Source organism: Pseudomonas cichorii (genome assembly GCF_003700275.1).
Taxonomy (GTDB): domain Bacteria; phylum Pseudomonadota; class Gammaproteobacteria; order Pseudomonadales; family Pseudomonadaceae; genus Aquipseudomonas; species Aquipseudomonas cichorii_B.
Genome location: NZ_RBRE01000035.1, coordinates 1 through 50,532, shown reverse-complemented (window position 1 = coordinate 50,532; position 50,532 = coordinate 1). Strand labels below are relative to the sequence as shown.

General features: G+C 61.9%; 15 protein-coding genes. 8 read left to right on the top strand and 7 right to left on the bottom strand.

Annotation, left to right across the window (positions count from 1 at the left end; genetic code table 11):
* Nucleotides 1-9,854: non-ribosomal peptide synthetase (locus tag ALQ04_RS08105; RefSeq protein ID WP_122315436.1), on the bottom strand; the 9,854-nt coding region annotated here is incomplete at its 3' end.
* 1 nt (nt 9,855) lies between these two features.
* A complete protein-coding gene (locus ALQ04_RS08100; protein ID WP_122315239.1) occupies nt 9,856-24,846 on the bottom strand; it encodes an amino acid adenylation domain-containing protein in 14,991 nt (4,996 codons plus the stop codon).
* Between the two features lie 441 nt (nt 24,847-25,287).
* Between ALQ04_RS08100 and ALQ04_RS08095 the strand changes: the two genes are divergently transcribed.
* Nucleotides 25,288-25,905 carry an aspartyl/asparaginyl beta-hydroxylase domain-containing protein gene (locus ALQ04_RS08095; RefSeq protein ID WP_122315238.1) on the top strand — a complete coding sequence of 206 codons (618 nt, stop codon included), beginning with the start codon at nt 25,288-25,290 and terminating at the stop codon, nt 25,903-25,905.
* 76 nt (nt 25,906-25,981) lie between these two features.
* On the opposite strand, the gene ALQ04_RS08090 is transcribed toward ALQ04_RS08095, so the two are convergent.
* The 3 genes from ALQ04_RS08090 to ALQ04_RS08080 are packed head-to-tail and all read right to left on the bottom strand — an operon-like array spanning nt 25,982 to nt 30,065.
* Nucleotides 25,982-27,196 carry an alpha/beta fold hydrolase gene (locus tag ALQ04_RS08090; protein ID WP_122315237.1) on the bottom strand — a complete coding sequence of 405 codons (1,215 nt, stop codon included), beginning with the start codon at nt 27,194-27,196 and terminating at the stop codon, nt 25,982-25,984.
* 59 nt (nt 27,197-27,255) lie between these two features.
* Nucleotides 27,256-28,200, bottom strand: a complete 945-nt coding sequence (gene syrB2, locus ALQ04_RS08085; protein WP_122315236.1) for a syringomycin E biosynthesis L-threonyl-[L-threonyl-carrier protein] 4-chlorinase SyrB2 — start codon at nt 28,198-28,200, stop codon at nt 27,256-27,258.
* Nucleotides 28,201-28,217: 17 nt separating this feature from the next.
* A complete protein-coding gene (locus ALQ04_RS08080) occupies nt 28,218-30,065 on the bottom strand; it encodes an amino acid adenylation domain-containing protein (RefSeq protein ID WP_122315235.1) in 1,848 nt (615 codons plus the stop codon).
* A gap of 332 nt (nt 30,066-30,397) precedes the next feature.
* On the opposite strand from ALQ04_RS08080, the gene ALQ04_RS08075 reads away from it, so the two are divergent.
* Nucleotides 30,398-31,459, top strand: coding sequence for a TauD/TfdA family dioxygenase (locus ALQ04_RS08075; protein WP_122315234.1), 1,062 nt, complete (start codon nt 30,398-30,400; stop codon nt 31,457-31,459).
* 173 nt (nt 31,460-31,632) lie between these two features.
* Nucleotides 31,633-33,327, top strand: a complete 1,695-nt coding sequence (locus tag ALQ04_RS08070; protein ID WP_122315233.1) for a cyclic peptide export ABC transporter — start codon at nt 31,633-31,635, stop codon at nt 33,325-33,327.
* A 169-nt stretch (nt 33,328-33,496) separates the two neighbouring features.
* On the opposite strand, the gene ALQ04_RS08065 is transcribed toward ALQ04_RS08070, so the two are convergent.
* On the bottom strand, nt 33,497-34,813 hold the full coding sequence (locus ALQ04_RS08065) for a diaminobutyrate--2-oxoglutarate transaminase family protein (protein WP_122315232.1): 1,317 nt from the start codon (nt 34,811-34,813) through the stop codon (nt 33,497-33,499).
* Between the two features lie 220 nt (nt 34,814-35,033).
* On the opposite strand from ALQ04_RS08065, the gene ALQ04_RS08060 reads away from it, so the two are divergent.
* The 4 genes from ALQ04_RS08060 to ALQ04_RS08045 are packed head-to-tail and all read left to right on the top strand — an operon-like array spanning nt 35,034 to nt 41,303.
* Nucleotides 35,034-36,467 carry an efflux transporter outer membrane subunit gene (locus tag ALQ04_RS08060; protein ID WP_122315231.1) on the top strand — a complete coding sequence of 478 codons (1,434 nt, stop codon included), beginning with the start codon at nt 35,034-35,036 and terminating at the stop codon, nt 36,465-36,467.
* Nucleotides 36,464-37,576, top strand: a complete 1,113-nt coding sequence (locus tag ALQ04_RS08055; RefSeq protein WP_409077242.1) for an efflux RND transporter periplasmic adaptor subunit — start codon at nt 36,464-36,466, stop codon at nt 37,574-37,576. Before ALQ04_RS08060 ends, ALQ04_RS08055 begins: the two co-directional genes overlap by 4 nt.
* Entirely contained in the window at nt 37,573-40,629 is a 3,057-nt protein-coding gene (locus ALQ04_RS08050) for an efflux RND transporter permease subunit (RefSeq protein WP_122315230.1), read from the top strand. Before ALQ04_RS08055 ends, ALQ04_RS08050 begins: the two co-directional genes overlap by 4 nt.
* A gap of 59 nt (nt 40,630-40,688) precedes the next feature.
* Nucleotides 40,689-41,303 carry a LysE family translocator gene (locus tag ALQ04_RS08045; protein ID WP_122315229.1) on the top strand — a complete coding sequence of 205 codons (615 nt, stop codon included), beginning with the start codon at nt 40,689-40,691 and terminating at the stop codon, nt 41,301-41,303.
* 157 nt (nt 41,304-41,460) lie between these two features.
* Here ALQ04_RS08045 and ALQ04_RS08040 read toward each other — a convergent pair whose 3' ends face one another.
* Nucleotides 41,461-41,670 carry a hypothetical protein gene (locus ALQ04_RS08040; RefSeq protein WP_122315228.1) on the bottom strand — a complete coding sequence of 70 codons (210 nt, stop codon included), beginning with the start codon at nt 41,668-41,670 and terminating at the stop codon, nt 41,461-41,463.
* A 390-nt stretch (nt 41,671-42,060) separates the two neighbouring features.
* Between ALQ04_RS08040 and ALQ04_RS08035 the strand changes: the two genes are divergently transcribed.
* The coding region (locus tag ALQ04_RS08035) for a non-ribosomal peptide synthetase (RefSeq protein WP_122315227.1) at nt 42,061-50,532 on the top strand (8,472 nt) is incomplete at its 3' end.

Here is a 50,532-nt window from a genome sequence, read left to right as displayed (position 1 = left end):
ACCATCACGCCCTTGGATTGTCCGGTGGAGCCTGAGGTGTAGATCACGTAGGCCAGGTTCTCGGGGCTGAGACCCAGCGCCGTAGCGTCCGGGTTCTGGTCGAACTGTGGATCGTTATCGACCCCTGCAAGGTCGTGCCCGTCGAGCAGAATCAGCGTCGGACGCTCTTGCTCGGCAGGCAGATGAGGTGTCAGGGCCTGCTGGCAGAGCAGTGCCCTGGCGTCGCTGTCCTTGAGAATGAAGGCGATCCGCTCCGTCGGGTGATCGGGATCGACAGGCACGTAAGCGCCGCCAGCCTTGAGCACGGCGAGCAGGGCGACGATCATCTCGACGCCGCGCTCGGCACAGATGGCCACTCGTTGTTGAGGTTGTATGCCGTGTTCCAGCAAACGCCGGGCAAGCTGGTTGGCCCGGCGGTTGAGCTGCGCGTAGCTGAGCTGTTGCTGCTCGTGCACCAGAGCGATGGCCTCTGGCCGGGCCAGAACCTGCTCCTCGAACAGGCTCTGCAACAGCCGTGGCGTGCCGAAATCGCTGGCGGTCTGGTTGAACCCGTTGAGCACCAGTTGCCGCTCGGCCTCAGGCAGGATGTCGAGACTGTCGGCCGGACGCTGTGGTGTGTGCTCCAGTGCCTCCACCAGTACTGTGACGGCCTGGGCCAGGTAATCGGCAATCCGTTGCGGATCGATGCCGACCACGGTCTGTGAAGTCAGCGAAATCGCACCGTTTTCGGTCGCCACGGCAATTTCGATCGGGTAGTTGGTGTGGGTTTCCGAAGCCTCGAACTCGATACCGTCCCACTTGTCGATTTCCGCGATATTGCTGCCATCGGCGGTGATCATCTCGCCATGACGGCAGTTGAGGATGACCGTGAACAGCGGCATCGAAGCATCGACTGCACTGCACCGCTGGGCCAGGGCCAGTGACGCCTGTTCATGGGTCAGCAGTTCGCTCAATTGCTGATAGGCGTCCTGGACGATATCGCTGACGCTGCGGTCGTCCAGGCGAATACGCATCGGCAGCGTGTTGATGAACATCCCCAGTGCCTGATCGGCACCGCTCGCACCCTGGGAGCGGCCTGACAGCACAGTGCCGAACACCGCATCGTCGCGTCCGCTGGTAGCTGCGACCACCAGCCCCCAGGCCGCATGGAACAGTACGGAGTTGGGAACGCCGCTGATTTTGGCGACGCGATGAACGGCTGCACTGACCTCATCGCTCAAGTAGCGGATTGCCTTGGTATTACCTGCGCCGCTGCTCTGAACATCCAGCACCCCATAAGGTGCAGTGGTTTCATCGACGTCGCCCAGCAGTTTCCGGAAATAGGCTTCATGCTCTTCCCGGGAAACCATGGCCGCTTTGGCAATGAAGTTACGGTAAGGATGCGACGGCGGCAGGCTGTGACCTTCGCCATGCAGGATGGCGTAGATTTCCGACATGATTAGGCGCAGGGTCACGTTATCGCTGATCAGGTGGTGATCGAGCAGTGCCAGCAGCCATTGCTCCCGGGTTCTGTCCCAGGTCATGTACGCCGCAATCAGCGGAGCCTGTTGCAGGTCCAGACTCAGGGTCTGGGTGTCGGTGCGTTCATGCAGCATCTGCAGCGGGTCGTCAGCCTGACTGCTGTCGAACAGCGTCACCGGCAACGTTGCCTGGCGCTGCACGATCTGCACCGGTTTCGGCAAGCCTGACCAGCGCAGGGCAGTACGGAGAATGTCATGGCGGTCGATCACGCCTTGCAGCGCCGCGAGAAACTCGTCAAGACGCTCGCGCTGATCGAATTTCACCACGGTGCGCATCAGGTACGCATCGCCCTGGCCCTGCAACAGGTGGTGGAAGAGAATCCCTTCCTGCAGCGACGACAGCGGGTAGATATCCTGGACATTGCCCGCGCCACCCGGCACATCGGCAACCACCTGCTCGATTTCCGCAGCCGTCAGCGTGACCAGCGGCAGCATCTCGGGCGTGATTTCGGTACAACCATCAGGAATCAGGTTGGGAGGAATCGCCGCACTGGCGAGCCCGGTATCGGTCGACAGTACAGCGGCCATGGCCTTGAGGGTCGGCGCGGCAAACACGCTGCGCACATCCAGCACGATGCCGCCCTGACGCAGGCGCTCGATCAGGCTGATCACCAGGAACGAATGTCCGCCCAGCTCGAAGAAGTGGTCCTCGCGACCGACGCGCTCGATGCCCAGCAGTTCCTGCCAGGCCGTGGCCAAGGCGATTTCCAGTGTGCCTTGCGGCGCTTGGTACTCGCGGGTCGCGGTTGCCGTGCGATCCGGTGTGGGCAATGCGCTGCGATCCAGCTTGCCGTTGGTGGTCAGCGGCCAGGCGGACAGCGGCACGAAAGCGCCTGGAATCATGTGCTCGGCCAGGCTGCTGGCCAGTTGTGAACGCAGGGCTGCCGACTCCAGTGCGGCCTGTGGCTGGGCGATCAGGTAAGCCACCAGGCGTTTGTCGCCGGGCACGTCCTCGCGCACGATCACCAGCGCTTCACGCACGCCGTCACAGGCCTGCAGGCGGGCTTCGATCTCACCCAGTTCGATACGGAAACCACGGATCTTGATCTGTGAGTCATTACGGCCCACGTAGACAATACCGCCATCGGCCCGGTAACGCGCGACATCGCCGGTACGATAGAGACGTGCCGTGGGGGTGCTGGCCAACGGATCGGCGATGAAACGCTCGGCATTGAGTTCGGGACGGTTCAGGTAGTGGCGAGCGACACCCGCACCACCGATGTAGATTTCGCCTTCCACGCCAACCGGTACCGGCTGCTGCCAGGCATCCAGAATCCGCAGGCACAAGTCCTGTAGCGGCTCGCCGATCAACCCGTTATCACCGGTATCGATTTCAGCCTGGGTAACGGCATGGAAAGTGGCGTGCACGGTGATTTCGGTAATCCCGTACATGTTCACCAGTCGGGTCGTGGACAACGGCGTGTGCTGTGTCCATGGCCGCAGGGTGCGAACGTCCAGGGCTTCGCCACCAAAGATGACTTCCTTGAGGCTGTGGACCTCATCACTGCGACCAGCCGCTTCGATGAACTGGCGGAAGGCGCTGGGCGTCTGGTTCAGCACAGTGACCTGCTCGCGGCAGACCAATGCATGGAAGTCGTCCGGCGAGCGGGCCAGTTCGCCGGGCACGATCACCAGTTTGCCGCCGTAGCTCAGGGCGCCCCAGATTTCCCATACCGAGAAGTCGAATGCGAAGGAGTGGAACAGCGTCCAGACATCCTTGCTGGTGAAGTTGAAGCTTTCCGCTGTGGCATCGAACAGGCGGGCGACGTTGCCGTGCTCTACCAGCACGCCCTTGGGCAGGCCGGTGGAGCCGGAGGTGTAGATCACGTAGGCCAGATGCTGCGGACCAAGGTCTGGCGCCGGGTTGCGGTCCAGCGTGGTATCAGTGGCGGTTTGCTCATCGGTTTGCGGACTCAGTGCGACAACGGGAATGCCATGGCCCGCGCCCAGCGTCTCCAGGCATGTCGGCTGGGCCAGCAGGGCAACCGGCTGGCTGTCTTGCAGCAGATAGTTGAGGCGCGCCTGCGGGTAGGCCGGGTCCAGCGGAACATAGGCGGCACCGGCTTTCAGCACGCCCAGGATGGCACAGAGCATGTCCACGCCACGTTCGGCGAGAATGCCGACCCGCTCGTCGGGCCGGACCTTCAGGTCGAGCAACTGGCTGGCGATGCGATTGGCCCGGCGGTTGAGTTCCTGATAACTGACCTGACGCTCGCCGAATACCAGTGCAATGGCATGAGGTTGTTGCTCGGCCATGTGCTCGAAGCGCTGATGAATCAGCGTGTCGCTGGTGAAGCTTGCCACTGGCGGTCGCAGGGACGGGTGCGCCTGTCGCTGTGCCGCAGTCAGCAGTGGCAAGGCCAGAACCGCTTGCTCGCTGTCCTGGACAAATGCCTCCAGCAGTACCTGGAAGGACTGGGCGAAACGCTCCACGGTGGCGCGGTCGAACAGGTCGGTGGCGTACTGAATCACCCCGTTCAGGGTTCCGGCGTTTTCCGCCAGGGACAGCATCAGATCGAACTGCGAGGTTTCCTGGGCCTGATTCAGGGCAGTCAGGCTCAGGCCCGGCAGTTCCAGCGCGCCATCGTCCGGGGTGTTGTTCAGCGACAATGCCACCTGGCACAGCGGGTTGTGGCTCAGCGAGCGAGGCGGTTGCAAGGCATCGATCACGTGCTCGAAAGGTACTTCCTGGCGCTCATGGATTGCCAGCAGCGTGTCTCTGACCTGGCCCAGCAGTTGCGTCACACTCGGGCTGTCCTGCAATTGCACGCGCACCGGCAGTGTGTTGACGAAAAAGCCGATCAGCGGCTCCAGCTGTGCATTGCCGCGGTTGGCGGAGGGTACGCCGATGACCACATCGCGCTCGTTGCCGAGGCGCGCCATCAGCACCGACCAGGCACTGAGCAGGACCATGAACAGGGTGACGTCGTGCTGCTTGCAGCAGTCTTCCAGCCGAGCCAGCAGTTGCGGGCTCAGTTGCACCGGTACATCGGTGCCGCGGTAGCTTTGCAGTGCAGGTCTTGGCCGATCGGCAGGCAGGCTCAAGAGTGTCGGTGCGCCGCTCAGGTGTTCGCGCCATTGCTCAAGCTGCTCGGCCAGTTGCGGCCCGGCCAGGTTTTGCCGCTGCCAGGCGGCATAGTCGGCGTACTGGATCGCCAGTGGCGGCAACGAGGGCGTGAGCCCCTGGCTGAAGGTCGCATAGAGCTGCGCAAACTCCTTGACCAGCACACCCACGGACCAGCCATCGGAGATGATGTGGTGCTGGGTGATATGCAAACGATATTCATCGTCGGCCAGGCGCACCAGGCTGCCACGAATCAGCGGGCCTTGCTGCAGGTCGAAAGGTGCCGAAGCCTCGCGCTGGGCAATCCGTGCGGCGCTGGCCTGGGATTCGGCAAAGGGCAGGGCGCGCAGGTCGTGTTCGCTCAAGGTGAAGCCGCTGTCAGGCGCGGCAATTCGTTGCAGCGGCTGCTCGCCATTGCGCTGGAAGGTGGTGCGCAGGCCTTCGTGACGTGCCACCAGATGATCGAGCGCCGCTTTCAGCGCCTGAGTGTCCAGTTCGCCGCGCAATTGCAGCGAGGCGGGCATGTGGTAAGCGATGCTGGCATTGGGGTCCAGTTGATCGAGGAACCACAGGCGCTGCTGGGAAAAGGACAGAACCAGCGGTGCATTGCGGTCGGCGGGCGCAATCTCCAGCGTGGTGGCTTGCTCCAGCGTACCAACGACCCTGGCCAGTTCCTCGACGGTCGGATGACTGAACAGCTCCCGGAGCATCAGCTCACCGCCCAGTACCTGGCGCACGCGGGACACCAGTTGTGCGGCGAGCAACGAATGACCGCCCAGCTCGAAGAAGCCGTCACGGCGACCGACGCGCTCGATGCCCAGCAGTTCCTGGAATATCTGCGCCAGAGCCTGTTCGGTAGCGCCCTGAGGCGCTTCATAGCCGCGCTCGGACATCGAGTCGACACCCGCAGCGGGCAGCGCGTCCTGATCCAGCTTGCCATTGGCAGTCAGCGGATAGGCGTTCAGGCTGACAAAGGCGCTGGGCACCATGTAGTCCGGCAAGGTCGCGCCCAGTTGCTTGCGCAGGGCCGCCACTTCGATCACTGTACCCGGCTCTGGAATCAGATAGGCAATCAGGCGTTTGCCCTGACGGTTGTCGTCGCGGGCCAGTACGCGCACTTCATGCACGCCGTCGCAGGCCAGCAGTTTGGCCTCGATCTCGCCCAGTTCGATACGGAAACCGCGAATCTTGACCTGAGCGTCCATGCGCCCCAGGTGCACGATCTCGCCAGTGCTCAGCAGCTTGCCCAGGTCGCCCGAGCGGTACAGGCGCTCGCCGGCGCGCAGAGGGTCGGCGATAAAACGCTCGGCAGTGAGTTGCGGGCGGTTCAGGTAGCCGCGTCCGACGCCCAGGCCACCGACACAGATTTCCCCAGGTACGCCGACCGGCAGCAGGCGCTGCCTGGCATCCATGACGTAGGTCACGGTGGTCGGAATCGGCCGTCCCACGTTGGAAATGCCGAGTTTGATGTCATCGGCCTGGATGTGTTTCCAGGTCACATGCACACAGGTTTCGGTGATGCCGTACATGTTGATCAGCGCCACCTCGGGGAACGCCTCGTGGAACGTCGCGAGACGGTTCACTTCCAGGCTTTCGCCACCGAAGATCACATATTTCAAGGCGCGCAGAGCATTTCCCTGGCGTCCAAGCGCCGCTTCGCTGAGCGGCAGGAAGGCCGATGGAGTCTGATTGAGGACGCTGACCTGCTCGCGCTCCAGGAAGTCGAGAAACTGTTGCGGGTCACGGCGTTCCGGTTCCGGGACCAGCACCAGACGTCCGCCATGCAGCAAGGCACCGAACATTTCCCAGACCGAGAAATCGAAGGCGTTGGAGTGGAACAGCGTCCACACATCGTCGCTGCCGAAGTCGAAAGGGCTGCGGCTGTTATGCAGCAGGCGCACCACGTTGCGGTGTTCCAGCAGCGTGCCCTTGGGCTGGCCGGTGGAGCCCGAGGTGTAAATCACGTAGCACAAGTGCTCGGGTGCAGTGAGGTTTTCCAGATTCGTGGAATGGCTGGATTCGGCGCTCGATGCAGCAGGATCGAAGACCTCAAGCGCTGTATCGACCAGCGCTCCGGCCGTTTCTGCGCTGGCGATGATCTTGCGCACGCCACTGTCCTTGAGGATGTAGGCCACACGCTCGGCCGGCGATGCCGGATCGATGGGTACATAGGCCGCTCCGGCCTTGAGTACCGCCAGGGTGCTGACAATCATGTCCAGAGAGCGGTCCAGCAGAATCGCGATCAGTTCCTGGGCCTCGACGCCACGGGCACGCAAGCGGTGAGCCAACTGGTTGGCGCGTTGGTTGAGGGCCTTGTAGCTGAGCTGGCCTGCATCGCTGTTGACAGCAATGTGTTCCGGCGTGACCAGGACCTGCGCCTCGAACAGTTGATGCAGGGTCGCGTCCGCAGGGTAGGCGGCCTCGGTATCGTTCCAGTGCAGAGCCTGGACCAGCTTTTCCTGTTGATCCAGCAGGGTGACATCATCCACCGGCTGTTCGCTGTCGTCGGCAAAGGCGTCCAGCAGGCGCACGAAATGCTGTAGCAGTTGCGCGATGAAATCGGCATCGAAGAAGTCGGCGTTGTAGGTCATATGGCCTTGCCATTGTTCTTCGCCAGCCACGATCAACAGATGCAGGTCGTTCTTGCCAAAGCCCAGGCTGCTTTCCAGGGTGCGCACCTCAAGGCCTGCCACCCGGTCTGCCGTCTGCGCGGATTGCTCGAAGTTGAACAGCACGTCGAACAGTGCGGTGCGGCTCATGTCCTTGTCGGGGTTCAGGGCCAGCACCAGTTGGTCAAACTGCATGAAGCGGTGTTTGTAGGCCTGATCCAGCCTGGTCGCGGTCTGGGCCAGCAAGCCCTGCAGCGAAGTGTTTGCATCACAGGCACCGCGCAGTACCAACAGGTTGCCGAGCGGGCCGACCAGATTCTGCAGCGCCTGGTCTTCCCGGCAGGCAGCAGTGGTGCCGACCACCAGTTCATCGTGTCCGGCATAACGACGCAACAGGGCCATGAATGCGCTGAGCGCCAGGCTCTGTGTGGAAACGCCAGCTCGACTGGCAGCGGCCTCGATGGCCTTGACCTGCCTTGGGGTGAGTACAAAGCAATCCGTGGCTGGAGTGAACACATGAACCGCTGCACGTGGACGATTGAGCGGCAGTTCCATGGGTTGCAGCTTGCCGCGCAACTGATAGGTCCAGAATGAGCGCAAGGACTCAAGCGTGGCGGCCGGCAACTGACGCTGCCACTGGGCGAAATCAGCATAGGTCAGCGCCAGTTCGGGAAGCTGTGCTGCGCGTTCCGAGCAAGCCGCGTCATACAGCTCCAGCAGGTCGCGCCTGATGATCTGCATCGAGGCACGGTCGGCCAGCAGGTGGTGAACCGTGATCGCCAGTACCGCTTGCTGGCTGCCGTCCTGCACCAGGGTCGCCCTGATCAGGGCTCCGCCGTCCATATGCAGCGGCTGCAGCGCATCTTCCAGGGCAATGGAAGTACATTGTCCGGCGTCAGCCCGCAGGCAGTTCAGCGGCAGCGAGGCATGCTTCTCGAAGCGCTGCCAGGCTCGGGCACCATCGCTGAGTACCCGGCAACCAAGGATTTCATGGCGGCTCATCAGCTCATTGAGAGCGGTCTGCAGAGCGGTGTTATTGATTTCACCGCTCAGTTCCAGCAGCAGCGGAATATTGTGGTAGATCGGGTTGGCGTCATACAGGTAGCCGGTTTCAAAGGTGTCGACGAACCAGATACGTTCCTGGTGATACGACAGCGGCATTTCTGGAGCATCCTGGCTGACAGGCAGCACTTGCGGCAGTTCTAGAGCCGGATCCAGGTCCAGCGCACCGACTCGGGTCTGTGGCGCCTCGGTGAAATGGCGCAGGACCCGCTCGAAGCGTGCGGCCAGCCGCTCGATGCTGGAAACGTCGAACAGCGCCGTGGAATAGGACAGGCTGCACACCAGTTGCTCGCCACCTTCATCGATGTGCAGGGACAGATCGTGCTGGGTGTCTTCCTGGCGCGAAGACAGGAACTCCAGGGTCAGGCCCGGCAGGCGCAGTTGTTCGGCGTCATTCCCGGCGTTGGTGTAGAGCATGGTCTGGAACACCGGGCTGTGGCTGGCACTGCGCGGCGGCTTGAGCGCTTCGACCACCAGGTCGAAAGGTGTGTCCTGATAAGTCGAGGACTCCAGCAGCAGGTTGCGCACCTGGGCCATGACTTCATCGAGGCTCGGGTCCGCCTGCAAACGGACGCGCAAGGCCAGGGTATTGGCAAAGAAACCGATCAGACCCTGCACATCCTGCCGGTCGCGATTGGCGGCCACGGTGCCGATCACCACGTCCTGCTGGCCGCTGACGCGGGTCAAGAGCACGGCCCAGGCCGCCATCAGGGTCATGAACGGGGTTGCGGCACGCAATTGGGCAAAGGCGCCGATGGCCCGGGACAGATCCTTGGGCAGCGTAAACTTCAGGGTGCTGCCTTCATGGCTTTGCACGGGCGGGCGAGGCCGGTCGGTAGGCAGCGTCAGCAGCGCCGGGGCACCGCTCAGGTGGTTGCGCCAGAACTCGATATGCTGTGCTTGCAACTCGCCATTCATGCGCTGGCGTTGCCAGGCAGCATAGTCGGCATACTGGATCGACAATGCGGGCAGCGGATTTGGCTGCCGCTCGACAAAGGCCTGATACAGGGCCGAGAACTCACTGACCAGCACTTCGATCGACCAGCCATCGGAGATGATGTGATGCTGGGTGATCAGCAGCAGGTATTCATCGTCGGTCAATTGCACCAGGCGCCCGCGAATCAGCGGCCCCTGATGCAGGTCGAAGGGCGCCGCAGCCTCGTTTTCGCTGATCCGGGTGGCGCTCAGGCGGGCCTGTTCAGGTGACTGATCGCGCAAGTCCTGTTCCACCAGCGCAAAGCCACAAGCGGCGCTGGCGATGACCTGCACCGCTTGCTCGCCTTGTTGCTCGAAGGTCGTGCGCAGGCTTTCGTGCCGCGCTACCAGATGATCGAGGGCGGACTTGAGCGCAACCCTGTCCAGGCTGCCGGTCAGGCGCAAGGCCGCCGGCATGTGATAGGCGGCGCTGGCGCTGTGATCGAGCTGGTCGAGGAACCACAGACGCTGCTGGGCGAACGACAGCGGCAATGCTGCGCTGCGGTCTGCCGGTTCGATCACATCCTGCGGTGCCCGTTCGTTACGGCTGGCACCACGTTGCTGGAGCAGGCGCAGCAGGGCAGCGCGTTTCAACTGGTCGAGACTTTCGTTACGGTCGTTCAATTCAGGCATCCTTGGAGACAATAGCGAGCAGGTCGCTTTCAGAGAGCAAAGCCAGTTCCTGTTCGAGCGCGAGCAGGTCGTCGGCGTCGTACAGCGCCAGTTGCAAGGTGTTGATGTGATCGGCCAGGGCCATCAGTGAGTTCTGTTCAAACAGCGAGCGAAGAGGAACGTCGACGCCGGTTTCTTCGCGAATCCTCAGGCTCAGTTGCACGGCGGTCAGCGAGTGTCCGCCCAGCTCGAAGAACGAGTCGTTGCGGCCTATACGCTCGAAACCGAGCAGGTCGGCCCAGATGTTCGCCAGCAATTGCTCGGTTTCGCCGTTGGGCGCTTCGTGGGCGCGCTGGGCGGAGGCTTGCAACTGTCGGCGCCCGGGCTTGCCGTTGGCGCTCGCCGACGCTCTGGCCTGAGCGTCGTTGCGGCCCATGAATTCCAGGCTGCCGTCGGGCCTGTAGCGCAGCAGGTCGCCGGTCTTGTACATCTGCGCATCGGCTGCGGCGCTGAACGGGTCGGTGAGGAATCGTTCGGCATGGCTGGCGTCCAGACTCGGATCGACTCCATGGCCAGCGATGTACATTTCGCCCGTGACACCGAACGGTACTGGCCGCAGGTGCGGATCCAGCAGATAGATGTTGCTGTTCGAGACCGGCTGGCCGGGTGACTGTGCTTCAGCAAGCTGGTGAAGACTGCAGCCCGGCGGATAATCGGCATGCATCCGGTTGAATTCGGCCAGTACCCGCTGGCGCTCTTCGTTCGCCAGCGGATCGAGTTCGGCAAGCGTGGTGTCGGGATTGTCCGCCAGAGCCTCGACCAACAGGGTCAAGGCCTTCAGGGTCATCCCGGCGATACGCTGCGCACCTATGGCCGGCACGCTTTGCAGGGTCAGCGTCAGGTGCTGCGGATACTCGTCCACCGACAACGACATTGGATAGTCGCCGTTATCGACGTCGGTCAGCACCCGGATGCCGGGCCAGTCCGCCAGCCCTCTGGCAGCTTGGGTATGCAGGCGATAGTTGAGCAGGCTGGTAAACAGCGGCAGGCCACTGTCGACGCTGCTGCAACGCTGGGCGGTGGTGAGTGCAGTCTGTTCATGGCCCAACAGCTCGCTCAAGTCCTGATGCGTGGCATCGATCAGCTCATGGACGTTGTAGCCAGCCAGTTGCACGCGAACCGGCAGGGTATTGATAAACATGCCCACTGCGCTCTGTGCTCCGGCACCGCCTTGCAGGCGGCCTGAGACCACGGTGCCGAACACCACATCGTCGCGGCCAGTGCCACGCGCCAGCACCATTGCCCAGGCTGCATGCAGGATCGCAGCCGGCAGCACGCCGCGGCTGCGGGCCTGGGTGCGTAGCCGTTGGCTGAAGTCCTCGTCCAGCGTCAGGCTGTGGCTCTGGATATCGTTACCGTCGCCTTGCATATCGAGGATGTCGAATGGCGCGCTCGGGCTTTCCACGTCCGCCAGCCGCCTGCGGAAGTACTCTTCATGCAGTTCGACGGGACTGGCCAGGGTCTGTGCGACAAACTCGCGATAAGGCTGTGGCTCGGCCAGTTGAGCGCCGTCGCCGTTCATGATCGTGCGGATTTCGTCGAGGACAATGCCCAGGCTGACATGGTCGTTGATGATGTGATGGTCCAGCAGGGTCAGCAGCCAGCATTGCGCGTGCGGATCATGGGTAACGTGGGCGTGGATCAGCGGTGCCTGGCCCAGATCGATACGTTGACGTCTCGGCTCGGTGGCGCGGTCCAGTTGCCCGCGGATGTCGTCGCCACTTAATTCCAGGTTGTTGACGGTCAGTCGTGCAGTGCGCTGTACCACCTGCAGCGGTTGCGGCAGGCCGTTCCAGTGCACCGAGGTGCGCAGGCTGTCATGGCGGTCGATCACCTGTTGCAGCGCCCCAAGGAACGCATCGAGGGTTGCTCGCTCGCTGAATTCGAGGACCGAACGCACCAGATAGGTATCGCCTTCCTCGCTCAGCAGGTGATGGAACAGGATGCCTTGTTGCAGCGGCACCAGCGGATAGACGTCCTGGATATTGGCCGCGCCGCCCGGCACCTGCGTGACGATATGGTCGATATGCGACTGGCTGATTTCAACCAGCGGCAGCAGATCGGGAGTCAGCTCCGTGCAACCGGCCTTTATCGGGTTGGCCGGTGTCTCGAACTGCAAGACGTTGCCGTGCTGCAAGGTGGCGGCCAGTTCATGCAGGCTTGGCGCGCTGAATACGTTGCGCACATCAGCACTGAGGCCCAGCTGGCGCAGGCGCTCGATCAGCGTGACCGCCATCAGCGAGTGACCGCCCAGCTCGAAGAAGCGGTCATGGCGACCGACTTTTTCCAGCCCCAGCAGTTCTTCCCAGAGCCTGGCCAGCACGATTTCGGTTTCGCCCTGGGGCGCTTCGTCACGACGGCTGGTGAAAGCCTGCTGATCGGGTGCCGGCAAGGCCCGGCGGTCGAGCTTGCCGTTGGGCGTGAGTGGCAAGGCGTCGAGCTGGACGAAGGCACTGGGCACCATGAACTCAGGGAGCCGTTCCAGCAGATGTGCGCGCAATTGCTCCACAGCCAGTGGTTCGCCGCAAAGGTAGGCGACCAGTCGCAGATCCCTGTTCTGTCCGGGGCTGTCGTCCCTGGCCAGTACCACCGCCTGACGCACACCCGGACAGGCAGCGAGAGCGTTTTCGATTTCACCCAGTTCGATGCGCAGGCCGCGAATCTTGACCTGATCATCGTTACGGCCAAGGAACTGCAAGGTGCCGTCCGGCATCCAGCGACCCAGGTCGCCGGTGCGGTACATGCGCTGCCGATCGGTACTGAACGGGCAGACCGGGAAACGTTCGGCGCTCAGTTGCGGCTGGTTGAGGTAGCCACGGGCGACCCCGGCACCGCCGATATACAGCTCACCGACTACCCCGATGGGCAACGGCTCGCCATGCCGGTCAAGGACGTAAACCCGGGTATTGTCCAGCGGCCGTCCAATGCTGCGATCCGGCATCTCCCGGGGCTGGACCTCGGCCGCAGTCGTGACGATGGTCGCTTCGGTCGGCCCGTAGGTATTGAGCAGCCTCGGTGTATGGCCCGGACGTGCAAACCACTGTTGTACAGCCTCGGTACTGACTTCCTCGCCGCCGATCACTACGACCCGTACGTGCTCGGGAATCAGCGTTTCCTGGTCCTGAGCCAGTTGCTGCCAGAAACGTGTGGGCAGGCTCACCACATTCAGGCTGTTTTGCGCACACAGCGCCCAGAAATTGCGGGCATAGGTCAGCCAGGCATCGCTGCGCAAGACCAGCGTGGCACCACTGACCAGCGCACCGAAAATCTCTTCGGTGGAGGCATCGAAGTTGACCGAGGCGAATTGCAGCGAGCGTTCGCCGGCACTCAGCCCGGTCAGCTTGCAGATCGCCGCGACTTCGTTATGCAGGCCGGCATGTTCAAGCATCACGCCTTTTGGCGTACCGGTGGAGCCGGAGGTGTAGATCACATAGGCCAGGTTCGAGGCCGTCAGCCCCAGTACCGCCGCATCCGGGTTGCTGTCATCGAGGCCGGTCCATGGCTGGAGCTCGTCATCGAGGGTAATCAATTGCAGGCCAGCAGGCAGTTCGCCCAGACGCTGCAAGGCTTCGTGCTCACAGAGCAAGGCGCGTGGCGCGCTGTCACGCAGCATGAATGCCAGGCGCTCGGCAGGATAGGCCGGGTCCAGCGGCACATAGGCTGCACCCGCCTTGAGGATCGCCAGCAGCGCAACGATCAGACGCGGACCGCGGGCGATGGCCAGCGCTACGCGGTCATCGGGTTGGATGCCTGTGGCCAGCAGATAGTGGGCCAGGCGGTTGGCCTCGGCGTTCAGCTCGGCATAGCTGAGTTGCTGGCCCTCGAAGATCAGCGCCAGTTGCCCGGGCCGGTTGTTTACCTGCTGCTCGAACAGTTCATGGATGCACGGCTTGCCGGGCAGTGGCCGTTCGGTTGCATTGAAACCATGCAGCAACTCTTCACGCTCATCCTCGGTCAGCACCGGCAAGCGGCTGACCGATTGCAGATCGTTGCCCAGCAGACCGCCGAGCAAGGTCTGGAAATGCGCCATGAAGCGCTCGATGGTGCTGTGGTCGAACAGATCGCTGGCGTATTCCACGCTGCCAGTCAGGTCGCGACCATCGTCGGTCAGAGACAGCGACAGATCGAACTGGGTGCTCTGGTGCTGATAGTCCTCGGCGCTCAGGATCAGACCTGGCAGTTGCACTGCGGATTCGGCGTCAGCGTTTTTCAGCGCCAGCATGCTCTGGAACAAAGGGCTGTGGCCCAGGCTGCGCGCCGGATTGAGGGTTTCCACCACCAGCTCGAAAGGCAGCTCCTGATTGCTGAAAGCCCCCAGGGTGCTGGCTTTGACCTGCTCAAACAGTTGCGTGACGCTTGGTTCGTCGTCCAGTTGCACGCGAATCGCCAGGGTATTGACGAAGAAACCGATCAGACCTTCGGTTTCTTCGCGCTGGCGGTTGGCGACCGGAGTACCGATCACGATATCGGTCTGTCCGCTCAGGCGTGACAGCAAGGCAGCCCAGCCGGCCATCAGCGTCATGAACAGGGTATTGCCATGGCGGCGGCTCAGGGCGCGCAGTCCGGCAGTCAGCTCGCTGGGCAGCACAAGGTTGTACTGTCCGCCGGCATGGCTCTGGACCAATGGGCGAGGGCGGTCGGTGGGCAGCTCCAGCAGGGTCGGTGCGCCTTGCAGATGTTGCTGCCAGTAATCCTTCTGCGCCTGCAGGCGTGAACCCGACAGCCACTGCCGCTGCCAGACGGCATGGTCGGCATACTGGATAGCCAGGGCCGGCAATGGATCGGCCTCGCCTCTGACGAAGGCACTGTAAAGCGCGCTGAATTCGTCGATCAGCACACCCAGCGAAGCACCGTCGGAAATGATGTGGTGCAGAGTCACCCAGAGCAGATGCTGATCATCGCTCACGCGCACCAGATGCGCCCGGACCAGTGGCCCTTTGGCCAGGTCGAAGGGCCTGGCCACTTCTTCCTCGGCCATGCGTTGCAGGGCAAGGCTGTCCAGCGGCTGGCCGAGCGTGGTTTCGCTGATGGTGATGCCGGTGTCGGCGGCCGCGATATGCTGCCGGACTTGCGTGCCATGTCGCTCGAAGGTGGTACGCAGGCTTTCGTGGCGTTCAACGATTCTGGCCAGTGCGCGGTGCAGAGCGTTGCGGTCCAGCTCGCCGCTCAGGCGCAACAACGCCGGGATGTGGTAGGCAGCACTGGCGTTGCGGTCCAGCTGGTCGAGGAACCACAGCCGTTGCTGGGCCAGTGAAACCGGCAGCGGCTGCTGACGGTCCGCCAGCGCAATGGCTTGCGAGGACGACTGATCGGCCTGGGCGACATAGGCCGCCAGGTCCTGCAGAGAGGCTTGGGCAAACAGTGTGCGCAGATCGATTTCAACGCCCAGTTCGGTGTGCAGACGGGCCTGCAACTGAACGCTGAGCAGCGAATGACCACCCAGCTCCAGGAACCCGTCATTGCGGCCGACCCGCTCGACATGCAGCAGGTCCTGCCAGATCTGGGCAATCGCCTGTTCCACTTCGCCTTGCGGCGCTTCATACGTGCGGCTGGCCAGTGCCTCCTGACCGGGAGCGGGCAGGGCGCGACGGTCCAGCTTGCCGTTGGCGGTCAGCGGCATGGCTGCCAGCTGCACGAAGGCGCTGGGGATCATGTATTCCGGCAGCCGATTGAGCAGCAGGGCGCGCAGTTCTTCGGCAGATGTAGATTCACCACAGACGTAGGCCACCAGGCGGCTTTCGCCCGGATTGTCCTCACGGGCAATCACCACCGCTTCACGGACTGCCGGGCAGGCCAGCAGCGCGCTTTCGATTTCGCCCAGTTCGATACGGAAACCACGGATCTTGACCTGGAAGTCATTGCGTCCGGCGTATTCCAGGCTGCCGTCGGCTTTCCAGCGTCCCAGATCGCCGGTCTTGTACAGGCGGGCCTGGGGATCATCGGAGAACGGGTTGGCAAAGAACCGCTCGGCGGTCATTTGCGGATTGTTGAGGTAACCACGAGCGACCCCGGCACCGCCGATATGCAGCTCGCCGGTCACGCCCACCGGCACTGGCTGGCCGCGACGGTCGAGGACCAGCACCTGCATATTGGCCAAAGGCTTGCCGATACTTGGACGTTCGCCCAGTTCGCTGATCAGCCCCAAAGAAGCATCGACCGTACATTCGGTCGGACCGTACATATTGTAGAAATGGATGTTCCGGCTCTGGCGCAGTTTGTCCCAAGTGGCGGCATTCAAGGCTTCGCCGCCGAGCAGTACGCTGACGGGCTGATAGCTGCTGCGTTCCAGCAGACCGGCTGCCAGCAGGGTGTCCAGTTGCGAAGGTGTCGAGTCGAAGGCATGGACCTGATGCTGTTCCAGGAAATCCAGCAATTCGTGGCCACTGGCGCGGATCAGCGGTGGAATGATGATCAGCCGATGGCCAAACAGCAGTTGGGCGATGCCCTTGATCGACATGTCGAAGTAGAAACCGGCATTGAGCGCCACATTGGCCTGTGCCGGGCAGTGGGAATGGGTGGTTCTGGCCATGACCTGACTGAAGTTGAATACCGAACGGTGCTCGACCATCACGCCCTTGGATTGCCCGGTGGAACCTGAGGTGTAGATCACATAGGCCAGGTTCTCGGGGCTAAGGCCAAGGGATTCCGGATCGAAGTTCTCGTCATACTGCGGGTCATTGTCGATGGTCAGCGGATCGTGCTCGTCGAGCAGGATCAGTGCCGGGCAATAGCGGGCTGCCGGCATATGTGCGGTCAGGGCCTGCTGACAGAGCAGTACCTTGGCGGCACTGTCCTTGAGAATAAAGGCGATCCGCTCCGTCGGGTGGTTGGGGTCGACAGGTACATAAGCGCCGCCAGCCTTGAGCACGGCGAGCAGGGCGACGATCATCTCGACGCCGCGTTCGGCGCAGATGGCCACTCGCTGTTCGGGCTGTATGCCGTGCACCAGCAGGCGCTGGGCGAGCTGGTTGGCCCGGCGGTTGAGCTGCGCGTAGCTGAGTTGTTGCTGCTCGTGCACCAGAGCGATGGCGTCCGGCCGGGCCAGAACCTGCTCCTCGAACAGGCTCTGCAACAGCCGTGGCGTGCCGAAATCGCTGGCCGTCTGGTTGAACCCGTTGAGCACCAGTTGCCGCTCGGCCTCGGGCAGGATGTCGAGCGTTTCTGCCAGTTGCTGTTGTGCCTGTTGCAGTGCCTCGACCAGCGCGTTGACCGCCTGGATGAAGTAGCTGGCGACACGCTGCGGATCGACGCCCGCAGCCGCCTGGGTGGTCAGGGAGAAACCTTCTCCTTCATCGGCCACGGCGACTTCGATCGGGTAGTTGGTGCGCGCTTCGTTGCTGATAAAATTCACGCCGTCCCACTGCAGAACGGTTTCATCGTTGGCCAGCGAGCCACCATCGGTCTGATGGCGATAGTTGAGCAGGGTGGTGAACAGCGGCATGGAAGCCGGTACACCGCTGCAACGCTGGGCCAGCGCCAGCGAAGCCTGTTCGTGGCCGAGCAACTGGCCTAGATCGCGGGCGACGTCCCTGAGCAGTTCGCCTGCAGTTTGCCCGCCGACACTGATGCGCACCGGCAAGGTATTGATAAACACCCCCAGCGCTCGCTCCGAGCCGGACGAACCTTGCAGACGGCCCGACACCACGGTGCCGAATACCACGTCGCTCTGGTCTGTGCAGCGCGCCAGCACCTGTGCCCAGGCAGCGTGGAACAGCACGGCCGGGGTCACGGCCTGGCGCCGGGCCTGTTCACGGATGGCCTGACCCAGGGCGGCTGGCAGGTATTGACTGATCTCGCTGACATCGGCGCCGTCGCCCTGCACGTCGAGCAGATCGAAAGGTGCGGTCGGTGTATCGATCTGCGCCAGACGTTCGCTGAAATAGCCTTCATGAAGCTCTGCCGGACTGGCCAGGGTCTGGGCGACGAAATCGCGGTACGGCAGCGGCGCGGGCAGGAACTCGCCGCGCTCCTGCATGATCGTCTGGATCTCTTCGAGAATGATCGCCAGGCTGACGTGATCACTGATCAGGTGATGGTCGAGCAGGGCCAGCAGCCAGCGTTGCGATTGCGGGTCATGGACGATCCGCGCACTGAGCAGCGGCGCACGGGTCAGGTCCATGCGCAAGTGACGCGGGTCGCTGGCCTTCTGCAGTTGTTGCAGCGCCGATTCGTCACCCTTGAGGGACAGCGTTTCTACCGGCAGCGTGGCCTGGCGCTGAACGATTTGCACTGCCTGCGGCAGAGCGCTCCACTGTACGGAGCTGCGCAGGATGTCGTGACGGTCGATGACCTGCTGCAAGGCGTCGAGGAAGGCATCCAGACGGGCGCGGTCGTCGAATTCGATCAGTGAACGCACCAGATAGGCATCGCCTTCATGGCCCAGCATATGGTGATAGAGAATGCCCTGTTGCAACGGCACCAGAGGATAGATGTCCTGGATATTTGCCGCGCCGCCCTGGACCCGATCCACCAGGGTATCCAGATGCTGCTGGCTCAGTTGCACCAGCGGTAGCATGTCCGGCGTCAGCGCCGTACAGTCTTGAGGAATCAGATTCTGTGGCGCTACGAACAGCGACTGGCTGCTGCTCTCGATGGCCGCAGCCATGTCACGCAGCAATGGCGCACTGAATACCGCCCGCACATCCGCCGACAGACCCTGTTCGCGCAAGCGCTCGATCAGGCTGACAGCTTTGAGCGAGTGCCCGCCCAAGGCAAAGAAGTGATCGTTTCTGCCGACCTGTTCAAGGCCCAGCACTTGCTGCCAGACCTGTGCCAGCAGGATTTCGGTGGCCCCTTGTGGTGCTTCGTGGGCGCGCTTGGCATAGGCTTCGGCGCTCGGCTCAGGCAGCGCCTGTCGGTCGAGCTTGCGGTTGGCGGTCAGCGGAAATGCCGCCAGGCTCACGAATGCGGCGGGCATCATGTATTCGGCGAGCAGCGGGGTCAGCTGCGCATGCAGTTGTGAGGCATCCACGCTATGGCCCTGGCGCGGAACCACGTAGGCCAGCAGACGCTTTTCTCCTCTGGCGTCAGCGCGAGCAACGACTGCGGCTTCCTTGATACCCGGCAGGCTGCCCAGGCGAGCCTCGATTTCTCCCAGCTCGATGCGGAAACCGCGCACCTTGACCTGGAAGTCATTGCGTCCCAGATACTCGATGCGCCCGTCCGGCAGGTAGCGAGCCAGATCACCGGTCTTGTACATCCGCGCATCGGTCTGCTCGCTGAACGGATCGGCGAGAAAGCGCTCTTCGGTGATGGCCGGCAGGTTCAGGTAACCCCTGGCCACGCCGTCGCCACCAATGAACATTTCCCCCGCGGCGCCGAATGGCACCGGCTGATGTTGCTCGTCGAGCAGGTAGATGCGGGTGTTGGCCATGGGCGTGCCGATGGTGGCGTTGCCGCTGGCTTCGCTGCCTTCGGCCGAGCCTTCGACATAAGCAGCGGTGCAGGAAACCGTGGCTTCGGTCGGGCCATAGGTATTGACCAGTCGCACATGCGCCGGGCGGATGGTTTCCCACTGCTGCAACTTCTGGGCGGACAATGCATCGCCGGTCACGTTGATCAGGCGCACGTATTGCAACTGGCGCTCGGCCAGCGCTGGATTCAGATGCCACTCGGCAACCATGGTGTGCCAGTGTGCGGCAGTCATGTGCAGCATGCTGGCGACGGGTTCGTCTTCCTCTTGCCGGGTACCGAACAGGCTGCGGGTCGGCTTGAGAGTGGCGCCGGCCAGCAGTGCCGGGAAGATTTCCTCGATGGACAGGTCGAAGTTCAGGGTGTTCTGCTGCAGCACGGTGTCGCGGCTGTTCAGCTCGAACAGCCGCGCCGCGTCAAGGCTGTAGTTGACCAGCGAGCGGTGTTCGACCATGACCCCTTTCGGGTTGCCGGTCGAGCCGGAGGTGTAGATCACATAGGCCAGATGGCTGGATCGCAGCTCGGCAATCGACGGATTGTCATCGCGGCCTGCAAGGGGCTCATCCAGCAGTACTAGCGGGATCGACAACTGCGGCACGCGCTCCAGCACACTCTGCTCGCTCAACAGCACCGAAGGTGTGCTGTCTTCCAGCATGTAGGCAATGCGCTGGGCAGGATAATCGGGGTCCAGCGGTACATAGGCGGCGCCAGCCTTGAGAATCCCCAGCAGGCCCACCACCATCCGGGCGCTACGCTCGACGCAGATTGCCACCCGATCATCGGGGCGCACCCCAAGACCGATCAGCTTATGCGCCAGGCGGTTGGCCTGCCGGTTGAGTTCGCTGTAGCTCAGGCGCTGCTCCTCGAAGGCTACCGCCAGCGCATGGCCGCGTGCGCTGGCCTGCGCCTCGAACAGACGCTGGATGGTCAGATCGTGAGGGTAAGCCGTAACCGCCGGGTTCAAATCATGCAGCAGGCGCTGACGCTCACTGGCATCAAGCAGTTCGATGTGACTCAGCAGCACAGTGTCGTCTGCGGCCATGGCCCGCAGGATGCGCTCGAAGTAGCCAATATAACGCTGCACAGTCGCTGCATCGAACAAGGCACTGGCGTATTCGAGACTGCCGGTCAGGCGACCGTTGCTTTCGCCCAGATCAAGTGACAGATCGAACTTGGCAATGTCGTTCAGCAGTCCCAGATCTTCCAGTTGCAATTCGCCCAGTGTGGCCTGGCCGACACCTGCGTCCTGCCAACTGAGCATGGCCTGGAAGATCGGCGTGTGCGACAGGCTGCGAAACGGATTGACGATCTCCACCACCTGCTCGAACGGCAGGTCCTGATGACGCTGGGCGGCGAGGGTTTGAGCCTTGACCCGGGCCAGCAGCGTAGCGACATCGGGTTGCTCCGAAGTGTCGATACGGATGGCCAGGGTGTTGACGAAGAAGCCGATCAGCGGCTCGACTTCGGCGCGGGTACGGTTGGCCATGGGCGAACCGATCACCACTTCGTCCTGGCCGGAAAGACGACTCAGCAGCGCTGCCCAGGCACTCATCACGGTCATGTACAGCGTTGTGCCGTGACGTTGTCCCAAAGCCCTGAGCGCCTGGGTCAGTTCTTCGTCAAATGTCACTGGCAGGCTGGCACCGTTGTAACTCTGTTCGGCGGGACGTGGTCGGTCGCCGGGCAGGGTCAGCAGTGCAGGCGCATTTTCCAGGGTTTGCTTCCAGTAGCGGCTCTGTCTTTCCAGTACCTCTCCACTCAGCCAGCGGCGCTGCCAGGCGGCGTAATCGGCATATTGCAGCGCAAGCGGCGGCAACGGATCGGCCTGTCCCTGGCGCAACGCATCGTAGAGTGCGGCGACTTCACGGGTCAGTACGCCGATCGACCAGCCATCGGAGATGATGTGGTGCAGGGTAACCAGCAGCACATGCTCGGTTTCGCCCAGACGAATCAGCGTGCCACGCACCAGCGGACCCTGTTGCAGATCGAACGGCGCCAGCGCTTCTTCGCGAGCCAGGACCTGCATTTGCTGCTCGGCATCCACCTGACCCGACAGGTCGATGTGCTTCAGGCTGAACCCCGTGTCCTCGGCATCGATGACTTGCAGCGCCTGCTGTGCGGCATGGGGCACGAAACGGGTACGCAACACTTCATGGCGGGCTACCACACGGTCGAGGGCCGCCTGCAGTGTCGAGCTGTCGAGGGCGCCACGCAGGCGCAGGCCCGATGGCATGTGATAGGCCTCGCTGGCGCCTTCCATCTGCGCCAGGAACCACAGGCGCTGCTGGGCGAACGACATCGGCAACTCGGTATTGCGCTCCACCACGGTTATGTCCGGCAGACTGCTTCTGCCTGCCGAAGCCGCGACTTGCGCAAGCTCGGCCAGGGTCGGATGTGCAAACAGCTCGGCCAGGTCCAGCTCGATGGACAACTGCTGGCGGATCTGGGAAATCAACTGGATGGCCAGCAACGAATGGCCGCCCAGCTCGAAGAAGTGATCGTGGCGTCCCACCTGCGGGACTTTCAGCAGGTTTTGCCACAGTTGGGCCAGCGTGGTTTCCAGATAGTCCTGCGGTGCCTCATAGCCACGGCTGATCACATCGTGTGGCGTCGGCTCCGGCAGCCGGCCGCGATCCAGTTTGCCGTTGCCGGTCAGTGGCAGGCTGTCCAGGCCGACGTAAACGGCAGGCACCATGTAGCTGGGCAGTTGATCCTGCAAGTGATTGCGCAGTTCACGGATATCCAGCGGTGCGTCGCTGGTTGAGGTGAAGTAGGCCACCAGCCGTTTCTCGCCGGACGCCTCGTCGCGCGCCAGTACCACGGCTTCCTTGATCGCCTCGTGCAGCGCCAGCTTGGCTTCGATCTCGCCCAGTTCGATACGTTGACCGCGGATCTTGACCTGAAAATCGTTGCGTCCCAGGTATTCCACTGCGCCGTTGTCCAGCCAGCGGCCCAGGTCGCCGGTCTTGTAGACCCGCGCGTCTGGATCGCTGGAGAACGGATCTTTAACAAAGCGCTCGGCACTCAGTTCCGGCAGGTTCAGATAACCACGCGCGACACCCACACCGCCGATATTGATTTCACCGGCGACACCCACCGGCGTCGGCTGGCCATGCGGATCGAGGATGTAGATCCGGATATTGGCGATGGGCTTGCCAATCGGCACGCTGTCGCCCTGATCGCTCGGCTGGCAGTGCCAGGCGGTGACGTCGATGGCTGCTTCGGTCGGGCCATAGAGGTTATGCAGCTCCACCGGCGCCAGTTGTTCCTCGAAACGCTTCTGCAGGCTGCGCGGTAAGGCTTCGCCGCTGCACAGCACACGGCTCAAGGCGCCAAAGCCCTGGTTGTCGCCGTGCTCCAGAAACACTTCCAGCATCGAGGGTACGAAGTGCAGCAGGCTGATCTGCTGCTCGCGCATCACCTGAGCCAGATACGCCGGGTCCTGATGCCCGCCAGGACGGGCCATGTACAAATGAGCGCCGGTCAGCAGTGGCAGGAAGAACTCCCAGACCGACACGTCAAAACCGAATGGGGTCTTTTGCAGCACGCGATCCGTGGCGTTGACCCGATATTCATCCCTGGCCCAGAGCAGGCGGTTGACCACGCCGCGGTGTTCGTTCATCACGCCTTTGGGCTTGCCGGTCGAGCCGGAGGTGTACAGCACATAGGCCAAATGCGTGGCTTGCAGACCCAGCTCCAGCGGCTTTGGATTGCTCGACGGAAAATCCGCGAGTACGTCCTGATCCATAACTTGCTGATCCACCAGCAACACAGGAATATCGGCGCGGGCGACCTGCTCCTGCAAGGCCAGCGAGGTGAGCATTGCCACGGGCGTGCTGTCGTCGAGCATGTAGTCGCGCCGGCTGTCCGGCAGGTCCGGGTCCACCGGCACATAAGCGCCGCCAGCCTTGAGAATCGCCAGCAGGGCAATCACCAGTTCGTTGCTACGGCGTAGCGCCACCGCCACGCGGCTATCCGGCACCACTCCCAGCGCGATCAGTTGATGGGCGAGCTGGTTGGCGCGGCGGTTGAGGGTTTCGTAGCTCAGGGCCTGGCCGTTGTGGTCGCTGACGGCACTGGCTAGTGGTGTGCGTTCGACCTGCTGCTCGAACAGTGCATGGATCAGCTCATCGCGTGGGTAATCACGTTGCGTCGCGTTGAAGGTGTGCAACACGTGATCATGCTCGGCCTGCGGCATGATCGGGAATTGCGCGACGGGCAGCGTGTGATGCTCGATAAGGGCCTCGAACATCGACAGCAGGCGCTGCTGAATGACCAGGACTTCCTCCAGGGTGAAAAAGGCAGTGTTGAAGTTGAAGTCCAGGTAAACGTCGTCGGATGCATGGTAGTCACGGACGAAGATCGCCAGTGGCAGACGCTCATAACCGTTGTCCTGAGTGAAGATTTCGGTTTCCTGACCGCCCAGCGTCGCATCGCCATTGAGACTTTCAAACGACAGTGACACGTCGAACAATTGCCGACGGCCTTGCTGGGCCAGTTTCAAGGTGCGGTTGAGTTCGGCAATCGGAAAACGCTGGTGCCGATAGCAACGGCGCAACTGGGCTGCCGTGACCTGCATCAGGTCCATCAACGAAGACTGGGGGTCGACCTCCAGGCGAATCGGACTGACCGACGAAAACATGCCCACCGTGGCTTTTTGTCGGGCATTGGTGCGGTTGTGCACCGGCATGCCGATCACGATCGAGTCGACGCCGGTGGTCCGGCAGAAATAGGTACTGATCACGGTCATGAACACGTGCGCCAGGGACATCCCCTGGCCGGAGGCGAAATCGGCCAGCTCGTTGAACAGCTTGCGTGGGATCATTCTTTGCGCCTGGGCGCTGGGGGCGATACCGCTGCCTGGAACGGCGAAGCGCTGTTGCAACAGCGGCGGTGGCAATTCGGCGAATACTTCCTGCCAGAAACCGCGGTCGCGCTCGAAGCGGCTCGACTCCAGATAGCCCTGATCCTCTTCGAGAAAGGACAGATAGGATGGCCCCTGGGGCGGGTCGTTTTCGCCCATGAGCAGGCCGTTATAGGCTTGCTCGACAGCCCGGCCCATCAGCATGACGCTGATGCCATCGGTCATCAGGTGGTGATAACGGGTCAGCCAGTAATACAGTTGCGGCCCGCAACGGACCAGACGAACGCTCCACAGCACGCCGGTCAGCGACGGGAAAGGGCGGCGGAACTCTTCCCGCAGGTACGCCCTGGCCACGGCTTGCGGGTTCTGCTCGGCTGAAAAATCCACCACTTCCAGTGCCACGTCGACCTGAGGCAGAACCCGCTGGCAGGCCACACCGTCCTGCACACCCAAACTCAGGCGCAGGGAATCGTGACGCTCCGCTACCAACTGAATGGCTTTTTCAAACAACGGGACATCGATCTCGCCGCGGATCTCCATCGCCATGCCGATGTTGTAGTAAGGCAATTCGGGATGCGCCATCTGATCGAGCCAGATGCCTTGCTGGACGGAGGCAAGTCCGTACGCCGGGGTTTCTTGATCAAGCACCTGGGAAGTGGACGAGGCCATGTCGGATCACCTGTATTGCGCAGTCAGTGAAGGCTCGTCTACGGGCGGTGGGCAGGCAGGCTGCAATGCGGACATTACCCATCGGCGTGACGAATCATGAGGTTCAATCAATAAAAACCGTCTCGGCGGTCGCGCCCGGATGGTCGGCTGATCGGGACCGGCATGCGCAATCGAGCAAGCCATCCCGTATCTGGATTCAGGGCGCTCCCGGGGAGCAATGCCTGAAAATTAGAGGATCGGTCCCGGACTGTCTGTCGCTGGAAGTGGGGACAAATGGCAGGTGCTGCAAAGCGCCGTGCAGCGGGGACGATGTACCCGAATACAGTGGCAGACAGCCCCTTTTGGTGCAGGCCAAATGGCCCGCTCGCAGCGCCTTCGCGCGGCGAAAAGCAGCGACCTCATCCGAAGGTCTTTCAACTGATTGCTGATGAAGGAAATGCCATGCGCCCGTCGTTTTATGAAGCCAGCCGTTTTCCGCAACTTGAACATCTGGCCAGTAACTGGGAAGTGATTCGCGAGGAGTTTCTGGCTCTCGATGCGCCGACGCTGGAAATAAATCGTGTAGACAAATCCATCACCGAACTCTTCGAGGAGTTGACCGAGCACGTCAATAACGGCGGCGAATACGGCTGGCTCTGGGGCTGGGGTGACAACGACAAGTTGATGACCAACTGGACGCAATACGCGCTGGTGGCCTACGACCAGGCGATTCCTTTTGCCCAGGCCGCGATGCCGCGCACCCTGGAGCTGCTGAGCGCCACGCCGGGCATCAAGTTGTGTGCGCTATTGCGCCTGGAGCCCAATGTGTTCCTCGGCACCCATTCCCACGGCGGCACCTGGGAGGAAGGGTTGCTGCACATGCAACTGACCATCGATGCGCCGACGCAACAGAACTACAACTACCTGAACGTCAACGGCCAGTTCAGCCAGAGCGTCAACGGCAACCTGGTGGTGTTCGACAGCTCGCTGGATCATTTCGCGGTCAATGCATCAAGCGGTGTACGGACCGTGATGTACATGGAGTTCTATCGCGAACAGCATATGCTCGCTCAGGCCTGACCTGCTGCAGCCGGAATGAAAATACCCCGAGCGTACGCTGTCCGCCCGGGGCCTTGTTACAGTTGCCTTGCTGGATTCAGATCAGCGCAGGCTCCGATTCCACCACCCGGTCCATGAAGCGGAACGCCGTGGCACGAGAACTCGGGGCATGTTCAAAGAAAGCCAGATGACTGCCGTTTTCCTCGACATGCAGTTGTGCCCCGTCGATGACCTGGGCAATGTGCCGCGAGCCACCGATATGCGTAGTCTGGTCGCTGTCGCCGGCGACTACCAGGACCGGCACGCCGATCCGCTTGAGTAGCGCATTGAGGTCGGTCTTGTTCAGTGCATCGTTGAGTTTCGAGTAGCGGTAGAACAGTTCCGCATTGGTGTACGGAAACAGCGCCACATGGGCAATCGGTTCCGGTGTGGTGACCAGGGTGGCCTGATCGACGAAAAGCATTTGCAGGTCACCGGCTTCGTTGCGGTCGGCGGCAGCGGCTTCCATCAGCCACTCGAAGTTGCGCTGGTGGGCCGTGCGCAGGCTGTCATCGGCCAGATTATAGTCGCCGTGCCACAGGCTCAGGGAGCGTACCCGCTCACTGTCGGAAGCTGCCGCACAGAGGGCAATGGCAGCGCCACCACAGATCCCCATCAGGTGCGCGCTGTCATGGCCGAAATGATCCATGACTGCAAACAGGTCCGCTACCTGGGCGTCGGCATCGACCTCCAGGCGATCGAAATCGATGCAGGCGCCGAATAATCCGCGAGTTTCCCAGGCCATCACGAAATAGCGTTCGCCCAGTGCCTGGAACCAGGCACGACACAGCTCGAAGGGCAGGCCGCAAGGCAGGGCCAGGACGATGGGCGGCAGTTGCCGGTCGGCACTGGCGTAAGTGTTCAGCAGAACCCCGTCGCGGGTGATCAGGCTCGATCTGGCGATGCCGGGCAGAGGAGGGCTGAAGTCGAAGTCCTGGATAAGCGCCTGTTGCGCCTGATCCGGTTCGACCACGCCAAACGATTCATAGTTGAAACCCAGCGCGGCACTGATTTTCCGGCTGATGAACAACTCAAAGGAGGATAACCGGGTAATTGCGTCATGGCTGTATTCCAGATGTCGAACGCCAAGGCGCTCGAAAGCCAGGCTGACCGCTTTCTGGGTTGCCGCTACGCCGGGGCCGGCGATGATCCGTTGATCATCGCCGGCCCCGAGGAAGCCGATGCGAATCGGCTCGGGCAGGTTGGTCGCCAGATGCCTGAGCATCCTGACTGCCTCGCACAGGCGCGTCGCCGCGTCAGTGAAATGGGACATGGTTAAACGCTCCTTACCAGACATGTTGTGGTGACCCGCCTACCCGAATGCCGGATGGTTCAGTCTTCCCTGAATTTCTTGCCGCGCGTGGTTTCGGTCACCAGGCGGTTGTAGTCAGGCGTGGAGTCGCCGATCACTTGCACGGCGCCGTATTTTTCCAGGCTGATCTTGCCGCCGTATTCCTCGATGTGATCGGAATCGGGGTAGACGTGCACGAAGGACGGTACATAGCGGGAGGCGAAGCCCATGCGCATTTCCTGGGTTTCGCCGCTGTGCGGGTATGAGGCGTGCATCAGGGTCGACCAGAAGATCACGAACTGGCCGGCTTTCATCTGGATCGGTACGGCATTGTCTTCGTCCGGCTTCCAGTCTTCGTCGATCTGCAACTGGCGATAGTCGTAGCCGAAGAAGCCACGGCGCACGCCATCCTTGACCACCGAGTTGGCGGTTTCCGGTGAGTAGCTCATGCGCTTGGTTTCGTCGTAGTTCATGCTGTTCTGGGTGCCGGGAATGAACTGCAGGCAACCGTTGGCAATATTGACGTCGGTGAATGCGGTCCAGACGGTGATGGTGCCGCCGAAGTCCTCGTTTTCCGGCCAGATGATCTGTGGTTTGCCCGAGGCATTGGCAAAGGTATCGGCCTGGTGCCAGTCGGTGCCTTCATCACCCGGGTATTTCGGGAAAAACTCGGTGCGCCAGCACAATACATCCGGGCCGAGGATGCTTTGCACGCGGTCACAGATTTCCGCGCGGCCGATATGTTCGGCGAGGAAATCGTCATCCAGGTGACGGTCATAGTTGGCGATGTTGGTACCACCGGAAATCGCGTCCAGGTCCTGGTAGGCCGCATGGCTGCGGTCCAGCAGACGCAGGCGGGTGCGCTTCCAGATTTCCTTCATTTCATCCTGGTCATAGGCCGTGAACGGGCCGATGAAACCGTTTTTCTCGAAAGCGGCGCGTTCTTCCTTGGAAAGGTGGAATCGCTTGATTGCTACTTCAGTCATGTGCGTGTTCCTTTCGGTCAATGAGCGTTGGCAAGGGAGGTACGAATGCTGTCGGCCAGGACCTTGGCCGTGGCTCCGTCCGCGAGAACGCCAGGGTTGAGGTCGACCTTGTAATGAGCCTTGAGCAGGCTGAGCGAGCGAATCAGGGCCAGCGAGGTGCCGCCGTGGTCGAAGAAATCATCATTGAGGCCAATGCCCTTGAGGCCGATGTCATCGGACCAGACCTTGAGCACATGCAACTCCTGCTCCGACAGACCACTCTGATCGTCACTGCCGATAGCGCTGTCGTGTTGCAGAGGCGAGGGCAGTTGTTGCTTGTCGATCTTGCCGTGGGCGGTGACCGGCAAGGCCTGCAGGGCAATGTAGGTCGACGGGCGCATGTAGTCGGGCAGGTGTTGCGCGGCCAGTGCGGCCAGTTCGCTGCGCAGTTCCTGGGTCACTTGCTGTGAGCCATCGGCAGGAACGACATAGGCCACCAGGCGCAGGTCACCCTGGCCATAGTCATGAGCCGTGACGTGGCTGGCAGAAATGCGGTTACTCAATTGCAACGATGCTTCGACTTCACCGGCTTCGATACGGAATCCGCGCACCTTGAGTTGCTGATCGCTGCGCCCGGCATAGTGATATTCGCCATGTTCGTCACGCTTGAGCAGGTCGCCGCTGCGATAGGCGCGAGTGCCGTCGGGCAGGGTTACAAAACGCTCGGCAGTCAGCGCCGGGCGGTTCAGATAACCCAGGGTCAGGCCGGCGCCTTCGATATAAAGCTCGCCGATCTCGCCAGCCTTGACCGGTTGGCGTTGCTCGTCGAGCAGGTGCAGGGTCCAGCCATCCAGCGCAGCCCCGACAGAAACGGTGGCCGAGGTTTCGAGGTCCTGGCCGCGTACCCGTTTGTGGGTGGTGTGCACTGTGGCTTCGGTGATGCCGTACATGTTCACCAGTGCTGGCAGTGCGTCGCCATGACGCTCGACCCAGGAACGCAGAACAGTGGCCGGCAGTGCCTCGCCACCGAACACTACATAGCGCAGCGACAGGCGTTTGGCAGCCTGACGATCCGCCTCATCAAGACCGCGAAAGGCCGAGGGTGTCTGGCTGAGGACGGTTACCTGATTGCTGATCAGCCATGCCCTGAAGTTTTCAGGCGAGCGGGAGATCTCGTAAGGCACGACTGCGACCTGGGCACCGTGGGCGAGGGCGCCCCAGATTTCCCATACCGAAAAATCGAAGCCGATCGAGTGAAACATCGACCAGATATCGGTGTGGGTAAAGTTGTAAACACGCTGGGTGCTTTCCAGCAGGCTGCTGACGTTGGCATGCGTTACCAGTACGCCCTTGGGTTCGCCCGTGGAGCCCGAGGTGTAGATCACGTAGGCCGGAGCCTGAGTGGCATCGGCAGTGCTGGCCTGGAAATCGCCTGCAGGCTTTTCTGCCAGCAGCTCGGTGAGCAGCAGCACTTGCAGCGACGGGCTCCTGGGAATGCTACACAGCTCCCGGGAACAGACGATCAGTTGCAGGCCGCTGTCCTGGACAATGTGTTCGATGCGTTTGGCCGGATAGGACGGGTCGACAGGTACGTAGGCACCGCCTGCCTTGAGAATGCCGAGCAGGCAGATCACCAGGTCAACATCACGCTCCAGGCACATGCCGACCAGACTGCCGTCCTTGACTCCGCGCTTGCGCAGACTGGCGGCCAGTGCTGAAGACGCCGCATCGAGCTCTGCGTAACTGACGGCTCGGGTTTCATCGGATACCGCTGTTCTTTCGGGAAACTCTCTGGCCCTGGCGCTGAACAAGTCGTGCAGCAAGACGCCGGGTCGCAGCGGGGCTGACAGGTTGTCTGACCCTTTGCCAGTTTGGTTGATCGGCATGAATAACGCTCCTGTTTGTTCGCAAGTTGCAGTGCGCTCGACGCATTGGAGAACCAGGTTGCGCAGCCCGTACCGAAGTGTGTGAGGTGCTTGCGAACCGCTCGTATTTGCGTAGCGGAGGCATTTCAGCACCGATCCCGGAATGGTGTCTGTCGAGGGAAATGGGGACAGTCGTGGACGTGGCACAGGGGCATGGAATGCGCCGCAATGTCCCCAATTGCGGTGACAGACAGCCCCGGCGGGCGGTGCTTACATGCTGGCGCAAAGCGTGCCGGTACGGGAGGTTTCTCGATCAGGCGCGACCCTCGATATCCATCGCCCGGGAGTTATGCATGAACCTTGAAACCAGCGCTTCGCCTGCCGACCTGCAGACGAAAAATACCGAGCCGCTGCACTGGCCGGACCGTCGCAGCGACGCCAAAGTCCGCCTTTCGCTGCTCGACCCTTCAGCCAGTCTTCCAGTAATGATCGAGCCGTCCGAAACAGGCCTGGATCCCCAGGCCTGGGCTGCGCAAAACCGCGAGAACATCGAGGCATTGCTGTGCCGTCACGGAGCAATACTGTTTCGCGGTTTCGGGCTAGACAGCGTGGCCCTGTTCGAGAGTTTTGCCGAGGCATTGTCGCCGGGGCTGCATGGCGGCTACGGCGATCTGCCGAAGAAGGAGGGTGGTCGCAACGTGTATCGCTCGACGCCTTACCCTGAGCGGGAAATGATCCTCTATCACAACGAAAGCTCGCACCTGGAAAGCTGGCCGCGCAAGCAGTGGTTCTACTGCGAATTGCCGTCGAAGGTCGGCGGAGCCACGCCACTGGTGGACATTCGTCAGATGCTGCTGCACCTGCCTGCCGAAGTGGTCGAGAAATTCGAGCGCAAGGCGCTGCGCTACAGCCGCACCTTCACCATGGGCGTGGAGCCCAGCTGGCAGAGTTTTTTCGGCACCGAGTTGCCCGAAGTGGCCGAAGCCCGTTGCCGTGAACAGGGCACTTCCTTCGAGTGGCTGGATGCCGACACCTTGCAGATCCACACCCATTGCCCGGCCGTCATTCAGCACCCGGTCACCGGCCAGTCGGCGTTTTTCAATCAGGTGCAATTGCATCACCCGTTTTGCCTGGGTGAGGAAATGCGCGAAGACCTGTTCGACATGTTTGGCGAAGACCGCATGCCGCGCATGGTCAGCTACGGCGACGGCACTCCGATCGAGGATGAGGTCATGGCGCTGCTTGGCGAGGCCTATGAGGCTTGCGCGGTACGCTTCCAGTGGCAAAAGGGTGATCTGGTCATGCTCGACAACATGCTCGTCGCGCATGCTCGCGATCCGTATGAAGAGCCACGTCTGATCGCGGTGGCAATGGGCGAGATGACCACGCGAGACGCGATCTGGCCGCGCCAGTAATGCGCGTGGTTTTGCGCGTTTGTACTCGGAGTCCGGGACAGCCGCAAGACAAGCCGTCCGTACACTGTTTCCCTGATTCGAGTGTTTTACCCGAGCGGATTTCAAGGGCCTCCATGCCAGCGATTCGTGATCGGTACTGCCATCTTGGCCCGTCCATGCAAGGATATTGAGCAATGAGCAACGAGCAAGAGAAAAAGCCCAGTCCGGGCTCGATCATGCGCCTGTTATGGCGCAGCCATCCCTGGCTGACCTTCTTTACCCTGATTACCGGTGTCATCAGCGGGGTCGCTTCGATTGCCGTGGTCAACGTGATCAACCAGGCGATCCATATGGAGGGTTCGCGTACCCATACGCTGTACTGGTTTATCGGCCTGAGTGCGGTCGCGTTCATCTTCCGCAATGCCGCAGCGTTCTTTCCGGCCTATGCCAGCATGCGCATCATGACCCGGCTGCGTATTGCCCTGTGCCGCAAGATCCTTGGCACGCCTCTCGAAGAAGTGGACAAGCGCGGACCGGCCAACGTGTTGACCATGCTTACCAATGACATCCCCCAGCTCAATACCACGCTGGTGGTGATGCCGACGGTGCTGGTCGAGTCGACGGTGTTCCTGTTCGGTATTGCCTATCTGGCATACCTGTCCTGGGTGGTGCTGGCGGTTACCCTGAGCCTGATGTTTGCCGGTGTGGTGCTGTATCTGTACTTCTTCAGCAGTGGGGTCAAGGTGTCGAGCCGGGTACGCGACGAGTTCACCTCGTTCAACGAATACACCCATGCACTGGTATTCGGCCTCAAGGAGCTCAAGCTCAACCGGATTCGCCGCAGCTGGTTCAGTCGCTCGGCCATCGATGCGTCCTCGACGCGGGTGGCGCGTTTCAACTTCATCGAGCGCGTCTGGTTCACGGCTGGTGACAATGTCGGGCAATTGACGCTGTCCGTGCTGCTGGGCTGTCTGCTGTTCGCCGCACCCAAGGTAGCGGTTCTCGACCCGGCCGTACTGACCGCCAGCGTCCTGGCCGTGCTCTATATCATGGGGCCGCTCTCGCTGCTGGTCACCGCCATGCCGATTCTGGCCCAGGGCCGGGTCGCCAGTACCCGCCTGGCGGAGTTTGGCTTCGGTATCAATGACCAGCATCCTCAAGTCGTGGAGGCCGAGACGCCCAAGCTGCTGCACTTCCCGCAGAAAGCCTGGAATACGATCTCGCTCCGGGGCGTGAAGATGGATTACCAGAATGCCGATGCCGGCTCCGGTTTCGCCCTCGGACCTGTGGACCTGGACGTTCATCCGGGCGAACTGATTTATATCGTCGGTGGCAACGGTTGCGGAAAAAGTACCCTGGCCAAGGTGTTGTGCGGTCTGTATATCCCGCGCGAGGGCCATGTGCAGCTCGACGGCGTGGACGTCAGCGACCGCAACCGCAGCGATTACCGGGACATGTTCTCGGCGGTGTTCTCCGACTTCCATCTGTTCAACCGCCTGATCGGTCCCGACGAGAAGGAGGCCAGCACCGCGCTGGCGCAGAAGTACCTGACCACTCTGGGACTGGCGGACAAGATCAAGATCGAGGGCAGCGGCTATTCGACGCTGAAAGCGCTTTCCTATGGCCAGCAGAAACGCCTGGCACTGGTCTGTGCCTATCTGGAAGACCGTCCGGTCTACGTTCTTGACGAGTGGGCCGCAGACCAGGATCCACCGTTCAAGCGGTTCTTCTACGAAGAATTGTTGCCCGATCTGAAACGACGCGGCAAGACGATTCTGATCATTACCCACGACGATCAGTACTTCCAGCTGGCCGACCGGATCATCAAGCTGGCCGACGGGCAGATCGTGTCCGATATCAATTGCGGGATTCGCGACAAGCAGGCCTGAGGCTTGTGGTTCTGGCCCGGCCATGATTGGCCGGGCTTTTTTTGGTTTGCAGAAAGAGAAAGGGTGTTTCGTTCGCGAATGAACTGGCTCCTCCCACACGATCAATTCGTCCCGTGAAACGGGGCCGTTCAACAGTGTGGGAGCGGACTCATCCGCGAAAATGTCGGACTCAATGCGCCTTGCAGGCCTGGGCAACTGAATCCTCGAAACGCTCCAGAACCATCCCCACTTCCTGTTCGCTGATGGTCAGCGCAGGCAGGAAGCGCAGTACGGCGCCGTGGCGTCCTCCGGTTTCGATGATCAGGCCATTCTCGAAGCAATTGAGCTTGATGGCGCGGGCCAGTTGCGAGTGGCCCGCGCCGGTGCGTCCTTTTTCGCGAGGGTGGGTAACCTCGACACCGAGCATCAGGCCACGGCCACGAACCTGCGCCAGTGCCGGGTAGCGTCGGGCAATGTCCTGCAGGCCGCTGGCGAGCAGTTCGCCGCGTGCTGCTGCCTGGGCTGCCAGGTTCTGCGACTGCACATGACGGATCGTCGCTGCGCCGGCCACCATCGCAATCTGGTTGCCGCGGAACGTACCGGCATGCATGCCGGCGCCCCAGGTATCCAGATGTTCGGCAAACACGATTACCGACAATGGATAGCCACCGCCAATCGCCTTGGACAGCACCAGGATGTCGGGAATCACGCCCGAGTGATCGATGGCGAAGGTGCTGCCGGTACGCCCCAGGCCGGTCTGCACTTCATCGATGATCAGCAGTATTTCCTGTTCCCGGGTGATTTCACGCAACTCGCGCAGCCAGTTCGCCGAAGCCGGAATACAGCCCCCTTCGCCCTGAATGACTTCGACGATCACCGCCGCGGGTTTCTGCACGCCGCCTTCGGGGTCGCTGAGGACCGTGCGGATGTACTCGATGGACAGTTGATCGGTCTGTGAGCCGTCGGTGCCAAACGGACAGCGCAACGCATAAGGAAAGGGCAGGAAATGCGTACCGGGGTTGACGGCTCCGGCATTGATCTTGGGCTTGAGGTTGCCCATTGCCGACAGGGCACCGGCGGTCATGCCGTGATAGCCGCCATGAAACGCCATCAGCGGGGTGCGCTGGGTGTAATGGCGCGCCAGCTTGATGGCTGCTTCCACGGCGTCCGAACCGCTGGGGCCGCAGAACAGGATCTTGCTGTTGTTGCGCATCGCTTCGGGAAGGGTCGAGAACAGGGCCTGGACGAATTCATGCTTGGCCGGTGTAGCCAGATCGAGCCCCTGTTGCAGTTGATCGGTATCCAGAAATTGCAGCACGGCCTCGCGGACTACCGCAGGGTTGTGGCCCAGGGCAAGGGTGCCGGCATTGGCCAGGCAATCGAGGTATTCCTGTCCCTGGTCGTCCTTGAGGCGTGAGCCATTGCCGCTGACGAACAGCCGCTGAAAGGTGGCCGCATACGTCCGTGCGTTGGATTCGACTTTTTTCAGATAGCTCAGCTCTTGCATAGTCGGTCACTCGTTTGCCTTGAGAAATGGCATCGGTACGAGGCGTTTGCACGGCTCGGGTGATGTGATCCCGATTTTGCTGCAGCGGTTATGGAGGGACAATTTCCCACGGGGCAATGTCCCCGCTTTCCGCGCCAGACAGTCATGGCGGCAAACGTTTCAATGACGCCGTGAAATGTAGTCGAGCGCCTGAGCAACGTCCGGGCATCAAGAGGACGCCATGGATATCTTCAGAGCGGCAGGGCAATGGTCACTGCCGATACTTTGTGCCCTGATCGCCAGTGGCTGTGTGATGGGACCCGACTATCGTCCCCCAGAGGTCAGATTGCCCACGCAATGGCAGGCACCCTTGCCGCATGATGCCAGCGTCAAGTCGCTGTCCGGCTGGTGGCAGCAATTCAACGATCCGCAACTGGAGCGTCTGTTGCAATGGGCCGAAGCCGACAGCCCGACGCTCGATCAGGCCTGGGCGAATATCGAGCAGGCGAGGGCGACACTGGCGGTGAGTGACGCCGATGCGGCTCCCAACCTGCAAGGCAATCTGTCGCGCAGTCGTACCGGCGAACGCCAGGACGGTGACAGTCAGTCTTACTCCAGCTCCTCGGCCGGTCTTGATGCTGCCTGGGAACTGGATCTGTTCGGCAAGTTTCGACGCAACCGCGAAGCGGCGAGCAATCGTATCCAGGCCCGGGTCGATGACTGGCATGACGCCCGGGTGTCACTGGCCGCCGAGGTGGCCGACGATTATGTACAGTTTCGCGGCTGCCAGCGGCTGGTCCTGACTTATGAACAGCAGCTCGACTCGCAGCGCCAGACCGCCGAATTGACCGGGCTGTCACTCAAGGCCGGCTTTACCGCTCCCGCCGACCTGGCCCTGACCCGGGCTTCGGCGGCCAGCAGCCAGTCGACCCTGATCAATCAGCGCAGCGAGTGCGATGTGCTGCTCAAGCAGTTGACCCGGTTGACCGGCACTGACGAGAGCCAGGTGCGTGCACTGTTGGGGCAGGCGCCTGCAATCCTTCCAGCGCCGGCCCGTCTGGGTGTGCATTCCATTCCGGCCGATCTGCTTCGCCAGCGTCCCGATCTGGCCTCGCGAGAGCGCGAACTGGCCGCTGCCAGCGCAGATATCGGCGTGGCCGAGGCGCAGCGCTGGCCAAGCCTGAGCCTTTCCGGTTCATTCGCCGTCGGTACCAGTAATGGACAGTTGCTGCGTAACTGGACAGTCGGTCCCTTGCTGTCACTGCCGCTGCTCGATGGCGGCCTTGGCCGCGCCACGGTGAAGAGTGCCGAGGCAGCCTACGATGCGGCCCTTGCGGCTTATCGACAGACACTGCGCACGTCCGTGAGCGAAGTCGAACAGGCACTGGTCCGGCTCGATGCCGCCCGCCGTCGGGAAGCCGATGTCGAGCGCGCCACTCAGGGTTATAGCGAATACTTTCAGGCCGTGGACAAATCCTGGCAGGCCGGCGGCGTGAGCATACTGGACCGGGAAGTTGCCCGGCGCTCGGCCCTCGATGCACAGATCGAACTGATCACCTTGCAGCAGGAACAGGTGCGCTACTGGATCGCTCTCTACAAGGCCCTGGGTGGCGGCTGGCAGGACACTCCTGATGGCCAGCCGCTTGCGCAGGCCGCGACGGGAGAACGATCTTGAGTCTCGCTCGTCGCAAGTGGATCTGGTTGCTGTTGGCGCTGGGTGTCGTGCTGGCGCTGGTGGCTGTGTTGCGCAATCGCAGCGAAGCTCCGGCGCTCGAACCTGCCACTAACCTCAGCAGCCTGAGTGTTGAAGTGGCCCGGGCGCAATGGCGGCCATGGCCTGATGAACTGTCGGCGAGCGGTCGGCTGTTGCCCTGGCAGGAAGCGCTGATCAGCGCAGAAACCGGCAGCCTGCGGATCGCCAGCATCAATGCCGATATCGGGGACCGGGTACGCAAGGGGCAGGTGTTGGCAACCCTGGCGCAGGACAGTCTGCTGGCCGAGCAGAGCAGACAGCAGGCGACGCTCGATCAGGCCCGGGCCAGTCTTCGCCAGGCACAATCCGATTTGCGTCGTGCCGAAGTGGTGGGCGTGACCGGGGTGTTGTCCGCGCAACAGAGCGAGCAGTACCGGATTGCCCTGGACACGGCAAAGGCCGAACTTGGGGTCGCGACCGCCGATATGCAGAGCATTCGCATCCGGATTGGCCAGACGCGGATTGTGGCGGTCGACGATGGCATCGTCTCATCGCGCACCGCACTGCTGGGCAGTGTGGTGGATGCCGGCACCGAACTGTTCCGCCTGGTACGCGAAGGACGGATCGAGTGGCAGGCCGAGCTGGATGCCAGGCAACTGACTCGCGTACAGCCGGGGCAGCACGCGCAGTTGATCTTGCCTGGCGGTCAGTCGGTGCAAGGCCAGGTTCGTCTGGTGTCGCCGATCCTCGACAACAATACCGGCCGGGCGCTGGTCTACGTGGCGCTTGCCGCGGACAGCGCTGCGCGCTCGGGCATGTATGCCAGCGGTCGTATCGAGCTTCCTGCCGAGCCGGCGCTGACGGTGCCGGACAGCGCCGTTTTTCTCCGTGACGGGCGCTCCTGGGTGTTCATCGTCGGAGCCGATAACCACGTTGCCCAGCGCCAGGTACAAATCGGACGGCGCCGGGACAAGGCTGTGGAGATCGTTTCCGGGCTAGACGAGCAGCAAACCATCGTGCGCTCCGGTGGCGCCTTCCTCAGTGACGGCGCGCAAGTCACGCCAGTGGCATCGGGAGGCAGCCAGCCATGACCTTGTCTTCCCTGTCGATCCGCTATCCGGTGCCGGCAATCATGCTGTTCATTCTGCTGGGTTTGCTGGGTTTCATCGGCTTGCAACGCTTGGGGATCCAGGATTTTCCTGATCTGGATCTGCCCACCGTAACTATCAGCGCATCCCTTGAAGGTGCAGCCCCCGAGCAACTGGAAACCGAGGTGGCCCGCAAGCTGGAGGACCGGCTTTCATCGCTGCGGTTGCTCAAGCATGTCACCACGACCATCACTTCCGGGGCTGTGCAGATCAATGTCAGCTTTGCCATCGAGAAGGATGGCAACGAGGCCCTTAACGAAGTGCGCAATGTGGTGGACAGCGCAATGGCGGAACTGCCCGCCAGCCTGGATACCCCCAGCGTCTCGCGCTTGACCCTGCATGACACGCCGGTGCTGACATATGTCATCGAGGCGCCGGGCATGGATGAAGAAGCGCTTTCGTGGTTTGTCGACAATGAATTGAGCAAGCACCTGCAGGAGGTCAGGGGCGTGGCGCAGGTGTTAAGGGTTGGCGGTGTCGAGCGCGAGGTCCAGGTCGATCTCGATCCGATGATGATGGCCGGTCTGGGACTGGGCGTTGCCGACGTCGAAACGCCACTCAAGGCCATGGAAATCGATAACTCCGGAGGCATGGCGGAGCTGGGCGGCGCGCGCATGGCGGTGCGGACCCTGGGTGGCATCGATGATCCGCAGGCGCTGGGCTCGATTGACGTGCCGGTAGGCAATGGTCGTTCGTTTGCACTGCACCAGTTGGCGACGATCCGTGACCATCATGCCGAGCGCCATTCGCTGGCCTATCTTGACGGCAAACCGGTGATCGGTGTTCAGGTGCTGCGTTCCCTGGGTTTTTCCGACGTCAGCATGGCCAACGAGATTCGTGCCGCGGTGACGGATTTCGTGGCCCGGCAGCACGGTATCAGCCTGACCGAGATCAGCGACAGCTCGGCTTCGGTGCTCGAAAACTATCATGACTCGATGAACCTGCTGTACGAGGGCATCCTGCTGGCGGTATTGGTGGTGTGGTGGTTCCTGCGTGATTTCCGGGCCATGCTGATCGTGGCCACTGCATTGCCGCTGTCGATCATTCCCACCTTTGGCCTGATGTATTTCGCCGGCTTCACCCTCAACACCGTTTCCCTGCTGGCCCTGGCGCTGATCATCGGCATTCTGGTGGACGATGCGATCGTCGAAGTGGAAAACATCGCTCGTCACCTGCGCATGGGCAAGAGCCCCCGCGAGGCCGCGATGGAGGCTGCGGACGAGATTGGTCTGGCGGTGATCGCCACCACTGTGACCCTGGTCGCGGTGTTCCTGCCCACCGCATTCATGGGTGGTGTTGCCGGCAAGCTGTTCGTGCAGTTCGGTATCACTGCTTCGGCGGCGCTGCTGTTCTCGTTGCTGGTGGCGCGTTTGCTGACGCCAATGATGGCTGCGGTATTTCTCAAGCCGGTGGCGCACGTCGAGGAAGATGGCTGGCTGATGCGCCGCTACCTGGTGTGGATTCACCGCAGCCTGGAATGGCGCAAGACCAGCATGGCGCTGGCCGGGCTGTTCTTTGCCGGCTCACTGGCGCTGATCGGTTTCCTGCCCACCAGCTTTCTGCCGGCCCAGGACATTGCCCGCTCCAGCATTACTCTGGAGTTGCCACCGGGGGCCACACTGGAGCAGACCGCCAGTCTGGCCCGCGATGCCAGCGAGCGACTGAAGTCACAACCGGGCATCGAACGCATCTTTGCAATGGCCGGAACCGCTGGCAGCGAAGCGGGCGATGGCGCGGCCGTCAACCAGGCGACGTTGACCGTGGAGCTGGCGCGCCGTCAGGATCGCGAACTCAGCCAGACCGAACTCGAAGCCCATATGCGCGATGCCTTGCGTTCGCTGCCGGGGGCGCGGATCAGTGTCGGTGGCAGTGGCAACGGCGAAAAACTCGATATCGTGCTGGCCAGCGATGACGGTGATCTGCTGGAGCGCACTGCGCTGGCTCTGGAGCCGCAACTGCGCCAGTTGAGTGGCGTCGGCAATATCACCTCCAGCGCTGCCTTGCAGGCGCCGGAGGTCCAGTTCAGGCCGGACTATACAAGGGCTGCGCAACTGGGCGTCACCAGTCAGCAGATTGCCGACACCTTGCGCCTGGCCACCTATGGCGATTATTCCTCGGCGCTGGGCAAGATCAACCTGTCACAGCGCCAGGTGAACCTCAGGGTACGCATGGAACCCGGTCTGCGCGGCGATCTGGAGCGCATTGGCCAGTTGCGGGTCACCGGCCGCGATGGTCAGGTCGCCCTGGCATCCCTGGGCGAATTGAGTACCGGCAGCGGGCCGGCCCAGATCGATCGCCTGGACCGACAGCGCTACGTCACGCTGTCCGTCGAACTCAATGGCCGCAGCCTGGGCGAAGTGATGAATCAGGCTCGTCAGTTGCCGGGCCTGGCGCAGTTGCCTGCCGGGGTCCGGCTGGTGGAGCAGGGCGAAGTACAGTTGATGAGCGAACTGTTCGGCAGCTTTGGCCTGACCATGGCCATCGGCGTGTTCTGCATCTATGCCGTGCTGGTGCTCTTGTTCCATGACTTCCTGCAACCGGCGACCATCCTGTCCGCGCTACCGCTTTCTCTGGGCGGCGCGCTGCTCGGACTGCTGGCCTGCGACCTGAGTTTTTCCCTGTCTTCGGTCATCGGGCTGTTGATGCTGATGGGCATCGTGACCAAGAACTCGATCCTGCTGGTGGACTACGCGATTCTCGCCCGCCGCGATTTCGGCATGAGCCGCTACGACGCGCTGCTCGATGCCTGCCACAAACGTGCACGGCCAATCCTCATGACCACCATCGCCATGGGTGCAGGAATGCTGCCGACCGCCATTGGCGTGGGTGCCGACCCGGGATTCAGGCAGCCCATGGCAGTGGTGGTGATCGGTGGGCTGCTGACTTCGACCGTACTCAGCCTGCTGGTGATTCCGGTGATTTTCACCTACGTGGACGATCTGTTGCAGCTCTTCAAGCGTGTGACCAGGCGTTTGCATCCGCCACAACACAGCTGAAACGCGCAGGCAGATTCGCGGTTTTAACCAAAGTTGCAAAGTCGAATGAGGGTATCAACATGGGTGGTTCAATCTTCCTGACACTGCTGGCCGTGCTCGCAGTTCCCGGGCCGACCAACTCGCTATTGTTCCAGACAGGCATGAACCGGGGTTTCAATGCCCGCTCATTGCAATGGGTGGCAGCCGAGTGGCTGGCTTACGTGGTTCAGATCACGGCCTGGGGCCTGACTCTGGATCGGGTCGCCCGCGACTATCCCTGGGTAGCGACCCTGAGCAAGGCATTTGCGGTGTGCTTCCTGTTCTATATCGCGCTGAAGCTGTGGGCCATGGCGCGTAGCGGTCACAGTGATGGCGGGCAGGGCGATCAGCCCGGGCTTTCACCGACGGGGTTGTTCGTCGCCACGCTGAGCAATCCCAAGGGCCTGTTCTTTGCCTCGTTCGTGGCACCAGCCGGCACCTTTCTCGATAGCGCGGACTATCTGGCGTTCATGAGTGCCTTTACCGCCGTGGTACTGCCGGTCGGTTCTGCCTGGGTGATCTTCGGTGCCTGTTTCGGCAGCCGGTTGAATTCACCGCGTTCGTCGCGCCTGCTGAACAAGGGTGTTTCCATGGTGATCGGCCTGTTTGCGACAGGCCTGCTTTATAACCTGGCTTCGCATTCGTTTACGGTGTGACGTCGGTATGTTCGCGAATGAATTGACTCCTGCCCGAACATGCGGGAGCGAATTCATTCGTGAACATATTTTAACGGAGGAAGGGGGGTATAACGGCGGGAAGTAAATTTATTCAATAAAAGGCGACATTCATGTTGTTCTAATGTGTCGCCCTGGATTATTCGGCTGCAACCGGATGTTCCGGATTCTGCGCACGGATCAATGAATTCGCTGCATAGAATCCCAGCACTCTTCGACTTTTAGCACGGTATTCACAAGCCACCAGTGATGAAGCGGGCAGCGATTCTGCGGCCTCGTCCTTTATCACCTGCATTTTTCTGCCTCCAGAGCGCAGACGCACGTATTCACCGGGTTCAAAGCTGTTCATGTCATGGTCCTTTGCGCGTGGAACTGCTCAAACGTTACTTGCACGCCTGTATTCGAGCACTGCAGGAATCGGTTGTCTGTGGTGAAAAGAAGGGACAAGCCACGCATATTGCCAACTTGTCCGGTACGTCCTGTTTCTTGTCCGGGTATCAAGTGACATACATGTACCGGACCGCCTGATTACAGTTCCCCTCATGTACATGGAACCGCTCATGTAACGGTTTCCCTGCGTCTTTTAAATGGCCACCGAACACCTCCCGGAAACTGCTCCACAAGAGCCGATTCCAGAACTATTCGAGACAGAACATATGACATCTTTTGCTGGAAACAAGGCGGTCAAGTGGGTGGCGGATCGGGTATCCAGTCGTTGCGTCATTCAAGGAGTCGCCGCATGAACCAGTCCCTTTCCGTGCCGAACACTTTTCCCCTCAGCGCAGCCCAGCGCGATATCTGGCTGCATCAGACGGTGCGCAGTGAAATCCCGCTCTACAACATCGGCGGCTACACCGTTATCGAGGGGCATGTCGACGCCGAGCGCCTGCAGCGCGCTGTAGACCAGATGGTTCGCAGGCACGATGCGTTGCGGATGGTGCTGTTGCACGGATTGGGCGACGACGGTCTGCCAGTACAGACTTTTGCCGACGACTTGCCATTGCATATGTCGTTGCACGATTTATCCATGGAGGACGAGCCCGAAGCCGCTGCGCTGGCATTCGTCCAGGCCCGCAACCGCGAGCCGTTCGCTCTGGATGGCGCGCCACTGGTGCGTCTGCAACTGCTCAGGATCAGCGAGCACCTGAGCTATCTGGGAATCCAGGCGCACCACATCGTGATCGATGGCTGGGGCATTGCGCTGTTGCTCAAGGAACTGGGCGAGCTGTATGGCGCCGGGCATGGCCCGTCTGACGACACGCCGGCTCCGTCCTACGCTCACTATATTCAGGACGACATCGCCTACCGCGACTCGCAACGCTACACCCGCGACCAGGATTACTGGCTGGACAAATACCGCGACGTTCCGGAGCCGCTGTTCGAGCCACGACATCGGGCGCGACATGCCGGACTGGCGCCCGGTGGCCATGTTTCGCGGCGTTATCCGGCCACGCTGCTCGAACGTATCGACCGCATCGCCGAGCCTCGCCAGTGCACTCGTTTCCAGGTGCTGATGGCAGCGCTCTATGTGTATTTCATGCGCACCTCCCGGCGTGATGAGCTGGTGGTCGGTCTGCCGGTCCTCAACCGCTCCAATGCGAATTTCCGCAATACCATTGGCCTGTTTACCCAGGTCAGCGCCGTGCGCCTGCAGTTCGACGCCGCATTGAGTTTTGGTGAGCTGGTCATTGAGGTGGCGCGGGCGCTCAAGCAGGATTACCGCAACCAGCGTTTCCCGCTGAGTGACATGAACCGTTCGCTGGGCTTGCTGCGCGATGGGCGTGATCAGGTTTTCGATCTGTCGGTTTCCTATGAGGTGAGCGATCACCGCCTGACTTTCGGTGACGCGGTTGCCTATTCGGTCAAATGCGCCAACGGTAACGAGCAGACGCCGCTGTCCCTGCATATCCGCTCCAATCCGCACACCGACGAAGTCTGGCTGGAATACATCTACAACGAAGGGTTTTTCCAGGCCGAGGAAGTCGAGAGCCTTGCCGAACGTTTCATGCACCTGCTGGAGCAGGGGCTGCAGGATCCGCAACTGCCGGTGCACGGCTTCACTCTGCCAACCCCGGCCGAGGCGCAACTGCTTGAGGCCTGGAACCGTGACCAGCCGGTGGCAGACGATTGCCTGACCCTGCATGCCTGTTTCGAGGCCCAGGTCGAGGCTCATCCCGATGCCGTGGCGTTGCTGCACGAAGGGCAGGCCATCAGCTATTCCCGACTCAATGCGCAGGCCAACCAGGTCGCGCATCGTTTGCGCCAACTGGGTATCGGACCTGATGACCGGGTCGGCATCTGTGTCGAACGTGGTCCACGGATGATCATCGGCCTGCTGGGCATTCTCAAGGCCGGCGCCGGTTATGTACCGCTGGATCCGGCTTATCCGGTGGAACGCCTGGCATTCATGCTGGGCGACAGCGCACCGTTGGCGTTATTGACCGAGTCAGCACATCTGCAGCATCTGCCGGAGCAGGACGTTCCGGTCCTGCTGCTTGACCAGCCCGAGGCTTGCGGCTTTACCGAACAGTCTGAAGCAAACCCGCAGGTCGCCGGACTTGAGCCACGGCACCTGGCTTATGTGATCTATACCTCCGGCTCCACCGGGCAGCCCAAGGGCGTGCTGGTCGAACATCGCAACGTGATGCGCCTGTTCTCGGCGACCCGTTGCTGGTTCGATTTCACTGCCGATGATGTCTGGGCGCTGTTTCACTCGTTTGCCTTCGATTTCTCGGTCTGGGAAATCTGGGGCGCTCTGCTGCATGGCGGCAAACTGTTGCTGGTGCCGCAACTGACCAGCCGTTCGCCACAGGCCTGTTATGAGCTGCTGTGCGACAGCGGCGTGACGGTGTTGAACCAGACGCCAAGTGCGTTCCGCCAGTTGATCGCGGCCCAGGGCGAAAGCTCGCAGGTGCATTCATTGCGTCAGGTGATCTTCGGCGGCGAAGCCCTGGATACCAGTATTCTCAAGCCGTGGTATGCGCGCCAGGCGAATGCTGACACTCAGCTGTTCAACATGTATGGCATCACCGAAACCACCGTCCACGTGACCTGCCATCCATTGAGCAAGGCCGATGTCGACGGTGCTGTCAGCCCCATCGGCAAACGTATTCCGGATCTGCGCCTGTACCTGCTCGATGGCCACGGCCAGCCGGTACCTCCCGGTGTGGTTGCCGAGCTGTATGTCGGCGGTGCCGGTGTCGCGCGCGGTTATCTGAACCGTGCCGAACTGAATGCCGAGCGCTTCCTGAGCGATCCCTTCGATGCCACACCGGGTGCGCGGATGTATCGCACCGGCGATCTGGCCCGCTGGACCACAGATGGTAACCTCGACTATCTCGGGCGCAATGACGATCAGGTAAAGATTCGTGGCTTCCGCATCGAGCTGGGCGAGATCGAAAGTCGTCTGGCAGCCTGTGCCGGGGTTCGTGAAGCTGTAGTGATCGCGCGTCAGGACGAGCCGGGCGACAAGCGCCTGGTGGGCTACCTGATCGCCGAACCCGGCCAGGCCCCAACGGCGGCCGAACTGCGCGCCGAACTGCTGGAAAACCTGGCCGATTACATGGTGCCGGGCGCCTTTGTGCTGCTGCCGGCATTTCCCCTGACCACCAATGGCAAACTCGACCGCAAGGCACTGCCAGCGCCTGACGCCAGCGCCTATGCCCGGCGTGAATACGAGGCGCCGCAAGGTTCAGTGGAAACGCTGCTGGCCGGCCTGTGGAGCGAACTGCTGGGTGTCGAGCGGGTCAGTCGCCATGACCAGTTCTTTGAGCTGGGCGGCGATTCGTTGCTGGCGGTCAAGCTGATCGAACGCATGCGCGATACCGGCCTGAACGTCGATGTGCGAGTGCTGTTCGGTCAGCCCACGTTGTCGGGGCTGGCTGCAACTGCGGGTTCGGGGCGCAATGTAGTTGTGCCGGACAATCTTATCGAGCCGGGCGTACAACGCATTACCCCTGAGATGCTGCCGCTGACACGCCTGAATCAGGAACAGATCGATGCCGTGGTAGCCGGCGTGCCTGGCGGCGTGGCCAATGTCCAGGACATCTATGCCCTGGTGCCATTGCAGGAAGGCATTCTCTATCACCATTTGTCGACGGCCGAAGGCGATCCCTATCTGCTGCAGGGCACGCTGCGCATGGACAGCCGCGTTCATGTCGACGCCTTCGTCCAGGCCCTGCAAGCCGTGGTGGAGCGTCACGATATCCTGCGCACCTCGATTGCCTGGGAAGGCCTCGACGAGCCGGTGCAGGTAGTCTGGCGCGAAGCGCCGTTGCGGGTTGTGGAGCATCAACTGCAGGCGGGCGAGGGCGATATCGCCGCTCAGTTGCAGGTCTTGCTCGACCCACGGCATATGCGTTTCGACCTGCGCCAGGCACCCCTGATGGAGCTGCATCTGGCCGAAGACCTCGCCCGTGGCGGCTGGGTCGCGGTGATTCTGTTCCATCACCTGATCGACGATGCCACCTCACTGCGTATTCTGGGCACGGAAATCGAGGCCCACATTGCCGGACGCAGCGCCGGATTGCCGGCTTCGGTGCCGTATCGCAACTATGTTGCGCAATCACGCCTGGGCATCAGCCGCGAAGAGCACGAAGCCTTTTTCCAGGCCGCGCTGGGCGATGTGGACGAACCGACATTGCCGTTCGGTCTGCAGGACCTGCAGGGCGACGGCAGTGCCATCGAGCAGGCGGTACTGGCGCTTGATGCCCGGCTCGGCCAGCGCCTGCGCGCTCATGCCCGCAGCCTGGGGGTCAGTAATGCCAGTCTGCATCACCTGGCCTGGGCTCAGGTGGTGGGACGCTTGTCGGGCCGCGAGGACGTGGTGTTCGGCACGGTCCTGATGGGCCGCTTGCAAGGTGGTCAGGATGCCGAGCGTGCTCTGGGCATGTTCATCAATACCCTGCCGCTGCGAGTGCCGGCCCGTGGGCCGAGTGTCAGGGCCGCAGCGCGAGCCACCCATGACCGGCTGGCGGCCTTGCTCGGGCACGAGCATGCACCGTTGGCCCTGGCGCAGCGCTGCAGCGGGGTTGCAGCGCCGACGCCTCTGTTCAGTGCCTTGCTCAACTATCGCCATGCAGCGGTCGGCGCCGGTGCCACCGGCTTGCAATGGGCGGGTTTCGAGCTGGCAGGCGGTGAGGAGCGCACCAACTATCCACTGTCGCTTTCGGTCGACGATCTGGGCGATGCCTTCAGCCTGACTGTGCAGGTCGTGCCGGGAATCGGCGCGCAGCGCATTGTCGACTATATGGGCGTAGTACTGGCCGAACTGGCCGATGTACTCGACCGGGACAGCGAGGTTGCCCTGCAAGACCTGGTGTTCATGCCGGACGCCGAGCGTCAGCAGTTGCTGCATGGTTTCAATGCCTGCGAACAGGCTTTTGCCGCAGATCTGCTGGTGCATCAACTGTTCGAGGCCCGGGCCGGGCAACAGCCTGATGCACTGGCGGTGACTTTCGAGCATCAGCAGGTGAGCTACGGTGAGTTGAATCGCCAGGCCAACCGCATCGCCCATCGTTTACTGGAACTGGGCGTCGGTTTCGACGACCGGGTCGCGATCTGTTGTCGCCGCAGCCCGGAAATGATCGCGGGCCTGTTGGGGATTCTCAAGGCCGGGGCTGGCTATGTACCGCTCGATCCGGACTACCCGGCAGAGCGCCTGGATTACATGCTGCGCGACAGCGCGCCCAAAGCCGTGATCAGTCAGGCCGCTCTGGCCGGGCTGTTCAGTGATTCGAGCGTGCCGGCCGTGCTGCTCGACGGCCTGGCCGAAGGTGCAGAAGAGTTCTGCCGTCAACCGGACCACAACCCGCAATTGACGACCCGCGGGCATCGCCCGGAACATTTGGCCTACGTCATCTACACCTCCGGTTCCACCGGCCAGCCCAAGGGCGTGGCGATGCCCCACGGGCCGCTGGTCAACCTGATGCACTGGCAACTCGCCGAGGGCATCAAGAGTGGCAACATCGCCCCGGCGACCGTGCAGTTCGCAGCGCTGGGTTTCGATGTTGCCTTTCAGGAGATCTTCAGCACGCTGTGCGCCGGCGCGCCGCTGTCGTTGATCCATGCCGACACCCGGCTGGACCTGCGCAAGCTGTACCAGCACCTGTGCGATGCACGCATCGAACGCCTGTACCTGCCGTGCATCGCCTTGCAGGCCCTGGCCGAAGCGCTGATCGATTATCCGGTACTGCGCGAGCAAACCTGCGTCTTGCGCGAAGTCATCACTGCCGGTGAGCAGTTGCGCATTACGGCGCCGATTCGCGCGCTTTTCGAGCACTTGCCCGAATGTCGCCTGCACAACCATTACGGCCCGACTGAGTCGCACGTCACCACGGCGTTGACCTTGCCGGCGAACGTCGCCGACTGGCCAACCCTGCCGGCTATCGGCGTGCCGGTGGCCAACACCCGGATTTACCTGCTTGACGCCCGGTTCCAGCCAGTGCCGGTTGGTGTTGCGGGCGAGATCTATATCGGCGGTGTCTGTGTCGCTCGCGGTTATCTGAACCGTGACGAGCTGACGGCCGATCGCTTCCTGAGCGATCCCTTTGTAGCCAGTGGCCGCCTGTACAAGACCGGTGACCTGGGTTGCCGCAGCGCCGATGGCGTGATCGAATATCTGGGCCGTAACGATGACCAGATCAAGATCCGCGGTTTCCGGGTCGAGCTGGGTGAAATCGAGTCCTGCCTGACCGATCACCTGGCCGTGCGCGATGCGGTGGTCCTGGCTCGCGAGGACCATCCCGGCGACAAGCGACTGGTCGCCTATTTCACTGCGCAGGCGGGTCAGCACAAGGCGTCTGCCGATCTGTTGCGCAGCCATTTGCAGGCTCGCCTGCCGGATTACATGATCCCGGCTGCCTATGTCGAGCTGGAAAGGATGCCGGTATCGGCCAACGGCAAGCTGGATCGTCGGGCATTGCCCGCGCCGGATGCCATGGCATTCATCAGCCAGGCTTATGAAGCACCACGGGGCGCCATCGAAAGCACATTGGCCAGCCTCTGGTCGCAGGTGCTGGGTGTCGCCCGGGTCGGTCGTCATGACCATTTCTTCGAGCTGGGTGGTCATTCGCTGCTGGCGGTAAAACTGATTGAACGCATGCGCCAGCTTGAGCTGGATGCCGATGTTCGCGTGCTGTTCAGCCAGCCGACCCTGTCGGCCCTGGCGGCAGCAGTGGGCGGCGTCGAGGAAGCGCTACAGATTCCGGACAATGGCATTCCCCAAGGCTGCGAACAGATCACCTCGGCGATGCTGACTTTGCTGGAACTGCCGCAGAATGACGTCGACCGGATAGTCGCCGCCATACCGGGTGGCGCAGCCAATATTCAGGATATCTACCCGCTGGCACCCTTGCAGGAAGGGATTCTCTACCACCACATGTCTGCCGAGCAGGGTGATCCGTACCTGCTGCAGGCGGCCTTTGCCATGCACAGCCGGGCCCAGCTCGACAGTTTCATCGCGGCGCTGCAAAGCGTCATCGACCGCCATGACATTCTGCGCACCGCCCTGGTCTGGGATGCGCTGGAGCAGCCGGTGCAAGTGGTGTTGCGCCAGGCCCGGTTGATCGTCGAAACCCTGGAACTTGATGCGTCTGGCGGTGATATCGCCCAGCAATTGCAGACGTTGTTCGACCCGCGTGACCGGCGTCTCGACCTCGGGCAGGCACCGCTGATGCGTATGGCCTGCGCCCATGATGAGCCGAACCAGCGCTGGATCGCAGTCCTGCTGTTCCACCATATCGCGCTGGACCATACCGCGCTGGAAGTGATGCAGCATGAAATGCAGCTCGCATTGCATGGCGAACTGAGTGGACTCGATGCCCCGATGCCTTACCGCCGCTATGTTGCCCAGGCCCGGATGGCCGTCAGCCAGGCGGCTCATGAAAGCTTCTTCCGCGAAATGCTGGGCGATGTCGAGGAACCGACCTTGCCGCTTGGCCTTCAGCAGGTCCAGGGCGACGGTCGTGGTGTCGAGGAGTGTCGGTTCAGGCTCGATTCGGTATTGAGCGCACGCTTGCGTGTCCTGTCTCGCAAGCTCGGGGTAAGCCCGGCGAGCCTGCACCATCTGGCCTGGGCGCAGGTGGTGGGCAATCTGTCAGGGCGCAGCGATGTAGTCTTCGGTACGGTGCTGCTGGGTCGCATGCAGAGCGGCAACGGTGCCGAGCGAGCGCTGGGGATGTTCATCAACACACTGCCGGTGCGCGTTGCCCTGGGTAGTGTTACTGCCAGCCAGGGCGTTCGCCAGATCCATGCACGGCTGACAGCGCTGCTCGGCCACGAGCATGCCTCGCTGGCCCTGGCCCAGCGGTGCAGCGGCGTACCGGCTTCCATGCCGCTATTCAGCGCCTTGCTCAACTATCGTCACAGCCCGGTGCTTGATGACGAAGAAGTCGAGCGCTGGGGTGGTGCCCAGGTGCTGGAAGTGATGGAGCGGACCAACTATCCGTTCATGATGTCGGTGGATGATCTGGGCGAGGGCTTCCAGCTCACGGTACAGACCGTGGCGGCGATTGCCGCGCAGCGGGTCGCAGGTTATATGAATACCGCGTTGCAAAGCCTGGCCGAAGCGCTGGAGTCGACCCCCGATCTGCCGCTGCACGCGCTGCATATACTGCCTGCTGAAGAGCGTGACGAGGTGATCCGTGGTTTCAATGCCACGGCTGCGGAGTATCCGCTGGAGCAGACGGTTCATGGCCTGTTCGAGGCGCAGGTCGAGCGTACGCCGGATGCCGTGGCTGTGGTGCATGGCGATTTGCGCTTGAGTTATGCCGAACTGAACCAGCGTGCCAACCGTCTGGCTCATCACTTACGCAGTCAGGGCGTGATACCGGATTCGCGGGTGGCGATCTGTGTCGAGCGCGGAATCGAGATGGTGGTCGGGCTGCTGGCGATCATGAAGGCGGGCGGCGGTTATGTTCCGCTGGACCCGGCTTATCCGCTGGAGCGGATTGCTTATATGGTGCAGGACAGTGCTCCGGCAGCGGTATTGGCACAGACCTCTACGCTGGAACTGCTGTCGGCGGCTTCGGTGCCTCTGGTTAATCTGGATGAGGAAGTCTGGCAGGATCAATCCGTCTCCAATCCAGTGATTGCAGAGCTGACATCGGCGCATCTGGCCTATGTGATCTACACCTCGGGTTCGACCGGACTGCCCAAAGGCGTGATGATCGAACACCGCAATACGGTCAACTTTCTGACCTGGGCGCAGCAG

Excerpts from the sequence above, each read along its gene's own strand:
- ALQ04_RS08045 (WP_122315229.1), top strand. The coding sequence starts at position 40,689 with ATGGGTGGTTCAATCTTCCTGACACTGCTGGCCGTGCTCGCAGTTCCC.
- ALQ04_RS08090 (WP_122315237.1), bottom strand. The coding sequence starts at position 27,196 with ATGTCCCATTTCACTGACGCGGCGACGCGCCTGTGCGAGGCAGTCAGG.
- ALQ04_RS08080 (WP_122315235.1), bottom strand. The coding sequence starts at position 30,065 with ATGCCGATCAACCAAACTGGCAAAGGGTCAGACAACCTGTCAGCCCCG.
- ALQ04_RS08070 (WP_122315233.1), top strand. The coding sequence starts at position 31,633 with ATGAGCAACGAGCAAGAGAAAAAGCCCAGTCCGGGCTCGATCATGCGC.
- ALQ04_RS08040 (WP_122315228.1), bottom strand. The coding sequence starts at position 41,670 with ATGAACAGCTTTGAACCCGGTGAATACGTGCGTCTGCGCTCTGGAGGC.
- ALQ04_RS08095 (WP_122315238.1), top strand. The coding sequence starts at position 25,288 with ATGCGCCCGTCGTTTTATGAAGCCAGCCGTTTTCCGCAACTTGAACAT.
- ALQ04_RS08050 (WP_122315230.1), top strand. The coding sequence starts at position 37,573 with ATGACCTTGTCTTCCCTGTCGATCCGCTATCCGGTGCCGGCAATCATG.
- ALQ04_RS08065 (WP_122315232.1), bottom strand. The coding sequence starts at position 34,813 with ATGCAAGAGCTGAGCTATCTGAAAAAAGTCGAATCCAACGCACGGACG.
- ALQ04_RS08075 (WP_122315234.1), top strand. The coding sequence starts at position 30,398 with ATGAACCTTGAAACCAGCGCTTCGCCTGCCGACCTGCAGACGAAAAAT.
- ALQ04_RS08060 (WP_122315231.1), top strand. The coding sequence starts at position 35,034 with ATGGATATCTTCAGAGCGGCAGGGCAATGGTCACTGCCGATACTTTGT.
- ALQ04_RS08100 (WP_122315239.1), bottom strand. The coding sequence starts at position 24,846 with ATGGCCTCGTCCACTTCCCAGGTGCTTGATCAAGAAACCCCGGCGTAC.
- syrB2 (WP_122315236.1), bottom strand. The coding sequence starts at position 28,200 with ATGACTGAAGTAGCAATCAAGCGATTCCACCTTTCCAAGGAAGAACGC.